Here is a 57,671-nt window from a genome sequence, read left to right as displayed (position 1 = left end):
GGTGAAACGGTAGCAGATCCTGCGAATCCGGAAGCTTTGCCAGTATTGAAAATCGATGAGCCTACCCTTCAAATGACATTTGTCGTGAACAACTCACCTTTCGCAGGTCGTGAAGGTAAATGGGTTACTTCCCGTAAAATTCGTGAGCGTCTATACAAAGAACTTGAAACAGACGTAAGTTTGCGCGTTGAAGATACTGACAGCCCTGACGCTTTCATCGTATCTGGCCGCGGTGAGCTTCACTTAGGTATTTTGATTGAAAACATGCGTCGTGAAGGCTTTGAGTTGCAAGTGTCCAAGCCGGAAGTTATCATCCGTCAAATTGACGGTCAAAAAATGGAGCCGATTGAGCGTTTGATCATCGACGTTCCAGAAGATAGCATGGGTTCCGTTATGGAGAGCTTAGGTTCACGTAAGGCAGAAATGGTTAATATGATCAACAACGGCAGCGGTAACGTTCGCCTTGAGTTCTTGATTCCAGCACGTGGTTTGATTGGTTACAGAACGAACTTCTTAACACTGACTCGCGGTTATGGGATTATGAACCACGCTTTCGACAGCTACGGTCCATACCAAGGAGCAAACGTTGGTGGGCGTCATGAAGGCGTGCTTGTATCCAGTGAAACAGGCGTTTCCACGCTGTACGGTATTCTTTCCGTAGAAGATCGCGGTATCCTGTTCGTTCACCCGCAAACGGAAGTTTATGAAGGCATGATCGTTGGTGAGCATACGCGCGACAACGACATCATCGTAAACATCTGTAAAGAAAAAGCGGTAAACAACATTCGTTCCGCGAACAAAGAAGAAACAGTGAAAATGAAAACTCCTCGCTTATACTCTTTGGAGCAAGCTCTTGAGTATCTGAACGATGATGAGTATTGCGAAATTACGCCAAAATCCGTTCGTATTCGTAAAAAGATCTTGAACAAAAGCGAACGTGAGCGTGCTGAGAAACAACGCAAAACGGCTGAAGCTAACGTCTAGTTCACAAAGTGTTCTTAATAGGGGAAATGTCAGCCACCCGGCTGCATTTCCCTTTATTTATTTGCGCAATTGAGCGATAATGAGTAAGTTGACTTTACTTTTTTAAGCGAAATGGAGTGTATGGTATTGACAGCATTGAACGAATGGTTTGGAAATCACATTTACATCACCTATTTGTTAATCTTCATATTCATGTCTTATGTGTATAACAAAGTTTTTCGCACTCGCAAATTACCAATCCTTAAGACAGCCGTTGTTTACTTGCTTATGGCGATCGGATCGATCATGCTGCTCGGTTTTCAGCTTGTAGGGCTGCCGATTGTGCTTTGCTTGACTGTAGCGATTTCTCTCATGTTTCTAGTGCGGATCCGTTATTTTATCGAAAAAAGAAGCGGGAGCAGTAGTCCGGAATGACGAGATACTGGCTAACTCCAATTGTGAATTATTCGCCATTCGTGCTTGGTGCTGACCGTATAAACTGTACGCCGCTGAAGGCTTTGGAGTCGTTCCGAGAGGTGGCAAATGGGAAGCATCCCAGGTTGCTAGCGATGTTTAAATCAAGCCTGCTTTTAAGCGATGACGAGGAACTATGTGGCTCAGAACTTGTAGAGCTTGATTTCGAGCAGTCTGAGGCGATTAGCTTCGATGGTAAGCCCTTTCATCTCTCGCATTGTGCAGAGGCCTTTCTTGATCGTCTGCTTACGCGTAAGGAGGCCTTGGAGCTAGTCTCGTCTTTGTATGAATGCGATGCAGATCCAGATCAAAGCAATTGGAAGAATCAATGGGTTCGTTGGTTGGAATCAGGATATGATGTCATATTACTTAGAGAGGATGGGCATTAAGATGAATCTCCAAGATACGTTTTTCAATTGGCTGCAAATGCAGATTGTCAGCGAAGCTAGACCAAGTGATGAGGCTGCCAAAGAAACACAAGATTTTTTCGCAATGATGCTGCATGAGGACCATGGCGTTAGCGATATTGAACTCGTTGACGAAACAGATCCAATGAAAATTCACATTTCCTATGTACGTGAGGGAATCCAGAGCAGGCAGAGCTTTGATCGGGAATCCGCTGAGAAACTATTGGATGATATTAATGCCAATCCCATTTACAATAATCAATAGGCTGGAATTTTGGCGACATAACTTTTTTAATCCAACGTACAATAAGGTATATCTGGGTTAAAAAGGAGTGTTCGCATGACCTGAAAATAGATACATAAGGGTGGAACGCTTGCCACCTGCTATGCTATACTGTAAGTGTAAGTAGCGTTTTCAACCACCTAGTAGGAGGCGCAAGCGATATGGCTGAACACATCACAGCTTTACCGGAGCAATTGATTGATCGCGCCCCAATGATGACAACAGTTGAATATGAGAAAACTTTTGCGTGCCGAGTATCCGTTAAGCCACCCGGCCAAGTTTTTGATGCGATAAAAAAAGCCTAGATCTGCTGTGTGCAGTCAGGCTTTTTGTTATCTTTCCGCGAATTATGGATTTGGATTCCCGGCCTGGTTCGCGTCATTAGGTCCTGTATTGTCTTGGGGATTGCGAATATCACGTGGCAGTTGAGGCATAGCCCGGCCCATGATATCCGCCATTTGCTCAGCGAACCCGGTAATCGGCCTTCCTGCTTTTACGTTATCCCGAATGTTGCGCAGCCGTTGATCTAGATCAAGATCTGCTGTTACGATGGCATTCACACCGTAGGGATCTTTCTTGAGTGCTTCTGCTACTGAATATTTGACGGTGCCGACTCTCGAGCGATCCATATCTTTTTTGAGGTTGATGCCAACGACAGCGGTATTGCCGAAAACGACACAATGCGCACTTTCAACTTGCGGGATACTGGTGGCTAGGCTTTCCAAACGATCCGCAACGGCTTTAGAATCTTTTATGTCTAGCTTTTGTGGAGCAATTTGTTGTACCTTTACTTGTTTTTGATTTGTATCTTGAGAGGGGGCACCGCTTTTCGGCGCTTGACTACAGCCAACCGCGAGGGCCAGTACCAACGATATTACGCACAATAGTCTCACTTGAATCGATCCTTTCCTTGAATCTCGCGTTTAGTTTGTCCTGCACAGCTAGGTTGTATGTATGAAATATAACCAATGATCTGACGCCAAATCTGGGAGGGGACACACCAATGAAAAAAATTTACGTGTTAGATACCAATGTACTGCTTCAGGACCCTAATGCATTATTCGCGTTCGAAGATAATGAAGTAGTCATACCCGCCGTGGTGTTGGAGGAAATCGATTCTAAGAAACGAAATGCGGATGAAATAGGCCGAAATGCGAGACATGTCTCCCGCTTACTCGATGGATTAAGGACCAAGGGTACCTTATCTGACGGTATTACGCTTGAACGAGGCGGAAGCATAAAAGTGGAGCTTAACCATCGAAGTTTTGCAAAACTGCAGGATACATTCTCAGAGTTAACGAACGATAACCGCATACTCGCCGTCGCGCTCAACTATCATCTGGAAGAGCAAGCAAATGATATTCCTAGACCTGTTGTCATCGTTAGTAAAGATACGTTGGTGCGAATAAAAGCGGACGTGCTAGGCATTCCCGCGCAGGACTATTTAACCGATCGCATTGTAGCTCAGACTGATATGTACACAGGCTGCATCACCTTATATGTTCATCCGTCTGTGATTGACGAATTTTACTCATATCGGTTCTTAACCGTGACATCATTGAATTTGACTTATATGCTTCATCCGCATGAATTCGTTATCTTACGAGATGAACTGGGTTCTTCTAAATCCGCTTTACTGAAAGTAACGACAGATGCCAAAAAACTTGAGCCGCTCTTTATGAGTAACGATCCCATCTGGGGAATTGCCGCGCGGAATGCGCAGCAGCGCATGGCTCTTGAGCTTTTGCTCAATGACGATATCCCGCTCGTCACCCTTACTGGGAAAGCGGGTACTGGTAAGACGCTATTAACGCTAGCTGCGGGACTCATGAAAATTGAAGATGACCGCAAATACAAAAAGCTGCTTATTGCTCGACCAGTTGTTCCTATGGGCAAGGATATTGGTTATTTGCCTGGTGAAAAAGAAGAGAAGCTGCGTCCGTGGATGCAGCCGATCTATGATAATCTCGAGTATTTGTTCGATACGAAGAAACCGGGAGATATTGAGAAGGTATTGGCAGGGCTCGGCAGCATTCAAGTCGAAGCACTCACTTACATTCGTGGACGTTCTATCCCTGGACAATTCATCATTATTGATGAAGCACAGAACTTATCCAAGCACGAGATCAAAACGATCGTTTCTCGTGTAGGTGAAGGCAGTAAAATTGTTTTATTAGGTGACCCGGACCAAATTGATCATCCATATCTCGATGCATCAAGCAACGGATTAACCTATGTGGTTGAACGATTTAAGCAAGAGGGCATCAGCGGTCATATTACGCTGGAGCGAGGCGAGCGTTCACATTTGGCCCAGTTAGCGGCCGATTTGCTCTAACACAAAATAAAAACCCCATTTCCCAGATAACCTGGGAAATGGGGTTTTTATTTGTGTTAGGCGAGCACTTCGATGCGGCATCGATAAGCTTTGGAGATGCCTTGCATAAGCTCTTCGAGCTGACGATCGACAACATAAACATCACGCCCATGATCCTTGTATAGCGCGAGCAGATGCTCTTCAATTTGAAGCGATGCTTGATCAACGTCCGCTTGCTTGCTATCCTCCGTAAATCGGAAGGAGACGACGAGTTTTTCGTACAAGTAGTTGTTCTCACCTTCGCTGGTAAATCCATAATCACTGAAAAGATCCGTTAACTCGGCATCTGGAGGCAGTAGTAGCAAGTCCATTAGATCCGTATTCACGTTGAGTCCAGCCATAACCTCAATAACAGTGAATTTCTCAGCCTCCGTGCTGACAATTAGCATTTCGTTGTCTTGATCGAATAGGTTTGCTTTGCCTGCCAGCGCTTTTTCAATCTGAGCATAAAATTCAACCAACTTACCATCAGGTACATCCATTAAAAGTCCGATTTTGGGTTCCATTGTTACGTCCTCGCTTTATTTAATTATCCATAGCTAGTTTACAGGGATAATTTGAGTTTCACAACTGCGTTACCGTTTTTTGTTTCTACACTGACGACATCCAAGTAGCTGACGATTTTTTTTGGTACAAAGCCGAGTTGGAATTCCTTAGAGAAATCTTCTATTGTCGTATCGGGCAGCTGGAAGTCATTGAATTCAAGCTTATCCACGGTAAACCGAACTTCATTCATGTCGGGATTTTCTTTCAATAAGAACCGGCCTTCAATTGTGATCTTGATTTGATCCTTTTGCCCCCGAGCGATGATGGAGCCGTCGGTGAATTGAAAATTTAAATTTTGCAGCTGCTCATTTTTGTTATGTAGATAGGCGTTGAAATCCGTATCGCTGATCGTAATAACTGGATTTTTAATAGAAGATAAGTCCATAAATTTGTTTTCTTTCGTTACATATTGCGGAAGCTCTCGAAACGCCGCGGACAAATTTGTCAAATACTCACGGAACAAAGGGACGCCTTCTGATTTCCATTGATCATTCAAACTCTTAATTTGTGCTTCGATGACACTGGCTTGAGCGCTAACAGCGAGTTGTTTGTCCAATTCTTCTTGGAGCTTAACGAGTCTTTCTCGCTGTTCAAGATATTTATCTTTTGTCTGCTGCAGCTCGACACGGGATGTTTCCAGCTCGCTTCTTAAGCTTTTTAATTTATTAAACGAATCTGTAAAAGCTGCTAATGCGCGATGATCATTGGAAATGATCATTTGTAAGTACTCGAACATCCGCAAAGCATCTGTAAAAGAACTAACGGAAAACAGCAGCATCCAGATCGAATCTCGGTCTCCAGTGTAATAAGCCCTCATCACATTACCGGCATGTTTGCGCGTGCTGTCAACCTTACTGCTCTGCATCGTGATATCTTGTTCATTTTGCTTGATTTGCAGGACGAATTTGGCGTCTTGCTCATTAAGACGACTTACTTCTTTATCGATTTCAAAAATAGTAAGTCCTTTCTGGACGAGTTCCTTGGCTTCGTCAACTCCTGGCTTATTCTCTCCAGCTAGCACGGTTTGGATCGGAAGCGTAAGTTGTATCATCAGCAGTATGGACATAATCAATGTTAAGAATTTATATGTCATTGAACGCATTCTCCCCCTAAGAACAGATTATCATATTTCTATTAAATGAAGCACAAAAAAATACTTACCTCGGGGGACGAAGTAAGTATTTCCTATCTTGTCTTATTTTTTGGGGGGTGCTATAAGCTTCAAGATCTCATCAAAGCTTTTTACATTCTTTGGTACTTCTTTCGTTAAAGCAGTCGCTGTATTAATAGCGTCGTACGTTTGGTGAAGGACGATGTGATTATCTTGAGGCTTGCCATCTACGGTCATCTGAAACACGACATCAATAGATTGGTCTCGAATGAAGCCACTGTCGTCGATAGCCACGACCATTTTACTTGGAGCCTTTAGCTGAATGGCAGCAGGCTGTGATTTTTTTAGCTGATCCGCTTTGTCGGCTGTTAAGAAGCCGTTATTTTGAAGAGTTCCGATAAACTCAGGTAACTTAGTTTGAAATACGGTATTTATGTCTTTCTCATTTTTACTTGTAAGCTCAACACTAATGGATTTGGCCGACGATCCGTCTTTCAATTTGACAGGCTCCTTGGCTTCTTTGTACCATTTTGGATCTATGCCGCTAAATACTAAATTGCCTAATGAGGTGGAAAGCTGCGAAGTGTTTTTAAGTGTATCTAGCGTCAAAGGACTTTTGCTGACTTGGCTCATTTGCTGCAAATCAATTGCGTAGTATTCGTCAGTTGTCTTATTTAATGCTGGCATATTAAAATACATTTTGCTATCTTTAATGAGAATTGGTATCTCGAAAGATGACGTAGAGCCCTTGGGGGTTATTTTCAGATCTGTTTGGAATTGGAGCGGTTCTACATTACTGATTCCTTTCCATTCCATCGTACTGTCTTTGACCAAAGATAAAAGGCCGTTGGTTAAAGGGTTAGATGTTTTCATTAAGCCGTCACCGATGGCAAGCGTTGTGCTGCCTTCAAATGTGTAAGACTTCATTTCCTTCTGTTTACTGAGAGATTGTTCCAATGTTTCTTTTACTTTTGTGTTGTCTGTACAAGCTGTCAACGATAGCAGGCTGATTGCTGTTACCGCTGTAAGGGTTATCCACTTCTTTGACATGCGTGTTTTGTCTCTCCTTCCATGATCCTTATTCATTATAATGGTTTACAACTGCTTTGTCTTTAAGTAAAGAAATGGAGGTAGGTTCAATTTGGAACTTAAACTCGGACATCCGGAAGTGGTTTCAACCATCATTCAAGCTGTTCATTCCGCAGAAAAACAAGCGATTTCATTCCGTGACTATATGGACCTATGCCTTTATAGCGAACCTTCCGGGTATTATCGAAATGAGAGCCTCAAAATCGGGAAAGAAGGCGATTTCTATACCAGTTCCTCCATCGGTTCTGTGATGGGTGAGATGATAGCCTCCTTTATTGGAGATGAGCTTCAGAGAAGGGAACTTTTGGGCTCAGAACCGCTGCATCTCGTTGAGTGGGGTGGGGGTAATGGTCGTATGGCTCTGCACCTTTTGGATGAATTAAAAAGAAGTGCCCCAGCTGATTACGATCGTGTAACCTATACGATAATTGAAACTAGCGCTTATCATCGTGGACTTCAGCGCACTGCCCTGGAAGAGCACGATGCGATTCTTCGGTTTACTACTGAGCAGGAATGGATGGATGAGGAACCTCAAGAGCATATGTTTATTATTGCGAATGAGCTGTTGGATGCTTTTCCAGTTCATCGAATTCGCTATAAAAATGGAGAATTTCAAGAATCTTATGTCACATGGCAAGTGCAAGATCAGATTTTTACTGAAATCTGGCTGCCTATTACGTCCAAGCCTCTATTAGACACTCTACAACGCATAACGGTTCAATGGTTAGATGGTCAAATCGGTGAGATTAATCTTGAAAGTGAGGCGTGGATTTCACGAGTATCTCAGCGGATGGCTAGCGGGAGCTGCCTTATTATTGATTATGGTGATAGGGAAAGTGAGTTGTTCGCTGCTCACAGACACTTGGGTACTTTGATGTGTTATCGAAAGCACCAAGCGCACGAAAATCCGTGGATCTATCAGGGGGAGCAGGATCTGACTTCCCATGTAAACTTTAGTGCGCTGCAATTAGCCGCGCGGCAGAGTGGTTTTGAACATTGCCGGCTTCAAACGCAAAGAGAATTCCTGGTGGAACGTGGTATTTTGGAAAAATTACAAAATCATTACGATCCCAATCCCTTCAGTGATGTTTCTAAGCGCAATAGGGCAATAAGGCAACTGCTGCTTAGCGATCAAATGAGTGAACTGTTCAAGGTGCTTATTGCTGTGAAATGAAAAAAGGTGAACCGATGGATAACCGTCGGCTCACCTTTTTGGTTGTTTGTTGTCGTTTCTGAACTAAACGGACATTTTGAAAAATGACCAGTACGTAAACCCACTGAAGGAAATAATCATATATCCCCAGAACAACAATATGTAAGTTCGTTCTGACAAGCGCATATAGCCTAGAATGACGAATACAGCTGTTTGGAAAAAGAAAATCAGAGACATAGGTATCATATCGCCAGCTAAACTCATCAGTGCGATAACAAGTGTCCAAAAACCTAGAACCCGAAACATGCGATCCATTCTCGTAACATCCCCCTCTCGTACCACGTTGCACTTTAACTACAACACATTATACCTTTTGAACAGAACAGTGTAAACCGTCAAACGGTGACGAAATTGCAAACATTTCATCATATAGATGTAGTATGCCTTTTTAACGGAATCCCATGTATGAGTGTCAAAAAATTTGGCAATACCATTTAGTATCAAATAGATTCTATGAACTCTAGTACGGGCATAGAAATAGTAATAATGGCACGAATCAATTTATACACGGGTACTCACGAATTGATTCTTCTTTATTCATACTGGAAGACGGTCCTTTGAATCAGGGGTTCACCTCTTTCAGTTCATTGCATCTGTACATTATGTTAGGAGGTTTAACCTTATGTCGGCTATAAGACAAGATGCTTGGAGCGATGAAGACGATTTGATCTTAGCGGAAGTGACTTTGCGTCACATTAGAGAAGGAAGCACGCAATTATCTGCGTTTGAAGAAGTTGGGGAGCGTATTGGACGTACGGCTGCAGCATGCGGATTTCGGTGGAACAGTTTTGTGAGGAAAAAATACGAGGCAGCCATCCAAATTGCGAAAGCGCAGCGTCAAAAAAGGACACAGCTTAAGAAACATGCTGCTGTATCCATCTCGGGATCATCTTCCATTGGTTTGCTGGATGCTCCGGAGTTGTCAACGGGCAAATCGGAAGCTTTTACAGAAGAAACGTTATCTATTGATGCCGTGATCAGGTTCTTGAGACAATGGAGAAATACGTACCAAGATATGAATCGTCATATTAAAAACCTGGAAAAAGAACTGCAGGACAAAGAAGATGAATTAGATAGACTGGGCAGAGAAAATAATAAGCTCAATAAACAAGTGAACGAAGTTGAAACGGATTATCGGGTTGTCAATGATGATTACAAAGCGCTGATTCAAATCATGGACCGTGCGCGGAAGATGGCCTTTTTAGTGGAAGAAGAGGAAGAAGAGAAACCGCGTTTCAAGATGGATGCGAACGGGAATTTAGAAAGAGTAGAGTGAACTTACCTGCTGCTCCAATGGAAGAAGAAGCTTCAGATCAAGGTGAATCCTTGGACTGAGGCTTTTTTGTTGTATAATGATGACGAAAGCTATGAGTGGAGGAACTAGAATGCGAATTATGATAATCGGAGCAGGCTCATTGGGGCTTTTATTTGCTGCCAAGCTGTCCTCTTTTTGTGAACATATGACCGTAATTACAAGAACGAAAGAACAAGCTGATCAGCTTGCTCAGGAAGGCATATTGCTAGGTGGAACGACCGAACGCCGAAGGACAACTCGCGGCGGTTTCATAGAATTTCGCCATTACCAGGAAGGCAAGGAGTTTTTGACTAGTGCGATAAGTCCTGTACAGCCTTTAGATTATATATTTCTTATGGTCAAGCAGCCTGCAATTACAAAAGAACTTGCACAATTTATAGATTCCAAACGTTCAGAGACCACTTATCTAGTTAGCTTCCAGAACGGAATTGGCCATGAGGCTGTGTTAAAAGAAGGGCACGGTGAGAGTCAGCTGTTGCTTGCTGTGACGACGGAGGGAGCTAGACGAGAAAGTCTCACGGAGATCTCTCATACAGGTCATGGTATAACATATATAGGTGCATCTGAGCAGACAAATCTTGATCAAGAAAATTCCACGCACTTTTTGTTAGTAAACTTGCTGGAAGAGGCAGGATTTCAGACAAAGATGTCGAAGAACATGGAAGTAAGAATTTGGAGTAAACTGATTATCAATGCCGTGATTAATCCCCTTACAGCTATTTTGCGTGTGAGAAATGGGGAATTGTTGGAGTCAGCTTGGACAAAGGAACTGATGCTGGACCTTTACCGAGAGGCTTGTCTAGTGGCTGAAGCCAGAGGCATCAAGCTGCCAAACGAATTATGGCAAACCGTTATAACTGTTTGTGAGGCTACAAGTAGGAATCATTCATCTATGCTTCAGGACATCGAACAGTCCAGGACCACTGAAATAGACCGAATTAACGGAAGTCTATTGCAGATGGCCAAAGAACTGAGTCTCGATCTTCCTGTACATCATACTGTGTACCGATTAGTGAAAGCACTAGAATAATTAGGTGGTTGAAGATGATGGATGTACTGGTGAGTTGGATTTCTACACTTTATGCAGTCCTGGCTGTTGCGCCGTTTATTACTTTTGTTTTATTATGGTTTCTAGTGTTTTATTTTCTTCGGGATAAGAAGATGACGACTAGACTGACCATGGATGTTACGACCTTTTTTCTGCTTGGTTCAGTTTCCTTGATGTGGAATCAATTATTTCATACGAACTTTGGGTTCTGGATGATCGCACTTATTCTGCTTATCGCTTTTGGAATTATTGGTGGTTATCAAACACATTTGAAAGGTAAAACGGATTTGTTGAAAGTAGGCAGAGTAGTTTGGAGGCTTAGTTTTTTAGGTCTTTCGACGCTTTACATTTTGCTTTTTTTCGTTCACATTGGCAAAAATTATATATTTTCGACATAAAATAAAGTCTCTTTTGTTGAAATTTCACGAACGAAGAGACTTTTCTGTTGGTCTTTGTAATATTTATTTGAGATTTGTAGAAAATAACAATGAAAATCGTCTAGATTTTATTGACCGATGGTTGTATAATTAGAAACCGGAAGACACTATAAATTCCAATGTTTCTAACATTTATTCTTACTAAGGTAAATTAAGTCTGGACAAAGCGTCGTTATATGTTATAATTCCTTGCGTAGAGTCTAGTAATTTTTTTTACCAGAGGTTGACGTGATATATTATGACATGTCTGAAGCGGTTTCATTTATTTGCGGGTGCAAGGTGTGAGGTTGATGTCAACAAAACTATCAATCACACCTAACCATAGATATTCTAGACATACATAATTTTAGAGGAGGCGTTTTATGAAAGCGACAAAATGGGTTACAACAGCAGTAGCATTAACGCTTATGGGTAGTGTGGCAATTGGTTGCGCGAAAAGTGAGGAAAATCCTTCCGCATCCCCATCTGGAGACACGAAAGGTACTACGGCACCAGCTTCCAACAAACCGCAAGAAATTAAAATTAACTTTACTGCAGAGCCGCCGGTAATGGATAGCTCCAAAGCAACAGCAAATGCTGCTTTTACATTCATTAGCGCATTTAATGAAGGTCTTTATCGTACAGATAAAGATGGTAAAGCGGTTGCTGGTCTTGCTAAAGATATGCCGAAAATCTCATCTGATGGTTTGACTTACACAATTGATATTCGTGACAACGCGAACTGGTCTGATGGTCAACCGGTTAAAGCGCAAGATTTCGTTTATTCCTTCAAACGTACATTAGATCCTGCTACAAAAGGGCAATATAGTTTCGTAGTAGCTTGGATTAAAGGTGGAGAAGCTGTTACTAAAGCTAAAACTCCTGAAGAAGTTAAAAAAGCTCAAGATGCTCTTGGTGTAAAAGCAATTAGCGACAAGCAACTTGAAATCACTCTTGAGAAACCAGTTACTTTCTTTACACAAATGCTTGCGTTCGGAACTTTCTTGCCACAACGTGAAGATTTCGTAACAAAAGCTGGCGATAAATACGGCGCAGAAGCTGACAAAGTTATCGGTGCAGGTCCATTCATCCTTAGCAAATGGGATCACGGCCAAACACTTGAACTTGTTAAAAACGAAAAATACTGGGATGCTGCTAACGTGAAAATCACGAAAGCAACAATTAACATTGTAAAAGATTCCAATACAGGTCTTAACCTGTATGAAACTGATGCTGCTGATTTGACTGAAATCAACCGTGATCAATTGAAACTTTACGCTGGTAAGCCAGACAATCTGCCTAAACCAGAGTTGACTAACTCCTACTTGATGTACCAAACGAAAAAAGTTCCTGCCTTGGCTAACAAGAAAATCCGTCAAGCACTAGGTATGGCAATTGATCGTCAAGCTTATGTAGATACAGTTCTTGCTAACGGTTCCGTTCCTTCAACAGGTCTAGTACCTGGTGGTACTTCCGACGGTGCAGGCGGCGACTTCCGTAAATCTGCTGGCGATACACAACCGAAATTCGATGCAGCTAAAGCAAAGCAATTGCTTGAAGAAGGTTTGAAAGAAGCTGGCTTGACAGCTCTTCCAAAAATGAAAGTGAATGCAGATGATACTGAAACTGCAAAAAAATCACTTGAGTTCATCCTTGCACAATGGAAACAAAACCTTGGATACGAAGCAGAAGCGAACCCAGTTCCACACGCACTGCGTATCGAATTGTCTTCCAAACATGACTTCGACATCGTTCTTTCCCTATGGGGCGCTGATTACAACGATCCAATGACTTTCTTGGATATGTGGGTAACTGGTGGAGAATTTGATGAAGGTGATTACAGCAACCCAGAGTATGACAAACTAGTTAAAGGCGCTCAAGCGGAAGTTGATCCTTCCAAACGTGCAAAAGCTTTGATTGATGCTGAGAAAATCCTGATGGATGATCAAGGTGTAGCTCCACTTTACTTCCGTACTCGCGCTTACTTGAAAAAGCCAAATATCGATGGATTGATTCTTCCTTCCTTCGGTCAAGAGTGGGAATTGAAATGGGCTTCTGTTAAGTAATTAACGAAAAATAAAGTTTTGAATCTAAGGAAGGGGCCGTTCGCACCTCGTGGGAGCGGCCTCTTCTAAATTTCTTAGAGCTTTAAATTATTAAAGGAGGAGCAATATGGTCAAGTTCATTCTTCGCCGTTTCTTATACGCGCTTATCACGTTATGGCTGATCGCATCATTTACATTCGTATTGATGAAAAACTTACCAGGGAATCCACTAGGAGAAGGCGCTGAAAAGATTCCTAAAGCTACGAGAGATATGCTGCTGAAGCAATACGGATTAGATAAGCCGTTATGGGAACAGTATTTGACTTTCATGAACAATATCATCCATGGCGATCTAGGAGCTTCCTTTCAATTCCCTGCACACAAGGTTACAGATATTATCAGACAAGCATTTCCATCTTCCTTGGAGCTTGGTTTGATCTCAATCGCAATTGCGATTATTGTTGGTCTAACATTAGGGATTATTGCGGCGCTTAAACATAACAAAGCAGGCGACTACACCGCTATGTTTATCGCGATTTTGGGTGTTTCCATCCCATCATTCGTTTTAGGTCCATTACTTTCGTATTATGTTGGTGTTAAATGGGGGATTCTTCCAGCTGGTTTGTGGAAAGGGCCAAGCTATCGTGTTCTACCGGCCATCGCACTTTCTTTCGGAACCATTGCCATTTTGGCTCGCTTGATGCGTACATCGATGTTAGACGTTCTTAATCAAGATTACATTAAAACGGCTAAATCCAAAGGTTTATCGAACATTACGGTTGTTGTGAAACATACAATTCGAAATGCGATTTTACCGGTTATCACGATTATCGGCCCAATATTTGTAAACGTTATTACAGGTACCCTTGTCGTAGAACAAATTTTCTCAGTGCCAGGTTTGGGTAAACATTTCGTTTCATCGGTTTATTCGAACGATTACACCATGATTTCTGGATTGACGATTTTCTATTCGGCCATTCTTATTTTGGTTATCTTTATCACAGACATTGTGTATGGTTTTGTAGACCCTAGAATTCGTCTTGGGAAAGGCGGGAAATAATTCATGCAAACTCCGAATAACGCAACAGAGACTGGCTACAAGTTTGCTCCCGTTGCAAAAGAAACATTAACTGGCGAAAGAATCGTAAGACCTTCGCTTAATTACTGGCAGGACGCTTGGAGACGACTTAAGAAAAATAGACTGGCTATGGCTGGCTTAATTATATTGGTTGCTTTAATCGTACTAGCGATTATCGTTCCATTTGTTTCAAGCTACGATTATCAGACGCAGGATCTTAAAATAAAAAATATCTCTCCTAACGCTCAACATTGGTTCGGTACGGACGACTTTGGTCGTGATGTCTGGACACGTGTATGGTGGGGAACTCGTATCTCGTTATTCATCGGGATTGTAGCCGCGTTAATTGACTTAGTTGTTGGTGTTATCTATGGTGGTATTTCTGCTTATTACGGCGGAAAAGTGGATGAAGTGATGCAGCGTGCGATTGAAATCGTTTATGCGATTCCTTTCTTGTTGATCGCGATCCTACTCATTATGGTTATTGGATCAGGTATTTCATCTATTATTTTGGCTATGGCAATAACGGGTTGGGTTCCTATGGCTCGTTTGGTACGTGGTCAAATGCTCACGCTCAAAGAACAAGAATTCGTACTTGCTTCTCGTACACTTGGCGCATCGCCAATGAGAATCATTATGCGCAGCTTGATTCCGAATGCGCTTGGGATCATCATCGTACAAATTACATTCGTAGTTCCATCTGCGATTTTTACTGAAGCATTCTTAAGCTTTATCGGTCTTGGTGTAAAGCCGCCGCTGGCATCGCTTGGTAACTTGTTGTCTGACGGCGCCAACTATATTCGGTTATATCCGCATCGCCTCATTTTCCCGACAATCGTATTCAGCTTAATCTTGTTAAGCTTCAATTTGCTCGGCGATGGGCTTCGTGATGCGCTTGATCCAAAAATGCGCAAGTAAGAAGGGGTGAATAATGATGAGCACCAATAACAATTTGCTTGAAGTGAAAGATTTGCGAGTTTCTTTCCGTACGTATGCGGGGGAAGTTCAAGCTGTTCGCGGCGTATCTTTTTCTTTGAAAAAAGGTGAAGTGTTGGCGATTGTAGGTGAATCCGGTTGCGGTAAATCCGTAACGGCACAAACGCTCATGCGTTTAATTCCTACTCCGCCTAGTTATATAAAAAGCGGCTCTATCATGTTTGACGGAAAAACGGATATTACGAAACTTTCCAACAAACAAATGGAAAAAATTCGCGGATCCGAAATCGGTATGATTTTCCAAGATCCGATGACTTCTCTTAATCCGACGATGAAAATCGGCGACCAAATTACAGAAGGTCTTATCAAGCATGAAGGATTAAGCAAAAAGGCAGCTACTGAGAAAGCAATTGAAATTCTAAAGCTTGTCGGTATCAACTCGCCTGAAGGCCGTATCCATCAATATCCACATGAGCTCTCTGGTGGTATGCGTCAACGTGTTATGATCGCGATTGCGCTTGCTTGTTCTCCTAAGCTTCTTATTGCGGATGAGCCAACAACAGCTCTAGATGTTACGATTCAAGCTCAAATCATTGATTTGATGAAAACAATTTCCGTGAAGACGGACTCATCTATTATTTTAATTACGCATGACCTCGGTGTTGTAGCTGATATGGCGCAGCGTGTCGTTGTTATGTACGCAGGTAAAATTATCGAGCAAGGAACTGTAGACGAGATTTTCTACAATCCGCAGCATCCATATACATGGGGCTTGCTTCGTTCCGTACCGCGCTTGGACACAAATGCGAATGAAGAACTTGTACCGATTCCTGGTACACCGCCAGATCTATTTGCACCTCCAAAAGGTTGTGCGTTTGCAGCTAGATGTCCCTATGCAATGAACCAATGCTTGGAAGTAGATCCAGAACACACTACGCTCTCCGAGACGCATAGTTCTGCTTGCTGGCTGTTGCACCCTGATGCGCCGAAAGTTGAACGTCCTGTAGGAGTGGGAGGTCATCAACATGTCTAATGCCAATAAACCAATTCTGCAAATTCGCAATATGAAGAAGCATTTTAATCTTGGCAACGGGAAAGTGTTGAAAGCCGTTGACAATTTTTCGATCGAAATCAACCGCGGTGAAACATTCGGTCTCGTAGGGGAATCCGGGTGTGGTAAATCCACAGCAGGTAGAACGATTATTAAGCTTTATGATGCAACAGAAGGCGAAGTTATTTTCGACGGTGAAGATGTCCATAAGCTAAAGGGCAAAAAACTGAAAGAATTTAACCGGAATATGCAAATGGTATTCCAAGATCCTTACGCATCCTTGAATCCGCGTATGACTGTTGGGAATATCATTGCCGAAGGTATTGATATTCATGGTTTATACAGCGGAGCTAAACGTAAAGCACGCGTTATGGAGCTGCTTCGCGCTGTTGGTCTAAATGATGAGCATGCGAACCGTTTCCCGCATGAGTTTTCCGGTGGTCAACGTCAACGTATCGGGATTGCCCGTGCGCTTGCGATTGAACCGAAATTCATTATTGCGGATGAGCCGATTTCGGCATTGGACGTTTCCGTACAAGCTCAAGTTGTTAACTTGTTTAAGAGATTACAGAAGGAGATGGGCCTGACTTACTTGTTTATCGCGCATGATTTGGCGATGGTTAAGCACATTTCTGACCGTATTGGGGTTATGTACCTTGGTAACCTTGTTGAAGTTACAACTTCTGATGATCTCTATGCGAAACCGCTGCACCCGTATACGCAATCACTGCTTTCGGCGATTCCGATTCCAGATCCGGAAATCGAGCGTACACGTGAGCGCATCATTCTTCAAGGTGACGTACCAAGTCCGCTCAACCCGCCAAGTGGTTGTCCGTTCCGTACGCGCTGCCCGCAAGCGATGCCGCAATGTGCGGAATCCATGCCGCCAACCAAAGAAGTGGAACCGAATCACTTCGTGGCTTGTCATTTGTACTAAGCTATTATCAGCCGTCCCGAAAGGGGCGGCTTTTTATCATTCACCTATTCAATTGTAATTATTTGAAATACAGTTTTGACGATTGCATGCCTACCGTGTACAATCAAAGATAGTTGTTTTATTTGGTATGAAGAGGGGACACTAGTCGCATATGCAAATGGAAACTTTTCATTGGAAAAAGAGTCAGAAGCTAGCTGAGGATTATATTCATCAGTCAGTAGAAGCTGCACCATTATTTCCATATCATTTTGGAAATCAAGAAGATTGGCAATCTCGCGTTAAGTGGCTAGACGAAGGTCATTCCGCACGGAAGGCTGATCGCGGACGCTTGGTGGAAGTGCTGAAATCATATAACGAGAGAATTGGCAATACCGGGGCTGCCTTGGATCAGATTACCGCGCTCGCTAACCAAGAGGCACTTGCCATAGTTGGAGGACAGCAAGCAGGGCTGTTCGGCGGATCGCTGCTCGTTTTGTACAAAGCCATCACGATTATTCAGCTTGCTCGTGAATGGAGCTCCAAATTAAATCGTCCGGTCGTTCCTATTTTCTGGATCGCTGGCGAAGACCATGATTTCGACGAAGTAAATCATATGTACGTCCTGTCGAACGCGCAGCAGGTTGACAAAATGAAGGTGGACCACCCAACAGGGCAACGCACGTCTGTCAGCAAGCTCCCGCTTGAGCCTGAAGCGTGGAAGGACGCCTTGGCGGCACTCAGTCAATCCTTAATGGACACAGAGTTCAAAGCTTCCCTGATGGCGAAATTAGAAAGCACTACGGAAGGCGGCGCAACATTATCCGATGCTTTTGCACGTTGGATGGCTGTCTTGTTTGGTGAATACGGTCTTGTTCTGATTGATTCGGATGAGCCCGCTCTTCGTGCAATAGAAACTGAGATGTTTGAACAGCTTGTTTTGCAGAATGAAGCTCTCGCAGCATCGTTAATGAAGAGTCAAGATGACGTGCAGGGAGCAGGATACAGCAGTCAAGCGGAAGTAGCGAATGATGGGGCTAATCTTTTTGTTTACGCAGGGGGACACCGTTTGCTCCTGCATCGTGAAGGTGAGTATTTTACCGATAAGAAAAAGGAATACCGCTTCACCAAAGAGCAATTGCATGATCTGGCCGTAACGAGCCCTGAGCAGTTAAGCAATAATGTCATGTCTAGACCGCTTATGCAGGAGTTTTTGTTCCCTGTACTGGCCAGCGTGTTAGGTGCTGGTGAAATTGCCTATTGGGCGCTCACGAAGCAGGCATTTGAACAGTTTGGTATGAAAATGCCGATCGTCGTGCCGCGTTTGGAGTTTACCTTGATTGAAGGCACCGTTCAGAAGCAAATGCACAAGTATGATTTCAGCTTTGAGGATGTTCTGTATCGTTTTGAGCAAAAGAAGCAGAATTGGCTGGATGGGCAAGATACACTGCGGCTAGGTGAGCAATTTGATAAGGTGAAAACTGAGTTTGAGACCAGCTACGCGCCTCTTGTTGAATCACTGGCAGTCATTAATCCAGGCATTAAAAAGCTCGGAGATACGAACCTGGCGAAAATTATAGAACAGATAGAATTCCTGCAAAATAAAGCTTCGGATGCTTACAAAACACAGTTTGATGCGACGTTAAGACAATTAGAGCGCATTCGACTAACCATAATACCGTTAGCAAAGCCGCAAGAAAGAGTGTATAATGGGTGTGTTTATATGAATCGATATGGGAATGATTGGCTGCGCGCGCTTGTCGAGACGCCGATCTCCGTGGATGGTTTGCACCGTGTTTATTATTTGTAGGAGGAAATATACATGACAACTGTTGAAAAAAGTATTGTTGCCGATATGACGCTGGCACCTGAAGGCCATTTGAAAATTGACTGGGTTCAGGCGCATATGCCTGTTTTGAACCGTATCCGTGAGCAATTTGAAAAAGAACAGCCTTTTAAAGGACTAAAAGTAACCATCTCCTTGCATTTGGAAGCCAAAACAGCTTACTTAGCTAAAGTGGTAAAAGCGGGTGGAGCGGAAGTTACCATCACAGGTAGCAATCCGCTGTCTACACAAGATGACGTATGTGCTGCGCTTGTAGAAGACGGTATTACGGTATTTGCGAAATACAACCCTAGCCCGGAAGAGTACAAGGAATTGTTGATTAAAGCGCTGGAAACTAAGCCTGATCTGATCATTGACGATGGTGGGGACTTGGTATCCATTCTTCACTCCGAGCGTAAAGATCTTGCTGCACAAGTTCGCGGCGGTGCTGAGGAAACAACAACCGGTATCCTTCGTTTGAAAGCGATGGAAAAAGAAGGAAAGCTAGAATTCCCGATGGTTGCTGTTAACGATGCTTTCTGCAAATACTTGTTCGACAACCGCTACGGTACAGGTCAATCCGTTTGGGATGGCATTAACCGTACAACGAATTTGGTTGTTGCGGGTAAAACAGTTGTTGTTGTCGGCTACGGCTGGTGCGGTAAAGGTGTTGCGATGCGGGCTAAAGGTTTAGGCGCAAATGTTATCGTGACTGAGATTGACGCTATCAAAGGCGTTGAAGCTTACATGGACGGTTTTGCGGTAATGCCGATGGTTGAAGCAGCGAAACTGGGTGATTTCTTCGTGACAGTAACAGGTAACCGGGATGTTATCCGCGGCGAACATTATAAAGTCATGAAGGATGGCGCTATTCTTTCGAATGCAGGCCACTTCGACGTAGAAGTCAACAAACCTGAACTTGAAGCACAATCTGTTTCTAAACGTACAGTTCGTCGTAACATTGAAGAATATCAACTGACGGATGGCCGTAAAATCTATGTGCTGGCTGAAGGTCGTCTTGTGAACTTGGCAGCAGGTGACGGACATCCAGCTGAAATCATGGATATGACGTTTGCGCTGCAGGCGATGTCTCTGAAATATGTGAATGACGAGTATAATAATTTAGGAAAAACAGTTGTCAATGTGCCATACGTATTGGATGAGCAAGTAGCAAGATTCAAATTGGAATCGCTTGGCACAAGCATTGATTCCTTAAGTGATGAGCAAAAGCTGTACCTTGACAGCTGGGCAGAGCATTAAAAATAAGAAAGCCTTTCGGACTGCTTTAGGGTGGTCTGAGAGGTTTTTTTTATTTGTAAAGAGGATGCAACAATTTGAGTGCGCTATCCGTTTATAGGGTGTATAACCTATATTTGGTAGCGAGGGGATGGCAAGATGGGGGTCCAAAAGTGGAGGCAAAAGGTTTCAGTGCTGCTTGCTGTATGTATGTTGCTTGGCTGTCTTTTGGCAGGATGCAGCCAATCATCCAAAGATGAAGCAACAACGTCTTCAGAGCAAAAAATGAGTTCCAGCAGTGGGGCGGCGTCAAAGATGGACGCGCCGCAAGCCGAAATTCAAAATGCTGCGGCTCCCGCCACTCAGGCACAGGCTGCGAGTGACCTCAAAGGGAAAGAAGCAGACTCTGTGACGGCTCAAACGCAGCCGGGTAGCAAAGATGCTGCGATGACTATCATGCCAGCGATTGGCAGCGATGAGGCAGCGGGTTTTAATCGTAAGCTAATTTACCGTGCAAATTTGGTTATGCCGGTAGATGATTATGGGAAGGCTCAGACGGCGCTTAGAGACCTTGTGACATTGAGCGGAGCTTACATCCTGCAGTTTTCGGAGAACGCCAATACAGGCGAGAGAGGCGGCACGTATACCATCAAAGTGGCCGCCAGTGGCTTTGTTTCTTTGTTGGATGGCTTAGAGAAGATCAGCCCGTCCTTACAAAGGAATGTTCAGGGGCAGGATGTAACCGAAGAATACGTTGATCTCAGTTCACGCTTGAAAGCCAAACAGCTGGTTGAAACGAGATTGCTCGGATTTATGGAGAAAGCTTCGAAGACGGATGATTTGCTGGCATTCTCGAATGAGCTCTCGAAGGTGCAAGAAGCGATCGAACAGATCAAAGGTCGAATGAGGTATTTGGATCAAAATGTAGCTTACTCCACGATTGAAATCCGGATGTATCAACAAACGGATAAGAAGCCGCTTCTTTCGGATCCAAGTAAACTTAGCCTGAACGAACGCATCCAAAAAGCGTGGAACTCTAGCCTGAATGTACTAGTCGCCGTACTGCAAGGTATCCTTGTTTTCCTGGCAGCTGCATTCCCGATCATCGTAATTGTGCTGTTAATCGGTACACCGATTTGGGTATACAGGCGCAAAAGAAACAAGCAATTAGAAGTGATGCGAAATCAGCTCAAAGAACAAAATGCTTCTTTGAACTCACTTGAAGATGAGAAACAAGGAACAAAAGACGCAGAATAGACCTATAAATGAAAATTTTTTCACAAATCCTGCTCAAGAAGCAGGATTTGTTGCGTTATTGGCGAATTAACATTAAAAAGTGGTGAAAAGTGGTACGAAGTGGAGGGAAAGGGGGCGCCATGCTATGTTCATGGGGGAATATCAACATAGCATAGACGAAAAGGGCCGTATGATCATCCCGGCCAAGTTTCGTGAAGCCCTTGGCGAATCCTTCGTTATCACTCGCGGTCTAGATCAGTGTTTGTTCGTGTACCCACGCTCCGAATGGGCTGTGCTCGAGCAAAAGCTGAAGGCATTGCCGCTGATGAAATCTGATGCTCGTGCATTTACTCGCTTTTTCTTCTCCGGTGCAACGGAGTGCGACCTTGATAAACAAGGCCGGGCCAATATTCCAGGCAATCTCGTCGATCATGCCAAGCTTGAAAAAGATTGCGTCGTAATCGGTGTTTCTAACCGAGTAGAGATTTGGAGTAAGCAAATTTGGGAAAGCTATGCCAATGAATCGGAACAGTCGTTCAATGAAATAGCTGAGAAACTCGTCGACTTTAATTTTGATTTATAGATGTTTTAAAGACTATGCTTACGAAGAAAGCTTTGCTAAAGCAAAGCCAAGACTACGCTTACGAAGACAGTTTTGCCAAGGCAAAACTTTTAGGAGGACACCAAGATGTTTCATCATGTGACGGTACTAAAAGAAGAATCAGTTGAAGGTTTACATATAAAGCCTGATGGCGTATACGTGGATTGCACGATGGGAGGCGCAGGGCATAGTTCCCTGATAGCTTCTAAATTAGGTCCTAATGGGTTACTGATAGCCCTTGATCAAGACGATGTTGCTCTAGCTAATGCTCAAACAGTACTCTCTCCATACTTAGATCGTGTGAAAGTCGTGAAAAGCAACTTCAGAGATTTGGAGCAAGTGCTTATGGATGAGCCGAGAGCACTACGTGATGGGAAACCGCAAGTTGATGGGATTCTCTTCGATCTTGGCGTATCTTCCCCGCAGTTGGATGATGGAGAGAGAGGCTTCTCTTATCACCAAGATGCAGAGCTTGATATGAGAATGGATCGTGCAACGGAATTAACCGCCAAAACGATCGTTAATGAATGGGCTCCTGAGCGAATTGCGAAAATTTTGTTTGAATACGGGGAAGAGAAGTTTTCACGTCGTATTGCAGGTGTCATTGCTGAAGCTCGCACCAAGGGACCTATTGAAACCACTGGTGAACTTGTTGAGCTGATTAAGGAAGGAATTCCGGCAGCTGCGAGAAGAACAGGCGGCCACCCTGCTAAGAGAAGCTTTCAAGCGCTGCGTATAGCTGTTAACGATGAGTTAGGCGCTTTTGAAGAGGCTTTGGAGCAATCTGTAAGATGTTTGGCTCCAGAAGGCAGAGTAGCGGTTATTACGTTCCATTCGTTGGAGGATCGCATCTGCAAGCAGTTTTTTGTTAAAAATGTGGAGAAATGTACGTGTCCGCCGGCGTTTCCGATGTGTGTTTGCGATAAAGCCGGTGATCTTAAATTAGTAACACGTAAACCGATTATTCCAAGTGAGCATGAACTTGAGGTGAACCAAAGAGCAAGATCAGCCAAATTACGCATTGCAGAAAAGCTTTGACACAAAAGGAGGAAGTTGATATGCCATCTTACATCCAGGGGAATTTAGCTCTTGACCAGAAACGAACTGTTCCAGCAGCTAAGGTTAAGATTAAGGAGACAACGAAGGTTGTTTATCGTAATAAATCTCTACCGACCCAAGAAAAAATGTTGTATCTGTTCACGGTTCTCCTCTGTGTCCTTGTCGCAGGAGTGATCATTTGGCGGTACGCGTCCATCTATCAAATGAATGCAAGCATATTGAAAATGCAAGGGGAAATTCGCGAGATTCAAGCTCAGAACAGCGCTTTGAAACAGGAAGTAGAGAAGCTGCAAAGCCCTGATCGTATGAAAGAGGAAGCCGTTCGCCTCGGGTTTAATTTAGATGATGACAAGAAAGTAAGCTTAGTGACTCCGGCCAAACCGAAGACAAGCACAAGCACAAGCAGCAGTAAAAATACTAAAGCTGTTTCTAAACCGTAACGGGTAGGTATCGATATGACAAAAAAAATTAAGCTGCGTTCTTTACTCATTGGAGGGTTCTTCACCCTTCTTTTTGTTGTCCTTATTGCTAAAGTCTATTGGATTCAAGTCGTAGATGCCTCTTGGTTGCTAGAACAAGCCGAACAAAAGTGGGAGACAGACAAAATTATTGCGCCTGTTCGGGGAACCATCCTGGATCGGAATGATAAGGTGCTTGCTGAAGAAGGAACTGCCTACACGGTTACACTTAATCCCAAAATGATTGATAGCCTGCATGCATCGGATGATATTGCCAGAGGTTTGGCCGATATTTTGAAAGAGTCTGATATAACCAAGGCGACGCTTGAAAATAAGATCCGGGAGCTTGCCACGAGAAAGAAACCGGATGGCAGTGATTTCGCAGTCAATGTCGAAATTCGCAACGAAGGTTGGAAAATTGACAAGGAAAAAGCGGATCAAGTTCGTGATTTCATTACAACGATGCAAACACGTTTGAATAAAACGGCGAAAGCGAACATCGGAATCGGTATTCTCGAAGAAAAGAAACGGTATTATCCAGGCGAAACGCTAGCTTCACATATTCTTGGATATACGAACAAAGAAGGTAAAGCTGCACTTGGTTTAGAACTGAAGTTAGATGATACGCTTAAGGGTGTTCCAGGCAATTTAAGCTATGAAAAAGACGGCAAAGGCGTGGAATTGCCGGATGCAAAAGTTGATTTTAAACCGGCGGAAGACGGCAATAATGTGCGCCTCACTATTGATAAGAACATTCAATTCTACTTGGAGAGCGCGCTGGCCAAAGTAAATGATCAGTGGCATCCCAAAAGCTTAACGGCTATTGCGGTCGATCCACAAACGATGGAAATATTGGGTATGGCGAATACACCAACTTTTAATCCGAATAAGTACTGGACGATTGACGATCAAAGTGATTTTAAAAATAATGCCGTTGCTTCCCGTTATGAGCCGGGCTCGACATTCAAAATTGTCACTTTAGCCGGTACGGTAGAAGAGGGGTTATTCAATCCCAATGAGATGTACCAATCAGGTATGATTCGCGTGCAGGATAGAGAGCTCCATGACCACAACCGTGTTGGTTGGGGCAAAATTTCTTATCTCGATGGACTTAAGCGTTCTAGTAACGTAGCTTTCGTGAAACTAGGTATAGAGAAACTTACGCAACCTAAACTGCAAAGTTATATTGAGAAATTCGGATTTGATAAAAAAACGAATATCGATATGCCGAATGAAGTATCGGGCCTCATCGATATGAAATATCCTTCTGAATTTGCAACAGCCACGTATGGGCAAGGGAAAGTCGTCGTTACGGCGATTCAACAAACTGCCGCCTATGCGGCTATGGCGAACGGCGGCAAGCTAATGTGGCCGCATATTGTGAAAGACATCGTAGACCCCAAAACAGGGAAAACGATTCAATCCTTTGCACCGCAAGTCGTGCGTCAAGTCGTAAGTGAGAAGACAGCTGCTACGGTTAGCGGCTACTTGGAGCAAGTCGTTTCCGACCAAGATATTGGAACAGGTAAGTTGGCCTTCATGGAAGGTTATCGCGTAGCCGGCAAAACAGGTACAGCGAACTTGGTACTTCCTGGAGAAAAGACGTATTCGACCAATCAGTGGGTGATCTCTTTTATAGGTTATGCACCCGTTGAAAATCCCAAAATCCTCGTCACTTTGATCGCAGATCAGCCAGAACTTGGCGGTAATTACCATTTGGGCGGACAAGTTCTAGCACCAGCCTTTAAAGATATTGTTGGTGAATCTCTGCAATATATGGGAGTTAAGTCGAGCAAACAAACGCAAATGGTTGCCAAAGAAGCGAACAAGCTAAAAGTGCCTAATTTCATGGATATGACATCTGCAAATGCAAAAGCAGCGGCGAAGGAGAGCAGTTTATCTTTGGAGGTTTTCGGTAAGGGAGACAAAGTTGTCGATCAATTCCCCAAACCGGGAACTGAAATTTTATCAACGCAACGAATATATGTGGCTATGCAAAACGTTAGTGAAATGCCCCTCCCTAGCTTAGTAGGTCGATCTTTGCGCGATGCTGTAGAAGCCTGTTCATTCTTTAAAGTGGACTGCCAAACTTCAGGTGAAGGTTATGTCTCGGAACAAACGAGTGCAGGAGAGGGTGAAGGGCGCAGTGCAACGCTGCAGCTTAAACCATTAAGCGATAAATCAGCAGTGGCAAGTACAAAGTAGCCTGAAAGCGATAGGCTTGTTCTAACCCCTGTTTGTCCCGAATAGTCATGTTAGGAATGAGACTGACTTATTTGGGAAGGGAGATTGAACGTTCATGCGTGCTTCTAACGTTACTGTTCGCCGCAGATTGTTTACTGCGCTCATCATTGGCACGATCATTTTCACTGCTCTTATTCTCCGCTTGGCCTACGTCCAGCTATGGATTGGACAAGACTTGGCGAATAAAGCGGAGGATAGCTGGAGGAGACAGATTGAGTTTGCGCCGAAAAGAGGAGAAATTCAGGATCGCAATGGGATCACTTTGACTTATAGTATGAGCACGCCTACGATCGTAGCGATACCTGTACAAATTCAAGATCCTCAAAGTACGGCGGCTAAACTGGCGGAAGTGCTTCAAGGAAATGCGGATGATATCTATAAGCAAATTACGAAAAAAACTTCCCAAGTCGACATCAAGCCATCCGGACGTAAAATAACGATTGAGAAAGCGCAGGAAGTCCGCAATCTGCACCTTCCTGGGGTTGTAGTCGCTGAGGATAATAAACGATATTATCCTTTCAGCAGCTTGGCGGCACACATCCTGGGCTTTGCTGGCATAGATAAAGGTCTTACAGGGATAGAAGCGAAATACGATAAGGAATTGACGGGCATCCCCGGCAACATTTCTTACATGACGGATGCAGCAGGCAGGCCTCTAGCAGGGACAACGGATAAGTATACGAGTCCGAAAGATGGGCTCAACGTAAAGCTGACCATCGATAGTCATTTGCAGTCTGTGATGGAAAGAGAATTGGATCAAGCGATGGTACAGTATCAAGCGCAAAATGTCGTCGCGATTATGATGGACCCGAATAACGGTGAAATATTGGCCATGGGCAGCAGACCGACCTATGAGCCAGGCAATTATAAAAATTTCCCGGCAGAGACGTACAATCGGAACTTGCCGATCTGGAAAACGTACGAGCCGGGTTCGACATTTAAAATCATTACGCTTGCTGCGGCTTTGGAAGAAAAGAAAGTGGATCTAAAGAACGAACCTTTCTATGATCCTGGTTTTATCGAGGTTGGAGGAGCAAGGCTGCGCTGTTGGAAACGAGGCGGTCATGGCAGTGAAACAATGCTTCAGGTCGTTCAAAACTCTTGTAACCCTGGCTTTGTTGTTATGGGGCAGCGTCTCGGCAAAGAAAAGCTGTTTGACTATATTTCCAAATTTGGCTTTGGGAAAAAGACAGGCATTGATCTCGGCGGTGAAGAGAATGGGATTATGTTCAAACCTTCTCAGGTTGGGCCTGTGGAACTTGCGACAACCGCGTTCGGTCAAGGGGTTTCCGTAACGCCGATTCAACAAATTACAGCTGTATCTGCGGCGATTAACGGTGGTAAACTGTTTAAACCTTATGTGGCCAAATCCTTCTCAAACCCGGACACGGGAGAAGTCGTTGATGTCACTGAACCAGAGCTTGTGCGCAATGTGATATCCGAGGGAACCTCGAAACAAGTGCGAGAAGCGCTCGAAAGCGTAGTCGCGCTAGGTACAGGGCGCAATGCCTTTATCGACGGCTATCGGGTCGGAGGCAAAACAGGGACCGCTCAGAAGGTTATCAACGGTCGCTACTCACCCGATGAGCATATTGTGTCCTTCATCGGATTTGCACCGGCGGATAACCCCAAAATTGTTATTTATGCGGCTGTGGATGACCCCAAAGGGATTCAATTCGGCGGCTTGATCGCAGCGCCTTTAGTTAAGAACATGATGGCTGACGCTTTGCGCTATATGAAGGTAGAGCCGAATAAGCAGCAGCTCGATAAAGAGTACCGATATGGGGAAACGCCAGTAGTTGAGGTGCCGGACTTGGTTGGAGCGTCAGTTGATGATATATTAGAAGATCTGAACATGAATTTTAAGCTGGCGAAGTCCGGCAATGGCAAATATGTGATCAGTCAAGCGCCGAAAGCAGGCACACGGGTGGATCAAGGTTCTACGATTCGAATTTTTCTATCGAACAATGAGCCGCCCCAATAGGGATTTACCCTTCCATTCAAAAAAAGATTTGCAAGTAAGACATGTTTAGCTTTTCCACATGCATAAAATTGTCCATAATAGATAGGAAAAATGTTAAGGAGAGGGTTGCTCATGAAACTGCAGGAGCTTGCTTCCGCACTGCTCATTACCCACATACATGGAAATGCGGATACGGAGATTACGGGGATTGAAGCAGACTCTCGTAAAATAAAACCAGGCGATTTGTTTTTGTGCATCCCTGGACTAACGGTTGACGGCCATGATTACGCCCCAAAAGCCATTGCGCTTGGGGCTTCTGCGCTTGTTACCGAAAGAGTGCTGGATTTGCCAGTTCCACAATTGGTGGTGAAAGATGCCAGATATGCGATGGCTGCACTGTCTGCTCATTTCTACGGATATCCGAGTAAAGAGTTGAAGTTAATCGGAATTACAGGGACCAATGGGAAAACGACTTCAACCTATTTGCTAGAAAAAATATTGCGCGATCAGGGCTTTAAGACGGGCCTAATGGGCACGATTCAAATGAAAATCGGTGAAACGTACTTTGAGATGGAGCGGACAACACAAGAATCCGTTGACCTTCAGCGCAGTTTCCGCAGCATGTGCGAGGTAGGGACGGATTATTGCATCATGGAGGTTTCGAGCCATGCTTTAGAACTTGGCCGTGTGAAGGGGATTCACTTCCACTCAGGCATTTTCACGAACCTGTCCCAGGATCATTTGGATTACCATAAAACCATGGAAGCTTATGCAGCGGCCAAAGGACTTTTGTTCTCCAGATTGGGCAATGGCTTTTCAGGCAATTCCAAGGATCGTCAATATGCGATCCTGAATGCGGATGACGCCGCATCGGCAACGTTCGAAAGACTTACTTCGGCTCAGGTAATTACATATGGGATTGAGCAGCCCTGTGATGTTCTGGCGACTGACATTCGCATTACGGCAAAGGGCACAGGCTTCAAATTAGTCTCTTTTGCTGGAGAAACGTTCTTCCAAATGAAATTGGTTGGCAAATTTAATGTATACAACGCACTTGGTTCAATCGCCGCCGCATTGGCGGAAGGTATTCCTCTTGAGGCAATTCGGGAGAGCTTAGAAAGTATTGCTGTCGTTGATGGACGGATGGAAGTTGTCGATGAGGGCCAGGATTATTTGGTTCTAGTTGACTATGCCCATACGCCGGATGGTCTTGAGAACGCACTGTCTACGGTTCGTGAATTTGCTGAGGGTAAAGTCATTACTGTATTTGGTTGTGGAGGAGATCGTGACAGGACGAAGCGACCTATGATGGGGAAGGTTACGGCAACCTATAGTGATTATTTGTATGTGACCTCTGATAATCCTCGTACGGAGAGCCCGGAGGCAATTCTTCAAGACATTGTTCCCGGTCTGGTAGAGGTCAATTATTCCGAAAATAAATATGAATTGATTCCAGATCGCAAAAAAGCGATACAAAAGGCTATTGATGGGGCAGGCCCCAAAGATGTAATATTGATAGCGGGAAAAGGCCACGAAACGTATCAGGATATCATGGGGGTCAAGCATGATTTCGATGACCGTTTGGTGGCTAAGGCTGCGATAAAGGGGAGAATACGATGATCCAGCGTACATTAGAACAAGTTGCACAAATGTTGGGGAGTGAGGTTCGAGGGACAGAAGAGGCCTTGAGCATTGCAGGCGTCTCAACCGATACCCGCTCAATTCCGGCAGGCAGTCTATTCGTCCCGCTGATTGGTGAAAAGTTTGACGGGCATGCTTACGCAGAGGAAGCTTATCATAAAGGGGCAGCGGCTGTTTTATGGCAGGAGGATCGTGGTGAAGCACCTGATGGTGTTCCCTATGTCCCCGTGGCAGATACGCTGACTGCTTTGCAGCAATTAGCCAAGGCTTATAGGAAGCAATTACCTGTACGCATCATAGGCATAACGGGCAGCAACGGCAAAACAACGACCAAAGATTTGGTCGCAGCGGTTTTGGGTAGTACGTATAAGGTGCATAAAACCAAAGGGAATTTAAATAATCATATCGGACTGCCTGTTACGCTGCTACAGCTCGAAGAGACGACGGAATTTGCCGTTGTGGAAATGGGGATGAGCGGCCGAGGCGAGATCGAGCTGCTAAGCGATTTGGCCGAGCCGGATGCCTCGATCATCACGATGATTGGCGAGTCCCACATGCTTCAGCTGGGGTCAAGGGAAGAAATTGCCCGGGCAAAAGTCGAGATTGTAAGCGGCATGCCAAGCGGCAGCCTGCTTGTGTACAACGGTGACGAGCCATTAATTGAGATGGCCCTCGCGGAACGCAGCTTGCCGGAGGGGCTTCGCCGCCTCCGCTTCGGACACAGCGAGGATAATGCGAAACACCCGACTGCGATCCGCATGGATGCAGACGGCGCTTACTTTCAGCTCAATTCACCGGGTTATCCGGAATTGTACATTCCTTTGCTCGGCACGCATAACGTCATCAACGCGTTAGCGGCCGTCGCGATCGGCGAAGCCTTCGGCGTTCAGCCGGAAGCCATTGCAGCGGGGCTCCGCTCGCTGGAGATGACAAGCATGCGCATCGAGAAACTGACGGCAGCCTCAGGGCTGACCGTGCTGAACGATGCGTACAATGCCAGCCCGGCCTCCATGCGGGCGGCTATTACACTGACCGAGCAGCTCAGCGGCTTCGGTCGGAAGTTCCTCGTGCTCGGCGACATGCTGGAGCTTGGCGAGCACGAAGAGCAGTTCCATCGCGAAATTGGCGCGATGGTATCTCCGGAACGTGTAGACTACGTCTTCACGTTCGGCCGTTTGGGCCGCTTCATCGCAGAGGAAGCGGCGGTGCGCCTTCCGAAGGATCGCGTGCGTGCCTTCGAGGACAAAGATTTGCTCGCGAGCGAACTGGTAGCTATAGCACAGCCGGAGGATATTGTGCTTGTGAAGGGCTCGCGCGGCATGCGTCTTGAGCAAGTAGTGAATGCTTTACTATTATGAAACAGTAGATCGTTTTCGGATAACGGAAGCGAGCAGGGGGAACCAACGTGGAAAACGCAATTTTATTAACGATGGGCGTCGCATTTGTGCTTGCGCTTATTATGGGGCCGCTTTGTATTCCGATTTTGCGGCGTATGAAATTTGGCCAACAAATCCGTGAGGATGGCCCACAGGGACACTTGAAAAAACAAGGGACACCAACCATGGGCGGCATTATCATTCTGATTGCCCTGGCTTTGGCAAGCCTTCGTTTTGCTGATAAGAATACAGATCTTCTAATCTTGCTAATTGCCTCACTGGGCTACGGCCTCGTTGGTTTTCTAGACGATTACATCAAAATTATTTTCAAACGCTCGCTTGGACTTACAGCGAAACAAAAGCTGTTCGGGCAGCTGCTGATCTCGGCTATTGTTTGCTACCTGCTTGTGAGGGAAGGACATAGCACGGACTTATATATCCCTTTTGTGGAGTTCCATTTCAATCCTGGTTGGTTGTATTTCCCTCTGATGGCGATTCTCATGCTGGGCGCATCTAACGCGGTGAATTTTACCGATGGGCTGGATGGTTTGCTTGCAGGTACAAGTGCAATTGCTTTTGGCGCGTATACGGTGATTGCGATGAACAACACGCAACCGGAGGCAGCGATTTTCTCAGCGGCAATGGTTGGTGCGGTGCTTGGTTTTCTCGTCTTCAATGCCCATCCGGCGAAAGTGTTTATGGGAGATACAGGCTCGCTTGGCATCGGTGGCGGCTTAGTCGCTGTTGCGATTCTTACCAAAGCGGAGCTGCTGCTGGCGGTCGTCGGCGGAGTGTTCCTGGTTGAGATTTTATCTGTCGTTATTCAAGTCGTTTCTTTCAAGACGAGAGGTAAGCGTGTTTTCAAAATGAGTCCGATCCATCATCACTTTGAATTAGTCGGATGGTCGGAATGGCGTGTCGTTATCACATTCTGGGTTGTAGGTCTTGTACTTGCTGCACTCGGATTATATATGAATGAGGTGTTGTAGAACATGATGCATCCGCGGGAATATCGTGGACTTGAAGTGGTTGTTTTGGGCTTGGCTCGCAGCGGTGTCGCTGCGGCTAAGCTTTTTCATCAAAAAGGAGCCCTGGTCACCGTCAATGACAAAAAAGAACGGAGCGCATGCCCTGAAGCCGACGAATTGGAGGCTCTGGGTATTTCTGTTGTATGCGGGTTTCATCCGGAGTCCCTGGTGCATGAGGGCGTTGCGCTCGTTGTAAAAAACCCTGGCATACCGTATTCAGTAGACCCGATCCGCAAAGCATTGGAGCTTGGTATCGAAGTCGTTACAGAAGTTGAGGTTGCCTATCAGTTCTGTGAAGCGCCGATTATCGGGATTACAGGATCAAATGGCAAGACAACAACGACGACATTGATTGGATTAATGCTGGATTCAGCAGGTTTGTCGCCTGTAGTGGCGGGAAATATCGGGCGTGCTCTTACAGAAGCAGCGCCAGAAGTTACGGCTGATAATTGGATGGTTGTAGAGCTTAGCTCTTTTCAACTGAAAGGAACGACCTCGTTCCGTCCGAAAATTGGGCTGTTATTAAATTTGTATGAAACTCATCTGGACTACCATGGTTCGATGGATGACTATATTGACTCCAAAGCGAAGTTGTTTGAAAATCAAACAGAGGAAGATACGGCTATCTTAAATTGGGATGATCCGGTATGCCAATCGCTTATTCCTACGCTAAAAGCGAAGCTTTTTCCATTCTCTAGGTTAGAAACATTGTCTTACGGTGTTTATCATGATGAGCCGTCAGATAGTCTGGTCTATGCGAATGGTCAAGGTGAAATTATTTCGTTAATGTCAGCACGTGACATAGGGATCCCAGGCAGCTTTAACATCGAGAACGCTTTGGCGGCAGCCGCAGCAGCCCTCACAGTTGGCGTTCAGCCTCACATCATCGCAGATGTGCTTAGAAACTTCAAAGGCGTAGAACACCGCCTGGAGCTCGTAAGAGAGCTGAATGGTGTCACTTTCTTCAATAACTCCAAAGCAACGAACGCTACGGCAACGATTAAATCGATTGAAGTATTCGACCAGAAGATTGTTCTAATTGCGGGAGGCTTGGATCGAGGCTCAGATTACATGGAGCTGCTGCCTATCTTCCGTGAGCGTATTAAGGGGATTGTCGCAATAGGACAAACAAAAGAGAAAATTGCTCATATTGCTGAGCTGGCAGGGATTAGCCGCATTCAAACCGTCGATACTGCTAAGGATGCAGCGGATGCAGTTTCGCAAGCCGTTCAGCTTGCTTGGCAGATGTGTGAAGCGGGAGATATCGTCCTGCTTTCACCAGCTTGTGCAAGTTGGGATATGTTCCCCTCCTTTGAGGACAGGGGACGCATGTTTAGGGAGTCCGTGCATAACCTTTAAATAGGGCTTATCCACATGTGTTTGCTGGCAGGTGACGGTTGTCTCCTGCTCGGCTATTCATCCTATGGATGTGGCCCAGAACACATAAAGAGGTGTCTGTTATGGGTAAATCACGGTCTGCTCCTGATATTTGGATTATTATTCCAACCTTGCTGCTTTTGACAATTGGCATTATTATGGTTTACAGTGCGAGCAGTGTACTTGCCTTTCGGGAATTCGGTGATTCCCTGTATTACCTGAAAAGACAGTTGATTTTTGCTGTTTTAGGGATTGTTGCGATGTTTTTTACCATGAATGTAGATTATCTCGTTTGGAAAAAGGTCGCACGAATTACACTATTCGTTTGTTTCTTCATGCTTATTATTGTGCTAATTCCCGGTATCGGGGTTGTGCGCGGCGGAGCTAGAAGCTGGTTGGGGATTGGCGCCTTCGGTATACAGCCGTCGGAGTTTATGAAGATGGGGATGATTCTGTACTTATCCAAATTGTTGTCCGAGAATCAATCCAAAATCACCCAATTTACCAAAGGTTTGCTGCCCCCGCTAGGAATTATGGGGTTAGCCTTCGGTTTGATTATGCTGCAGCCTGATCTTGGAACCGGTGCTGTTCTGGTCGGAGCCTCTCTGCTTATCATTTTTATCTCAGGCGCAAAATTGCTTCATCTTTCATATCTAGGTATGATAGGGATTGCTGGTTTTATTGGACTCATCATTGCTGCTCCGTATCGGTTGAAACGGATTACTGCTTTTCTAGATCCTTGGCAGGATCCGCTTGGTGCAGGTTATCAATCTATTCAATCACTCTATGCGATTGGTCCAGGTGGCTTAGTAGGTTTAGGACTTGGGATGAGCCGTCAGAAGTACAGTTATTTACCTGAGCCGCAAACCGACTTTATTTTCTCCATCATCGCAGAAGAACTTGGTTTTATTGGCGGCACTTTGGTGCTTTTATTATTTACCATACTAGTATGGCGCGGAATGCGGGCAGCTATTACAGCGCCTGATACGTTTGCAAGTTTAATTGCGGTTGGCATTATCGGCATGATTGCTGTTCAGGTTATTATTAATATTGGTGTAGTGATTGGTATGTTTCCAGTTACTGGTATTACCTTACCGTTCATAAGTGCAGGTGGTTCGTCATTGACGCTTATGCTGACATCTGTCGGCATCCTGCTCAATATATCCCGTTATTCGAGGTGACAAGGGAATGAAAACAATTGTCTTTACCGGAGGAGGCTCCGCAGGACATGTTACGCCTAACATTGCTCTGATGCATAAGCTGAAAGAGTTAGGTTGGGAAATTAAATACATAGGCTCGGCAACAGGCATCGAGAAAGACATCATCGAGCGCGAAGGTGTTCCTTTTTATCCGATATCATCGGGGAAATTGCGTCGATATTTTGATCTGAAAAATTTCAAAGACCCTTTTAGAGTGATGAAAGGTGTGTATGAATCTTATAGATTGCTCCGTCGCCTGAAGCCCGCCATCGTCTTTTCGAAGGGCGGGTTCGTTTCCGTACCGGTCGTTTTGGGCAGCCGTATGAATAAGGTACCAGTCATTATCCATGAATCCGATATGACCCCAGGACTGGCTAACAAAATATCGATTCCTTTGGCAACGAAGGTCTGTGTAACCTTTCCAGAGTCTTTGCAGCACGTCAACAAAGAAAAAGCAGTTCTTACCGGTTTACCCATTCGCGAACATATACGGAGCGGGAAAGCCACCCAAGGCTACCAGCTTTGCGATTTTCATAAGCAGAAACCCGTTATTTTGATCATGGGAGGAAGTCTGGGCTCGCAGGTGATCAACCAAGCAGTCAGAGGAAACCTGCCTCGTTTGCTGGAGCAATTTCAAATTGTTCATTTGTGCGGGAAGGGCAACATTGCGACAGAGTTTGCTGGGACGCGCGGATATAAACAGTTCGAGTATTTGAATGAGGAACTTCCGGATGTATTAGCAATCACAGATCTTGTGATTTCCCGGGCAGGCGCTACATCTATCTATGAGTTTTTGGTGTTGGAAAAACCTATGCTGCTTATTCCGCTATCTTTGCAAGCGAGCCGTGGTGATCAGATTCTGAACGCAAAGTCGTTTCAGAAAGCCGGCTACGCGGATGTTATGCAGGAAGATGAACTTACCTCAGAATCGCTACAAACCCGCCTTGAGGCTCTTTACGCAAACAGAGAATCTTATAAGGCAGCTATGCAATCCCGTAACGACAGCGATGCTGTTGCTGCGATCGTTAAATTGATTGAATCCTATAGCTTATCGCGTTAGTTTTTCGAAAGCGAATAGGCGATTGTCACACTCTATCCGATTTTACATAAACTATACTATAACCGTGACAGACACCTAAGGCTTGATATGGCGCCAAAGTTTGAAGCCCGGCCATCTTCGACTTGGTCCGTATTATTGAAATTATGGAGCTTAAATGATTCGATAATTTCGCCCTATGTTCTGTGAAGGAGGTTTTCCCATGCAGCAGTTAATATCCGACTTAAAGGCAGCAAATATTGGCGAGATTCGAACGAATGAGCGACTAGCCCCTTATACGACTTGGAAAATCGGTGGTCCGGCCGATTGCCTTATCCTCCCAAACACGAAGGAGCAGGTTGCAGCAGTCATCCGTTTCCTGCATCAACGTGGAGTACCATGGACGATTATCGGTCGAGGTTCTAACTTACTTGTCAGTGACAAAGGAATTAGAGGGGTAGTTATCAAACTTGGCTCTGCGCTGGAAACTTTGCGCTTTGATGGTGCAACAGTTTATGCGGGCGGTTCCTATTCGTTCATTAAATTGTCTGTGCTAGCGGCCAAGGAAGGTTTAACCGGACTGGAGTTTGCTTCGGGCATTCCCGGTTCTGTGGGAGGCGCCGTCTACATGAATGCAGGGGCTCACGGGTCCGATGTGTCACGCATACTCAAGCAGGCTGAAGTCATCCTGGACACAGGGGAATTGGTCACGATGCAGGCAGAGGAGCTGCAATATGCCTATCGGCATTCTATACTGCACACTCTACCCGGCATAGTCACAGAAGCTGTCTTTGAATTACAGGTTGGAGAACGCAAAGAAATCGCGGGAGCCATGGCGGCTTACCGAGATCGGCGTCTTCGCACACAACCGCTTCAATTAGCTTGTGCTGGAAGTGTATTCCGCAACCCCGCTGGGGGATTCGCCGCAAAGCTCATCGAAGAGGCTGGCCTGAAAGGCAAACGTGTCGGTGGAGCAGAAATCTCCACGCTGCACGCCAATTTCATTGTGAACACCGGAGATGCTAAAGCCGAGGACGTTCTCACTCTCATCGCAGAAGTACAGCAGATCGTACAGAAACAGTACGGGATATCGCTAGTACCGGAAGTTTTGGTGATGGGTGAGAGGTAAATCGGAGGTGGAACTTTGGAGAAGCTCGTTATCGAAGGTGGAAGACCTCTCACGGGAGCCATCCAGATACACGGCGCTAAAAACGCCGCATTACCAATCTTAGCAGCATGCATCCTGGCTAGCGGCACTCATACTCTGCATAATGTTCCTAATTTGCTCGATATCGACACCATGCTGCGCATTCTACGTGCGCTAGGCTGCCGTGCCGAACAGCAAGGGGATACGGTATCCATTACAACATCCACAGCTAATTCCTCACATATTCCAGAAGAATTGATGGGGCAGATGCGTTCTTCCATCTTTCTAATGGGACCGCTGCTCGCTAGATTTGGCAGTGTCACCGTGTATCAACCCGGAGGCTGCGCAATCGGCGAACGCAAAATCGATTTGCACCTGAAAGGGCTGCAGGCTTTAGGAGCCAACATCGAAGAATTCGCAAACAAAATTGTTTGCACAGCCGAATCACTTCATGGCAGTGAAATCGTTCTTGATTTTCCGAGCGTCGGAGCTACGGAAAATATCATGATGGCTGCTGTGAAAGCGGAAGGCATCACAACGATTTATAATGCGGCCCGCGAACCGGAGATTCAGGATTTGCAGAACTTTCTGAACGCCATGGGCGCCGACATTATTGGAGCAGGAACAGATACCATCACCATTCGTGGTGTGGAAACTCTGTCACCATGCACCTATCGCATCATCCCTGACCGTATTGTGGCCGGAACCTTTATGGTGGCTGCTGCTGCAACGAAAGGGAGCATTACCTTAGAGAAGGTTAACCCTGCTCATTTAACCTCTGTGATCCATGTCCTTAAGCGCGCAGGTGTTCAAATCATCTCTGACGGTGATATAATACATGTAAGCTGTCCGACTAGACCGAAGGCCGTCGAACGTATCGTGACTTCGCCGCATCCATCCTTTCCAACCGACCTGCAATCACAGGTCATGGTGCTGCTATCATTAGCAGACGGGATGAGCGTAATGAAAGAAACGATTTTCGAAGGCAGATTCAAGCACGTAGATGAATTGTCCCGTATGGGGGCAGATATCCGTGTGGATATGAGTTCAGCCTTTATTCGAGGCGTTCCTAGGTTATATGGAGCGACAGTGGAGGCGACGGATTTGCGTGCTGGCGCAGCACTTGTTATCGCCGGTCTGGCTGCGCATGGTACAACGATCGTTGAGCAAATTCATCATATTGATAGAGGCTATGATAGAATTGAACATATGCTTTCAAGATTGGGTGCTTCCGTGCATCGACAATCTCCTGTTCCAAGTGAGTAAGCGAACAATTGAATGATTTCCGCGCATCCCTTCCTGGATACAGGCGGGGATTCACGGTTTCATTCGACTGGTTACATACAAGATTGTAAATTTTAACCTTCATTCGAAACTATTAGGTGGTGCCCATCTTGTCTGACGACCGCAATGTGCCCGCTCTGCCGCCCGTTCCAAAGCCACGAGCCCGTACCAATAGAAAACTGCTCATTTTCTTATTTATTTTTTTCATCATCATTTTAGTCATTTTGTTTTTTCAGTCTTCTCTAAGCCGTGTAAGTGTCATTGAAGTTGAAGGAAATGAGCTCATGACCTCAGAGGCTATTGGACAAGCCAGCCAAGTTGCCGTTGGGGACCGATTCTTTGCTTTCAGCTCCCAGTCGGTAACACAGCGTATTTCATCTCTACCCATGATTAAGACAGCTACGGTGAAGAAGCATTTTCCAGGTAAAGTTCACATTACCGTGCAGGAATATCCAAAAGTTGCTTTCCAGATTGGCGCAGATGGCAAAAAGCAAGCTGTGCTTGCTGATGGCGCTGTCGTCGAATTGCCTGCTGATAGCAGTGTTCCGCTGGATATGCCCATTTTGACAGGTTGGACAGACGGTGATCCGAATAAAGCAGCACTTTGTAAAGTGCTTGGTGAAATTCCAGAGAGTGCGCTTTCGGATATTTCTGAAATCAAACCGGACCCGTCGGAGCCGTATCCCGACAAAATCAAGCTGTACACGAGATCCCAATTTGAAGTGTACACGACGATAGCTTACTTACCTGAGAAAATTGACAATCTGCCTGCTTATATAGCAAGCTTACAAGAGGATCATATTACTAGCGGCATTATCAAAATGCTAGAAGTAGAATATCATGCTCCTTTCGAGCCTAATGAAGACTCGAAGAATGATACGAATAATACGACGGGGCCAAAGGCTGGAAGCAACGCAGCAGCAAGTCCAACGCCCGATCCTAACAAGGATGGGAGCAAGCAGTCGCCTAAGCCGACGCCAAAAGCGACCCCGAAACCGTAATCCCAGAAACAGCGCGTCCTTCCTGATAAAAAAACGCTTTAATGGACTACTCAACCATGAAAATTAATGTTAAAATTAGTTTTATGGTTAAATAGAATTCTATTAGCCATTTGAAGCGTACAAGCAATTACTAGACTTGATTTATCCTATTCTATTGAAAATTAACTGTTTAAAAAAACGACTTTGTTTCCGTTAAAAAAAATGTTGAAAAAAGAGGGAATATGGCGGTTGTGTGGAATACGTATTTATGTAATTGTAATGTAAACACAATATTATCCAAGTTATAGGAGGTGCCAGGGGCTTGAGCAACAATGATATCATTGTTAGTTTAGACATCGGTACATCCAAGGTTCGTGCTATTATTGGGGAAGTTGTTAATGGAACCATTAATATAATAGGTGTGGGATCTGCCGAGTCAGAGGGTATTCGTAAAGGCGCAATCGTTGATATTGATCAAACGGTTAACTCCATTCGGAGCGCTGTTGATCATGCTGAACGTATGGTCGGCGTACAAATTTCCGAGGTTTACGTAGGAATTTCAGGAAACCATATTGCTCTTCAATCGAGTCACGGTGTTGTCGCTGTTTCCAATGAAGACCGAGAGATCGGGGAAGAGGATATTGATCGTGTTATTCAAGCGGCAAGAGTCATCGCATTACCTCCCGAGCGTGAAATTATTGGAGTCGTACCGAAGCAATACTTAGTTGATGGACAAGAAGGCATTAACGATCCTCGCGGCATGATCGGCGTTCGCTTAGAAGTGGAAGCGACAATTATCACAGGCGCGAAGACGGGGATACATAATCTAATCCGTGTTGTGGAAAAGTCCGAACTTAAAGTTGCAGGCCTCATCTTGATGTCGCTTGCATCTGGACAGTTAGCTCTTTCCAAGGATGAGAAATCAGTTGGAACAGTTCTGGTTGATGTTGGTGCAGGTGCAGCGACGATTGCTGTGTTTGAACAAGGGAATCTGACAGCCACATCAACGATTCAAATCGGCGGTGAGTATATCAGTAATGATATCTCGATTGGCCTTCGTACTCAGCTTGAAATCGCAGAGAAAATAAAGCTGAAATACGGTTGCGCATCGGTAGAAGACTCAGCCCCCGATCAAATGTTTAAGGTAACACGAATGGGAAGCAACGTGGAAAAAGAGTTTTCGCAGATTGATCTCGCGAATATTATTGAACCCCGTGTTGAAGAAATTTTCCAAATGATACGTGCAGAAGTGCACCGTCTGGGATATGGCGATCTAGCCGGTGGGTATGTGCTCACGGGCGGAACCGTTTGTATGCCAGGTGTACTCGCTATTGCACAATCTGAACTCGCTACGTCTGTTCGTATTGCCGTTCCTGATTTCATCGGAGTGCGTGATCCTTCTTACACAAGTGGTGTTGGTATCATACAATTCGTTTCCAAGTACATGAAAAACCGGAATTCCGGTTTTTCCAAAAAAGTGGCATCAAAACCGGTAACAAAAAAATCCTCCGAGAGCACAAAACCTGGTATTTTGGAACGTGTAAAAAGTTTTTTCAGTGAATTTATTTAGTGAACGCAACGTTAGGGGGATATGACTCGCATGTTTGAATTTGATATGGATATGGAACAGTTGGCTCAAATAAAAGTCATCGGTGTTGGTGGCGGCGGTAGTAATGCAGTAAATCGAATGATCGAGAACGGCGTTAAGGGTGTTGAGTTTATCACCGTAAATACAGATGCTCAAGCTTTACATCTCTCCAAATCGGTGCATAAATTACAAATCGGGGATAAGCTGACGCGCGGTCTTGGCGCAGGCGCAAACCCGGATGTCGGGAAGAAAGCGGCAGAAGAGTCAAGGGAGATGATTCTGAACACGCTTCGCGGCGCAGATATGGTATTCGTTACTGCAGGAATGGGTGGCGGTACTGGAACTGGAGCTGCACCTGTTATTGCTGAAATCGCAAAAGAAGTGGGCGCATTAACAGTTGGTGTTGTTACTCGTCCGTTTACATTTGAAGGTCGCAAACGTTCTTTACAAGCAGAGCAAGGGATTGCTGCATTGAAAGAGAAAGTTGACACGCTTATTATTATTCCTAATGACCGTCTCTTGGAAATCGTAGACAAAAAGACGCCTATGCTCGAAGCTTTCCGCGAAGCGGATAACGTACTTCGTCAAGGCGTTCAAGGGATCTCCGATTTGATCGCGGTTCCTGGTTTGATTAACTTGGACTTCGCCGATGTGAAGACAATCATGACAGAACGCGGCTCCGCCCTGATGGGAATCGGAGTGGCAACAGGTGAAAATCGCGCGGCGGAAGCAGCGAAGAAGGCGATTTCCTCGCCACTACTGGAGACGTCGATCGAAGGAGCTCGTGGGGTTCTGATGAACATCACAGGCGGTGTGAACCTCAGCTTGTACGAAGTCAATGAAGCGGCGGATATCGTGGCATCAGCTTCCGATATTGAAGTGAACATGATTTTCGGTGCCGTTATCGATGACAAGCTCAAAGACGAAATTTTGGTAACGGTAATTGCTACTGGTTTCGAACATAGAGTTTCACCGCTGTCTCAACCAGTGAAACGTCCCGTAACTGGGCAACAAGAACAACCACAATCCTCGTCATCCGTTTCTTCTGACCGCTTGAACAACCTCAAACCATTTGGCTCACAGCCATCAAACGATCAATTAGATATTCCGACGTTCCTGCGCAATCGCGGGCGGAATAACGACAAATAATTACACGAAACTTGTAAAGAGACCGAAGTCCTACGTCATGTAGGGGCTTCGGTTTTTTGTTATTTGGAGGGCTTTTCTAGCTAGCAAAAGGCCGCGTCAACTGACAAAAAAAGTAGTAGCCTACTAGCAAGTTTAGACAGACTTTGAACTAGGATTGCCCTATACTGATTTAGAACCTTAAAGTTTCGTCAGGAAAATGGTTGAAAAAGCATCTATCATGGAGGTGAGGACATTGTGATCGTCTACGCGGATCTCATTTTCCTGCTGAACTTTCTGATGGATGCGGCCATGCTGATCGTAACGGCCAAAACGCGGAAAATATCGTTCAAGTGGTGGAGAATCGTAGGTTCGTCGTTCTTAGGAGCCTCCTATGTCGTCATTATGTTCTTGCCGGTGCCCTTGTTTCTTTTTACATTTTCTGTGAAATGTATGTTTTGTATAGGGATGATTATGACTGCTTTTGGGTTCGGTTCTTTACAAAATTTATTGAGAAACCTCGGAACGTTCCTCTTAGTAAATTTTGCTGTCGCTGGCGGGATGTTTGGTATCCATTACGTCCTTGCATCTTCCTCTGATGTGATGAAAGGTATTGTATTTACCCAATCCGGTGTGGCAATGTTCCAAATACAAATTGGCAGCGTGCTCTTTGTTCTATTGTTACTTATTCCATTGCTATGGTGGTTCAGAACTGTGCTGCAAAGTTCGAAACAACGTGAGGTGCTGACAGCCTATGTGGCGGAGGTTAGGATTCATGTAGGAGACTACACGGCCTCCTGTAAAGGATTAATTGATACTGGAAATCAATTGTATGATCCACTAACGCGTACCCCTGTGATGGTGATGGAAGTGTCGGAATGGGGCGATGTACTGCCTGTAGAATGGCTGCAGCGGATTCGGTCGGCTGATGTTGACCAAATCATAAGCGGTTTGGGTGTAGAAGAGTTTATTTGGCAGGACCGCTTGCGTCTAGTGCCTTATAGAGGCGTTAATCGGAACACCCAATTCATGCTGGCCATTAAGCCGGATAAGGTGGTGATTACCCATAATAGTACGCAAATTGAAGCATCTAAGGTGCTTATCGGACTCGACGGAGGCAAGCTTTGCAGTGACGGCTCCTATCAAGCGATTATTCATCCGGCATTAATTTCTGCTGGTTAGCGCTTTCATTGCGATTACGAAGTCTGTTCTGCATACGCAAAACTCAGAGAATGCTTACGAAGCAAGTTTTCCTTAGGAAAACTCAGTAAATGCTTACGAAGCAAGTTTTCCATAGGAAAACTCAGCCCATGCTTACGAAGTTAGTTTTGCTTACGCAAAACTCTTAGGAGGAAACTAACATGCTCTTGAAGTGGAAAATGCTTTTTCAACTAGCGTACTATCGAATATTGATGCTCCTTGGTCTTAAGGGAGAAGAGATCTATTACATAGGTGGAAGCGAGGCTTTACCGCCGCCGCTAACGAGAGAAGAAGAAGAATACTTATTGGAAAAATTACCGTCCGGGGATGCCGCTATTCGAGCGATGTTGATTGAACGCAACCTGCGGTTGGTTGTTTATATAGCCAGGAAATTTGAAAATACAGGTATCAACATCGAGGATTTGGTTTCCATTGGCGCTATTGGCTTAATAAAAGCCGTTAATACGTTTGATCCAGAGAAGAAGATTAAACTTGCTACATACGCTTCAAGATGTATTGAGAACGAAATTCTCATGTACCTGCGGCGTAATAGTAAAATACGAACAGAAGTATCTTTTGATGAGCCACTGAATATCGATTGGGATGGCAATGAGCTGCTATTGTCTGATGTGCTTGGAACAGAAAATGATACCATTTACCGCAACATTGAAGAACAAGTTGACCGCAAGCTGCTGCACAAAGCGCTGGATAAATTAAGCGAGCGTGAGCGAATTATCATGGAGCTGCGCTTTGGTTTACAGGACGGCGAGGAAAAAACGCAAAAAGACGTTGCAGATTTACTTGGTATTTCGCAGTCATATATCTCCAGGCTGGAAAAACGGATTATTAAAAGGCTGCGTAAGGAGTTTAATAAGATGGTGTAAGGAAAAGAGAGCAATGGGATGAGGTCGCGATCCCACCTCTCTTTTTTTTGTGAAAAATATTTTTTGGCTGGCGATGTCGAAATTATTCAGGCGTCACAGGGGGGAGCGAGTCGGAGGCCTTTTGTCAAGTAGCGGAACAGAGGGTTGAGCAGGAATAAATCACTCACTCAGGGGGATAATTAACATTAATGTTTCTCCTTGGGAGGTAATCACGGTGACCCGAAATAAAGTTGAGATATGTGGTGTTGATACCGCCAAACTGCCTGTTCTGACCAATGCTGAAATGCGCGAGCTGTTCTCTGATTTGCAGACCAAGCAGGAGCGAACGGCAAGAGAGAAATTGGTGAATGGGAACCTCAGATTGGTTCTAAGTGTGATCCAGAGGTTCAACAATCGCGGAGAGTATGTGGACGATCTCTTCCAAGTTGGCTGTATCGGTCTGATGAAAGCCATTGATAACTTTGATTTAAGCCAAAATGTCAAATTCTCAACCTATGCTGTACCGATGATTATAGGTGAGATACGCCGCTACTTACGTGACAACAACCCGATTCGCGTTTCTCGTTCCTTAAGAGATATTGCTTACAAAGCGCTGCAAGTCAGAGACAGCCTGACGAATGCGAACTCGCGCGAGCCTACGATTTATGAGATCTCCGAGGCGCTGAATGTCCCTAAAGAGGATGTCGTATTTGCACTCGATGCTATTCAGGATCCGGTTTCGTTATTCGAACCGATTTATCATGATGGCGGAGATCCGATTTATGTCATGGATCAAATTAGTGACGAAAGAAATAAGGACATGTCCTGGATTGAGGGGATTGCGCTTCGTGAAGCGATGCGCAAGCTGAATGCGAGAGAGAAAATGATTCTCTCCATGCGCTTTTTTGAAGGAAAGACTCAGATGGAGGTTGCCGATGAGATTGGCATTTCCCAAGCACAGGTTTCGCGACTTGAGAAATCAGCCATCTGCCAGATGCAGAAACATGTGAAATCGTAATTTCTATACATAAAGACCGGAGCAGCTGTGACAAGCTGTGACGGTCTTTTTTTGATATTCAGGACATTTTGCCCACACCGCACATATACTAGTACAAAATCAGTTAAAATCCTATGGATTCGTGGTGAAAAGCCTCATGAAAATATCTGATTTCCAGACAAAGGATGTAATCAATATCGTGGACGGTAAGAAGCTCGGTCAAATCAGTGATCTGGAGCTGGATCTGCTGCAGGGACGGATCGAATCGATTGTCGTGCCGAACCAAAGCCGATTCTTCGGATTGTTTGGTACAGGAACAGACGTCATCATACCATGGAAACATATTGTGAAAATCGGCGCAGACGTTGTGCTCGTGAAGCTCGAAGATGCCAGGCCGTATCGTCAAACCGATGAAAATGAAGGTGTCTATGAGTTCAACAGACAGTTCCGTAACTAACATATGACACACGAATGCAGGCTGATTTCCCCCAAACAGCCAAGAGACAATCGTGTGTCTTTTTGTTTTGTGCTAAAGTAGAGAGATAGATGAATGCAAGGGAGTGGGAATATCGTGGAACCATTTGTGAAACAAGTCAAAGAGGGGCAGCCTGCACTCTTTACAATAGAAAGCTGGATGGACCCCTATGAAGAACTAACGGCAGGTTTTACGTCACGACACGGCGGAGTGAGTGAAGCGCCCTATTCAACGCTGAACTGTGGTCTGCATGTGCTGGATAAACCTGAGCACGTGATTAGGAACCGTGAGCTGCTTGCTAGTGCCGTTGGTCAGCCGTTCGATGCTTTTACCTATGCTGAGCAGGTACACGGCAACGAGGTGACCGTTGTATCCCTTCCGGAGAAAGGGATAGGAAGAACGTCGAGAGAGTCAGCCATTCAAGCGAAGGACGGCTTCATTACGAAGGAGAAGGGGATCGTGCTCTGTGCACAGTTTGCAGACTGTGTACCGCTGTTTTTCTACGATCCAGTTCAGCATGTCGTGGGTCTTTCTCATGCCGGTTGGAAAGGGACCGTGCTAAACATTTCCATGGCTACAATATCCTTGATGACACATACTTTTGGTAGTCAGCCTAAGGACATAAGGGCAGCCATCGGACCGTCCATTGGTGTTTGCTGCTATGAGGTGGACGATACAGTAGCAACACGTGTGTATGCTGTGCTAGAAGAGATGAATACTTCGCCAGATGAACAGCTTAGAGTGATCAGTGGCAAAGAAAACGGTAAGTACATGCTGAATTTGCAAGAACTGAACCGAAAATTGTTGGTACAAGCAGGAATTATGTCGTCCTATATCGAAGTAACTCAGTTATGTACGAGTTGCCGTTCAGATGAGTTCTTTTCCCATCGAAAAGAGGGCGGTTCAACAGGTAGAATGGTTGCTTGGATTGGTCTTCGGTAAGGAGAAACAAGCAGGCAACGTTTGGAATTGAGGTGTTTACATATATGAGTTTACTAGCGCGCAAAGAGGAAGTTGAAGCTCGTGTTGCCGCAGCTTGCCAGCGGTCAGGACGAAATAAGGATGAGATCAAGATTATTGCTGTGACCAAATATGTTTCCTTGGAGACGACCCGAAGTGTACTGGATGCCGGACTGCTGCATATCGGCGAGAACCGCTGGCAGGATGTGAAGCCCAAGTGGGAAGCACTGCATGACCGGGGAACTTGGCATTTCATAGGTCATTTGCAAACGAACAAGGTGAAGGATGTCATTGGCAAATTCGGTTACATTCATTCACTCGACCGGATGTCGTTAGCCAAAGAATTGGACAAGCAGGCTGCGGCGCTTGGTATGAAAGTTAACTGTCTGCTGCAAGTTAACATTTCTGGAGAAGAATCTAAGTATGGTATGAATCCCGAGCATTTCTTCGAATTTGCTGAAGAAGTCAGCAAACTGCAGCATATACATATCTCCGGTTTAATGACGATGGCGCCCTATGAGATGGAAGCCGATGCAACAAGACCTGTGTTCCGCGGTTTAAGAGAGCTGAGAGACCAATTAAATGAGCGAAACATCTTCTCCTACGACATCAAGGAATTATCTATGGGAATGTCCGGGGATTTTGAAGTGGCGATTGAAGAAGGAGCTACTTGGGTGCGACTAGGTACTGTTCTGGTTGGAAAAGAAGCATAAAGGTTATAAAGGATTGAAGAAGCGGATGGGAGGGAATTATAATGGGAGTTTATAACCGTTTTATGAATTTTCTTGGACTACAAGAAGAGGAAGAAGTTGTGGAGCGTGAGCGAATCGTGGAAACAACGGAAGAACCTGAAACCAATCCTTATGAATTGCGTAATAAAAATAAGGCGAATGTCGTCAGCATTCACTCACAGAAGAACGCGCGTGTCGTACTGAGTGAGCCTAGAACGTATGAAGAAACGCAAGATATCGCGGATCATCTTCGTTCTCGAAGAGCGGTGGTCGTCAATCTTCAGCGAGTTCGCGGTGATTTAGCCATTCGCATTGTAGATTTTTTAAGCGGAACAGTATATGCTTTGAATGGGTCTATATCCAAACTGGGACCGAATATCTTCCTTTGCACACCTGATACAGTTGATATTCATGGCCACATCTCAGAGATGATGAGTGAGGAATAGGCGCATATCCTAACACAGAGGTGGATGCGTACGTGGATTACGTTCACTATTATCTTAGTATTTTGATGGAAATTTATTATTTCATGATTATCGGTTACTTAGTACTATCCTGGTTCCCTAATGCACGAGGTAGTTTTATTGGAGGTCTGCTGGGGAAATTAGTTGAACCGTACTTAAGTCCATTCCGAAAAATAATTCCAAGCATCGGGTTCATTGACTTGTCGCCAATCGTTGCCCTTATCGCATTGCGATTTGTGGTTATGGGGATTATTGCTGTTTTAGATTTCATTGTAGGGATGTTTTAAATTTGCCTAAAGAACTCTATGGTCATTTTCATTCAGACGAACATTACTTTGTAGATAAAGCCTGGGATTGGGTGGAGCGGGCGGCAGAGAACCACGCCGTGAAGCTGACTGATTTTCTGGATCCCAGACAAGCATTCATCCTAACCTCACTGGTGAATCGGCATCCAGATGTGCACTGCCGGTTCGATGGCGGCTATCCAGATGCGGAACGCAGAAGGGCTATAATAGCCCCTGATTACCGCACTTTGGATGAGGAAGATATGGAGATGGCTGTCCTCTCCGTTTCATCCGGGGACGGTAAATTTCTGACATTAGAACATGGGGATTACATGGGCGCCATTCTTGGACTCGGCATGAAGCGGGACAAGGTTGGCGATATTCATGTTATAGAGGGTGGCTGCCACTGCTTAGTAACCCGTGATGCAGCGGACTATTTGCACTTGAACTTGTCACAAGTTCACAGAGTGCATGTTCAGACAGAGCTGTTGCCACTTGATAAACTGGAGTTAGCCTCTGTGAATTTAGACGAGCTAACGTTATCCGTTGCCTCCATGCGGATGGACGGAATTGTAAGCGATGTATTCAGGCTTAGCCGTGCCAAAGTACTGATACCTATTCAAGCTGGGCGCTGCCGCGTCAATTGGAAGCCAGAAGAAGATCCGAGTAAGCCGCTGAAAGAAGGCGACATGGTTTCTATGCAAGGGTTCGGCAGATTCAAGGTGCTTGAAGTCGAAGGCGTAACGAAAAAAGGTAGGATTCGTGTGAAGATCGGCAAGTTTGCGTGAACGTGGATAAATTATCCACGAACCATGCAGGAATTGCTAATTTTCTGTCGAACTGATTCAGTATAGATGTGCGTATTGCTGTGCAAAACGCAAAGGAGGGGCACTGATGCCATTAACACCGTTAGATATACATAATAAGGAATTTTCCCGTTCTTTTCGCGGATACGATGAAGATCAAGTCAATGAATTCCTCGATCAAGTCATTAAAGATTACGAGGCATTGATTCGTGAGAATAAAGACTTAGCTAATCAAACGGTGGCCCTGCAAGAGCGTCTGGATCATTTCACGAACATCGAAGACTCGCTAAGCAAAACGATCATTGTTGCCCAAGAAGCAGCGGATGAAGTTAGAAGCAACGCCAAGAAAGAAGCACAGCTGATCTTGAAAGAAGCTGAGAAGAACGCAGACCGGATTATTAACGAATCCTTGACGCGTTCACGCAAGGTTGCTCTAGAGATTGAAGAGTTGAAGAAACAAGCGTCGATTTACCGCACGCGTTTCCGGACACTGCTGGAAGCTCAGCTAGAGCTTTTAAACAATGAAGGCTGGCAGAGCATGCAGTTTGATCAAAAGGAAGAAGCCTAGGAAGACAGCTGCTAGGTGGGCTGTCATATTGACTATGTCTAGCTAATTCGTTATACTCCTGTTAAAAGTATCTCAGCAAAGCTATGACTGGAACGAGTAGGACGTTAAAGCAGTGTCAGCGAATTAGGGTATTGGTGTGAGCCTAATCTCTGCAGCGTACCGAATATCCCCCAGGAGCGTCTCTTGAATGAAGTAGAGAGAACCGGGTCATGCCGTTACACATGATCGAGTGAATGAGCGAGGAATTGTGCGCGGTTAGCGCATATTTCGGCAGCTTATTAACGAGGGTGGTACCGCGAGCAGAGTTTCTCGTCCCTTTAGGGATGAGGGGCTTTTTTTGTTTTTTTGGATGATAAAATGTGTGAAGGTAAGAATGGAGTGGTTGAAATGGATTATGGCAAAACATTAAATTTATTACAAACCGATTTTCCGATGAGAGGGAATTTACCTCAAGCGGAGCCTAAAATTCAAGAACATTGGGATGCCGAAGACATCTATGCCAAAGTGCAGGAGAGTCGCAAAGGCAGGAAGAAATTTATTTTGCATGATGGGCCTCCATACGCGAATGGAGATATTCATATTGGGCATGCGCTTAACAAAGTATTGAAAGATGTGATTGTTCGTTTCAAAACGCTGCAAGGGTACGACGCTCCTTATGTGCCAGGCTGGGATACACACGGCTTGCCGATCGAGCAGGTGATCACGAACAGCGGAAAAGTCGATCGCAAGAAAATGACGGTTCCTGAATTCCGTGAATATTGCAAAGAGTACGCGCTGCAATCTGTTGAGAAACAGAAGAGCCAATTTCAACGTCTTGGCATTCGAGGCGACTGGAAAAATCCTTATATTACGTTGCAGCCGGAATACGAAGCGGGACAAATCCGTGTATTCGGTAAAATGGTACAAAAGGGTTACGTCTATAAAGGTTTGAAACCTGTCTACTGGTCTCCATCTTCCGAGAGTGCGCTAGCTGAAGCAGAAATCGAGTACAAAGAGAAAACGTCCTCATCCATCTATGTGGCGTTCCCGGTTAAAGACGGAAAAGGCAAGCTTCCACAAGACGCAGCAATCGTCATCTGGACGACGACAGCCTGGACCCTTCCAGCTAACTTGGGAATCTCTCTGCATCCGGAATTTGATTATGCCGTGGTGCAAGCTAATGGGAAGAAGTATGTGCTCGCGAAAGGTTTGCTGGCTGCAGCGGCCAAAGAAATCGGCTGGAGCGACTACGAAGTATTGTCTACGGTGAAAGGTAAAGAGCTGGAGTACGCTACTTGCCATCACCCTTTCTATGACCGTGAATCACTTGTTATGGTTGGCGAGCATGTAACGCTTGAAGCCGGTACAGGTTGTGTACATACGGCTCCAGGTCACGGGGAAGATGACTTTGCAATTGGTCAGCGCTATAACATCGGCGTCCTTTGTCCTGTGGATGATCAAGGTCATTTTACAGCAGAAGCACCTGGATTCGAAGGTATGTTCTATGAAAAAGGCGGCAAGCTGATCATTGAGAAGCTGCAAGAGTCAGGCTTATTGCTAAAAGCAGGGGAGATTCAGCATCAATATGCGCATGACTGGCGCACGAAGAAGCCTGTTATTTATCGCGCTACGGAGCAATGGTTCGCTTCGATCGATAAGTTCAGACAAGAGATGTTGGATGAAATCAAGAAAGTGAAATGGACGCCTGAGTGGGGAGAAGTCCGCCTGCACAATATGATCTCTGATCGTGGAGACTGGTGTATTTCAAGACAACGCTCATGGGGTGTGCCAATCCCAATTTTCTATTGCCGCAGCTGTAATGAACCACTCGTGAATGAGCAAACCATTGAGCATGTTGCACAGCTATTTGAGCAAGAAGGATCGAATGCTTGGTTTATCAAAGATGAGAAGGACCTGCTTCCTGCGGGAACTTGCTGCTCGAAGTGCGGTCATGGCGAATTCCGTAAAGAAACAGACATCATGGATGTTTGGTTTGATTCCGGCTCCAGCCATGTGGCAGTACTTGAAGCTCGTCCTGAGCTTCAGTGGCCAGCAGATCTGTATCTGGAAGGTTCCGACCAATACCGCGGTTGGTTTAACTCCTCCTTGATTACAGGCGTTGCCACTAAGGAGCAATCTCCTTACAAAGGTATACTAAGTCACGGCTTCACACTGGACGGAGAAGGGCGTAAGATGTCCAAGTCCATTGGGAACACGATCGATCCTAATGTGGTTTGCGGCAAGCTAGGCGCTGATATCCTGCGTCTATGGGTGTCTTCCGTGGATTACCAATCAGACCACCGGATTTCAGACAACATTTTGAATCAAACGACGGAAGTCTATCGCAAAATCCGTAACACGATGCGTTTCTTACTTGGGAACTTGAGCCATTTCAATCCGCAGACAGATCGTGTACCTGTTGAAAGCTTGTCAGAGCTTGACCGCTATGCATTGATCCGTTTGAACCGTATGGTCGAAAAGGTTATTAAAGCTTATGATTCCTATGAATTCAACACTGTTTATCAAACGATTCATCATTTCTGTGCGGTTGAGATGAGCTCTTTCTACTTGGATATCATCAAGGATCGCTTATATGCTAATGCACCGCAAGATTCAGCTCGGAGAGCATCACAGACGGTATTGTATGCTTCATTAGTCGCTGTGACTAAGCTAATTTCGCCGATTTTGGCTCACACGGCAGACGAAGTATGGAAGTACATTCCTGGCGTAGATTTAAGCAGTGTTCAGCTGGCTGAGCTGCCGGAAGTGGATTCGAGCTTGTACAATGAGGAATTGGAAAATAAATGGAACAGCTTCCTCGATGTTCGCGATGAAGTGCTCAAAGCACTGGAAGATGCGCGTAAAGAGAAAGTCATCGGTAACTCCTTAGGAGCTGCAGTACACCTATATCCAAATGAAGCAACTTATAGCTTGCTTACCCAGCTTGAACAGTTGGATCAACTGTTCATCGTATCTGCTGTAACTGTGCATCAGCCAGGTACAAGTGCGCCTGAGGGGGCACATCAGACGAAGGATTTAGCCATTGCCATTGCTGTTGCAGACGGCGAGAAGTGCGAACGCTGCTGGATAGTGACTCCAGAGGTTGGGCAAAGTAAAGAACATCCAACACTCTGCGTCAGATGTAATGATGTGGTTACTGCTCATTACCACGAGTAAGTAAGGAGCAGGAGCAAACGAGCTTACGCTGTAATAGCGAAGCTCGTTTGTCCTGTTTATTTTAGAGAGGCTCATCATCCAGGGAACGGTTGTCCGGCTCAAGAAAAGGGTCGCCTTCCTCGCTGTGTATATAATCCCGATAAGCTTTACTACGCACAATGGTGACATGTTCACCGTATAAGTCCGTGGCTACGAAGCTTTCGAATGATTCAACATAGCCGACATTCTCATCAGCTTCAATGTACATTTCGTCGTAACTCTCAACGTTAGGGTCTTCTGCGAATGCTGGAGTATTGGATGTACCCCAGCTTTCAACGATTTGCCAAGCGTCCTCACCATCGAATTCGGTTTCGTCATCACGTTCATCAAAACTTGTCCGGCCAAAAGGCGGATAAAGAACTTGCTCCTCAACGGGTCTTCGGAAAGACTGTTCAGGATCAGGTACATGCTCTTTACAGTAGAGTGTGGTTGGAATAGCTTGCAAGCGCTCAAAAGAAATCGGGTTATGGCAAAAGATACATTGACCGTAATCTCCTTTTTCCATATGAGCTAAGGCTTCATCAACCTGCCTCAAATGAAATTCAGCATGCTCATTGAGCGAGATATCTTTTTCACGTTCGAAAATCTCGGAGGCCACATCAGCTGGATGATTATCGTACATGGATAGTTCACCCGTGCTGTCTTTGAAAGAGTTTGATAGGCCAAAATGATCGTTCGTGGCAAAATGTTGTTCAAGACCAAGCTTTTCCTCCAATAATTGCAGATATAATTGTTTGGATTGTTCCTCGGTTAAATGGCTCATAGGTCGTACAGCTCCCTTCTTACAGCTGATCCTTACCGTTATAATGCCGAGCAGCCGCGTTTTTTAGTGAGGTAATTCCTTGAAAATAAGGAACCTTTCTTGCTTACGGATGTATGTGAATGTTTATGAAGTGGGTTTTTGCAGAGGCAAAGCTCTTAGGAGGAAAAGATTATGAAGTATTTGAAGTATTATTTCTATGCTTTAATCGTGTTTATTTTGGATCAAGTGTCCAAATGGTTTATCGTAAAAAGGATTCCGCTTGGTGAGGAAAGGTCTGTACTAGGTGAGTTTTTCATGATCACTTCGCATCGAAACCGAGGAGCGGCATTCGGTATTTTACAAAACCAAAGATGGTTTTTCATTATCATTACGACTTTTGTGTTGATTGGTATTATATGGTACATGCGCCGGACAAGCCGTGACGGCAAAACCTTATTGACATGCGCTCTTAGCTTGCTGCTAGGCGGAGCTATCGGAAACTTTGTAGATCGCGCGTTATTCGGCGAAGTCGTGGATTTCCTCCAGGTTACTTTTGATTTCAGCTTTTTCGGTAAGGACATTTATTACATTTATCCGATTTTCAATATCGCTGATTCCGCCATCGTGATCGGGGTTATCCTCATTTTCTTAGATTCAATTCTAGCATGGAGAAAAGAGAAAAAAGGAGCAACTCATGAACACAAATCAGACCTCGTCTGAAATAGCATCGCAAGATGTTATGGAATGGACAGTTGACAAACCGTATGCGGATGAACGGATCGATAAATTCATTACGGAAGCTTTGGAAGAAGATGTGTCCAGAACCTTGGTGCAGCAATGGGTTAAAGACGGGCATGTTAAAGTAAATGAGAAAACGATCAAGCCAAACTATAAGCTTTCGGAACATGATGTCATTATGCTGCAAATTCCTGAGCCGCAAGGCGTCGAGCTTATTGCTGAAGACATTCCGCTTAATGTCGTATACGAAGATGCGGATGTCATCGTGATCAACAAGCAGCGCGGCCTCGTGGTACATCCAGCGCCAGGGCACTATTCAGGCACGTTAGTTAATGCCTTGATGCATCATTGCAAGGATCTTTCCGGTATCAACGGAGAGCTGCGTCCTGGCATTGTGCATCGCATCGATAAGGACACATCGGGTTTAATTATGTCAGCTAAGAATGACAAGGCCCACGCCAGTCTTGCAGAGCAATTGAAGGCTCATACCGTTAATCGCAAATATATCGCGTTAGTCCATGGGAACCTTCAGCATGATCAAGGGACGATTGATGCGCCGATTGGACGCGATTCACATGACCGTAAGATGTACACGGTGACGGAGAAAAACAGCAAGCATGCGGTGACACACTTTGTCGTAATGGAACGTTTCGGCGACTTCACATTAGTCGAGCTCAAGCTTGAAACGGGGCGAACGCACCAAATTCGCGTGCACATGAAGTTTATTGGACATCCTTTAGTCGGAGATCCGATGTACGGCAAGAGCAAAGGGATGTTGATGGATGGACAAGCGCTCCATGCCGCGGTGCTAGGCTTTGAGCATCCACGTACAGGGGAATGGCTGCAATTCGAAGCCCCGATTCCAACTGACATGGATCAACTGTTGCAAACCATACGAACATCCTAGGGTTCATCTGATGGGGAGAGGAGCGAATCACATGGAGCATTTAATTAATCCACAAGTAAAAGATATTCAAATTTCGGGTATACGTAAAATCTCCAATCTAGTCAGCACCATTCCAGGTGCACTAACACTAACGATCGGACAACCGGATTTCCCGACACCGCGGCATATTATTGAAGCGGGAAAGAAGGCGCTGGACGAAAATAAAACCGTCTATACGCAAAATCCAGGTTTACTGGAGCTTAGAGAAGCCGTATCTCACTTTGTGAAAGTGAAATACGGTCAAACGTACCGTGCAGCAGACGAAATTATTGTGACTGCAGGGGCGAGCCAAGCTGTGGATATCACACTGCGAACCATTCTTACTCCGGGCGCGGAAGTCATTCTGCCAGCTCCGATTTATCCAGGGTACGAGCCTCTGATACGACTTGCTGGCGGCGTTCCTGTCTATGTGGACACAAGGGAGAATGGCTTGAAATTAACAGCCGAACTGTTAGCGCCATATCTAACCGACCAAACGCGCTGCGTGATCTTGTGCTACCCGTCGAATCCGACGGGACAAGTGCTGTCCAAGCAAGAATTAATTGACCTGGCGGAGCTGCTCGAAGACCGTGAATTGTTCATTTTATCGGATGAAATATACAGTGAGCTTGTCTATGGGGAATCGCATCAATCCATTGCAACGATCGGCAAGCTGCGGGATAAAACGATTGTGATTAATGGATTGTCTAAATCACATGCCATGACAGGATGGCGGATTGGCTTCACCTTGGCGCCAGCTAACATAACGGAGCATATGGTCAAGGTACACCAATACAATGTCACCTGCGCCAGCTCAGTAAGCCAGTACGCAGCGTTGGAAGCATTGACTGCTGGGATCGACGACGCACTCCCTATGCGGCAAGAATATGAAGCACGCCGAGACTATGTCTACGACCGTTTGCTGGCAATGGGCTTTGAGCTTGAGAAGCCAGAAGGGGCGTTCTATTTGTTCCCCTCCATTGCCAAATTCGGATTATCGTCGCAGGAATTCACAATGAGGCTGCTTCAAGATGAGCATGTCGCGGTTGTGCCTGGAGATGCGTTTACCTCCTATGGAGAAGGCTTTATCCGTATTTCCTATGCTTATTCGCAGGAAGTATTGGAAGAGTCGCTGAATCGTGTGGAACGCTTTATCAGCAAATTGTAATACACCAAAAAAACCTCCAAAGCCAAGGGCTTGGAGGTTTTTTTGTATAAACTCACTGAGTTTTAAAGTTGAAGTAAGCGGTTATGGTATTAATAGCGACTTCAATCGCGCGCTCATCCGGGTCAAGCTTGCCATTGTGCAAACCGTGAGGAGTGTCTACCCCTAACCAGAACATGAAACCGGGAATTTGCTCCAAAAAGTAGCCAAAGTCTTCTCCGGTCATTGCTTCTGTACATTCCACAAGCTGAACTTGATCCGTTGTTCGCAGCCACGTCATGAACTCCCCAGTCAAAGCAGGATCATTAAATACTTGACGGTAGTTTGAGCCGTAATCGATCGTTACTTTGCATTCAAAAGAGCTTTCGATGCCAGCTGCGATGCCTTCGATCCGTTTTTTGATCTTGTCCATAGAATCAGCGGAAAGCGTGCGAATCGTGCCTTCCAAGCGTCCCTTTTCGGCGATGATGTTCTGCTTTGTACCAGCTTCCATTTTGCCGATGGTAACCACAGCTGAATCGAGTGGATTCACATTACGGGAAACGATGGTTTGAAGTTGCCCAACCATTTGTGTCGCCGCGATAATCATATCATTCGCTTGATGCGGGTAAGCAGCGTGTCCGCCTTTGCCCAGGAGGTCGATGAACAACTCAGAGGTGTTGGCGAACAGAATCTCAGGCCGCGTAGCAATGGTGCCAACCGGGTACTCTGGTGCGATGTGGAGGGCAACCATTTGATCCGGCATCCAATCCTGCAGTTCTTCCGAAGCAAGCATTGGCATTGCGCCCCCAGGACCTTCCTCCGCCGGTTGGAACAAGACAACAAGATCATCTCTCATAGGCTGTTCCACAAAATGCGTGATAACGCCCATCCCGATAGACATATGAAAATCATGTCCGCAGGCGTGCATGTATCCCGGATGCTGCGAAGGAAACGGAAGAGCTGTCTCTTCCGTGATCGGCAGCCCGTCCATGTCCGCGCGATAGCCGAAGCGTTTGGTCGGATTTGTTCCTTTAATATAAACCAAAATGCCTGTCCGCCAAGTCCGGATGCTCATCCGATCCTGAGGCAGCTTAGCTAGTTGGTCTAAGAGCAGTTGCTGCGTCTTGAACTCTTGAAAGCCCGGCTCCGGGATTTGGTGAAGTTGACGACGTAGTGCGATGAAAGGGCTAGACATAGCTATTCCTCCAGATGGTCTTACAGGGTACGTAGATCTTGTAAGATTTCTGTTTTGGATTTTGTTTTATCGTCAACTTTCTTGATAACACGAGCAGGAGCTCCTGCAACAACTGTGTACTCTTCTACATCTTGTGTAACGATAGCGCCAGCGGCTACTACGGAACCTTTTCCAATGCGAACGCCTTCCAAGATAACTGCATTCGCACCTACAAGTACGTCATCTTCGATTACACATGGTTGTGCGGAAGGAGGCTCAATTACGCCTGCAACTACTGCACCTGCACCGATGTGACACATTTTACCGACTTGCGCTCTGCCGCCAAGAACAGCGTTCATGTCGATCATTGTGCCGTCACCTACGGATGCACCAATGTTAATAAGCGCCCCCATCATGATAACAGCATTGTCTCCGATATGTACTTTATCGCGAATAACCGCACCTGGCTCGATACGAGCGTTGATTCCTTTCAGGTCCAGCATAGGAATTGCGGAGTTGCGGCGGTCTGATTCAACCACATAATCAACGATTTGCTCTTTATTAGCTTCAAGCACAGGGGAGATTTCGCTCCACTCGCCAAACACGACGCCGCTTCCGCCGGAAATGAAGGATTGGCTGCCTTCGCCGAACTCAATGCCTTCCAGGTTTCCTTTTACATATACTTTAACTGGCGTTTTTTTCTTGCTTTCTTTAATAAACTGGATGATTTCTAACGT

56 protein-coding genes and 1 other annotated feature (2 of these 57 only partly in view) are annotated in these 57,671 nt (G+C 45.3%); of the genes, 48 read left to right on the top strand and 8 right to left on the bottom strand.

Annotated features, from left to right (window positions below):
- The 5 genes from typA to AC58VC_RS10710 all read left to right on the top strand — a co-directional run.
- Positions 1-984, top strand: the 3' portion of a protein-coding gene (gene typA, locus AC58VC_RS10730) for a translational GTPase TypA (protein ID WP_497368749.1). The gene continues 858 nt to the left of window position 1, outside the view; only the last 984 of its 1,842 coding nucleotides appear in the window; its start codon lies beyond the left edge, outside the window; the stop codon is at positions 982-984.
- A gap of 135 nt (positions 985-1,119) precedes the next feature.
- Positions 1,120-1,398, top strand: coding sequence for a YlaH-like family protein (locus AC58VC_RS10725; RefSeq protein ID WP_497369015.1), 279 nt, complete (start codon positions 1,120-1,122; stop codon positions 1,396-1,398).
- On the top strand, positions 1,395-1,826 hold the full coding sequence (locus AC58VC_RS10720) for a hypothetical protein (RefSeq protein ID WP_497368748.1): 432 nt from the start codon (positions 1,395-1,397) through the stop codon (positions 1,824-1,826). Before AC58VC_RS10725 ends, AC58VC_RS10720 begins: the two co-directional genes overlap by 4 nt.
- A 1-nt stretch (position 1,827) precedes the next feature.
- Positions 1,828-2,109: a hypothetical protein gene (locus AC58VC_RS10715; RefSeq protein WP_497368747.1), complete on the top strand. Its 282-nt coding sequence runs from the start codon at positions 1,828-1,830 to the stop codon at positions 2,107-2,109.
- Between the two features lie 179 nt (positions 2,110-2,288).
- Entirely contained in the window at positions 2,289-2,432 is a 144-nt protein-coding gene (locus AC58VC_RS10710; protein ID WP_157321620.1) for a hypothetical protein, read from the top strand.
- Positions 2,433-2,474: 42 nt separating this feature from the next.
- Here the strand turns inward: AC58VC_RS10710 and AC58VC_RS10705 are convergent, their stop codons facing one another.
- Positions 2,475-3,020 (bottom strand): YhcN/YlaJ family sporulation lipoprotein, encoded by a 546-nt coding sequence (locus AC58VC_RS10705; protein WP_497368746.1) that lies wholly within the window; start codon positions 3,018-3,020, stop codon positions 2,475-2,477.
- A 110-nt stretch (positions 3,021-3,130) separates the two neighbouring features.
- Here AC58VC_RS10705 and AC58VC_RS10700 point away from each other — a divergent pair, with 110 nt between their 5' ends.
- Positions 3,131-4,462 carry a PhoH family protein gene (locus AC58VC_RS10700; protein WP_497368745.1) on the top strand — a complete coding sequence of 444 codons (1,332 nt, stop codon included), beginning with the start codon at positions 3,131-3,133 and terminating at the stop codon, positions 4,460-4,462.
- Positions 4,463-4,518: 56 nt separating this feature from the next.
- Here AC58VC_RS10700 and AC58VC_RS10695 read toward each other — a convergent pair whose 3' ends face one another.
- The 3 genes from AC58VC_RS10695 to AC58VC_RS10685 form a co-directional block, all read right to left on the bottom strand.
- Positions 4,519-5,007, bottom strand: coding sequence for a hypothetical protein (locus tag AC58VC_RS10695; RefSeq protein WP_497368744.1), 489 nt, complete (start codon positions 5,005-5,007; stop codon positions 4,519-4,521).
- Positions 5,008-5,045: 38 nt separating this feature from the next.
- Positions 5,046-6,140: a coiled-coil domain-containing protein gene (locus AC58VC_RS10690; protein ID WP_497368743.1), complete on the bottom strand. Its 1,095-nt coding sequence runs from the start codon at positions 6,138-6,140 to the stop codon at positions 5,046-5,048.
- A gap of 102 nt (positions 6,141-6,242) precedes the next feature.
- A complete protein-coding gene (locus tag AC58VC_RS10685) occupies positions 6,243-7,208 on the bottom strand; it encodes a hypothetical protein (protein ID WP_497368742.1) in 966 nt (321 codons plus the stop codon).
- Positions 7,209-7,299: 91 nt separating this feature from the next.
- Between AC58VC_RS10685 and AC58VC_RS10680 the strand changes: the two genes are divergently transcribed.
- Positions 7,300-8,421 (top strand): class I SAM-dependent methyltransferase, encoded by a 1,122-nt coding sequence (locus AC58VC_RS10680; RefSeq protein WP_497368741.1) that lies wholly within the window; start codon positions 7,300-7,302, stop codon positions 8,419-8,421.
- A 63-nt stretch (positions 8,422-8,484) separates the two neighbouring features.
- On the opposite strand, the gene AC58VC_RS10675 is transcribed toward AC58VC_RS10680, so the two are convergent.
- The gene (locus tag AC58VC_RS10675; RefSeq protein WP_029196536.1) at positions 8,485-8,715 is read right to left on the bottom strand and encodes a DUF2626 domain-containing protein; all 231 of its coding nucleotides are present in this window, start codon (positions 8,713-8,715) and stop codon (positions 8,485-8,487) included.
- A gap of 367 nt (positions 8,716-9,082) precedes the next feature.
- On the opposite strand from AC58VC_RS10675, the gene AC58VC_RS10670 reads away from it, so the two are divergent.
- The 38 genes from AC58VC_RS10670 to ileS all read left to right on the top strand — a co-directional run bounded on the left by AC58VC_RS10670 (position 9,083) and on the right by ileS (position 52,169).
- Complete coding sequence (locus AC58VC_RS10670) at positions 9,083-9,736, top strand: RsfA family transcriptional regulator (RefSeq protein WP_497368740.1); 654 nt, start codon at positions 9,083-9,085, stop codon at positions 9,734-9,736.
- Between the two features lie 109 nt (positions 9,737-9,845).
- Positions 9,846-10,805 (top strand): ketopantoate reductase family protein, encoded by a 960-nt coding sequence (locus AC58VC_RS10665; RefSeq protein ID WP_497368739.1) that lies wholly within the window; start codon positions 9,846-9,848, stop codon positions 10,803-10,805.
- Positions 10,806-10,819: 14 nt separating this feature from the next.
- Positions 10,820-11,221, top strand: a complete 402-nt coding sequence (locus AC58VC_RS10660; RefSeq protein ID WP_497368738.1) for a DUF3397 domain-containing protein — start codon at positions 10,820-10,822, stop codon at positions 11,219-11,221.
- A gap of 401 nt (positions 11,222-11,622) precedes the next feature.
- The gene (locus tag AC58VC_RS10655) at positions 11,623-13,305 is read left to right on the top strand and encodes a peptide ABC transporter substrate-binding protein (RefSeq protein WP_497368737.1); all 1,683 of its coding nucleotides are present in this window, start codon (positions 11,623-11,625) and stop codon (positions 13,303-13,305) included.
- 106 nt (positions 13,306-13,411) lie between these two features.
- Entirely contained in the window at positions 13,412-14,344 is a 933-nt protein-coding gene (locus tag AC58VC_RS10650) for an ABC transporter permease (protein WP_497368736.1), read from the top strand.
- Positions 14,345-14,347: 3 nt separating this feature from the next.
- On the top strand, positions 14,348-15,280 hold the full coding sequence (locus AC58VC_RS10645) for an ABC transporter permease (protein ID WP_497368735.1): 933 nt from the start codon (positions 14,348-14,350) through the stop codon (positions 15,278-15,280).
- 16 nt (positions 15,281-15,296) lie between these two features.
- Positions 15,297-16,331, top strand: coding sequence for an ABC transporter ATP-binding protein (locus AC58VC_RS10640; protein ID WP_497368734.1), 1,035 nt, complete (start codon positions 15,297-15,299; stop codon positions 16,329-16,331).
- Complete coding sequence (locus tag AC58VC_RS10635; protein WP_497368733.1) at positions 16,324-17,286, top strand: ABC transporter ATP-binding protein; 963 nt, start codon at positions 16,324-16,326, stop codon at positions 17,284-17,286. Before AC58VC_RS10640 ends, AC58VC_RS10635 begins: the two co-directional genes overlap by 8 nt.
- 157 nt (positions 17,287-17,443) lie before the next feature.
- A complete protein-coding gene (bshC, locus tag AC58VC_RS10630) occupies positions 17,444-19,072 on the top strand; it encodes a bacillithiol biosynthesis cysteine-adding enzyme BshC (RefSeq protein WP_497368732.1) in 1,629 nt (542 codons plus the stop codon).
- Positions 19,073-19,084: 12 nt separating this feature from the next.
- Positions 19,085-20,347, top strand: a complete 1,263-nt coding sequence (locus tag AC58VC_RS10625) for an adenosylhomocysteinase (protein WP_497368731.1) — start codon at positions 19,085-19,087, stop codon at positions 20,345-20,347.
- Positions 20,348-20,482: 135 nt separating this feature from the next.
- Positions 20,483-21,580, top strand: coding sequence for a DUF4349 domain-containing protein (locus AC58VC_RS10620; RefSeq protein WP_497368730.1), 1,098 nt, complete (start codon positions 20,483-20,485; stop codon positions 21,578-21,580).
- Between the two features lie 124 nt (positions 21,581-21,704).
- The gene (gene mraZ / locus AC58VC_RS10615; RefSeq protein ID WP_145656939.1) at positions 21,705-22,142 is read left to right on the top strand and encodes a division/cell wall cluster transcriptional repressor MraZ; all 438 of its coding nucleotides are present in this window, start codon (positions 21,705-21,707) and stop codon (positions 22,140-22,142) included.
- Between the two features lie 105 nt (positions 22,143-22,247).
- Positions 22,248-23,198 (top strand): 16S rRNA (cytosine(1402)-N(4))-methyltransferase RsmH, encoded by a 951-nt coding sequence (rsmH, locus tag AC58VC_RS10610; protein WP_497368729.1) that lies wholly within the window; start codon positions 22,248-22,250, stop codon positions 23,196-23,198.
- 20 nt (positions 23,199-23,218) lie between these two features.
- Entirely contained in the window at positions 23,219-23,659 is a 441-nt protein-coding gene (ftsL2, locus tag AC58VC_RS10605; protein ID WP_497368728.1) for a cell division protein FtsL, read from the top strand.
- Between the two features lie 15 nt (positions 23,660-23,674).
- A complete protein-coding gene (locus AC58VC_RS10600; protein WP_497368727.1) occupies positions 23,675-25,882 on the top strand; it encodes a penicillin-binding transpeptidase domain-containing protein in 2,208 nt (735 codons plus the stop codon).
- A gap of 94 nt (positions 25,883-25,976) precedes the next feature.
- Positions 25,977-27,905, top strand: coding sequence for a stage V sporulation protein D (locus tag AC58VC_RS10595; protein ID WP_497368726.1), 1,929 nt, complete (start codon positions 25,977-25,979; stop codon positions 27,903-27,905).
- A gap of 111 nt (positions 27,906-28,016) precedes the next feature.
- Complete coding sequence (locus AC58VC_RS10590) at positions 28,017-29,504, top strand: UDP-N-acetylmuramoyl-L-alanyl-D-glutamate--2,6-diaminopimelate ligase (RefSeq protein WP_497368725.1); 1,488 nt, start codon at positions 28,017-28,019, stop codon at positions 29,502-29,504.
- Positions 29,501-30,883 (top strand): UDP-N-acetylmuramoyl-tripeptide--D-alanyl-D-alanine ligase, encoded by a 1,383-nt coding sequence (locus AC58VC_RS10585; RefSeq protein WP_497368724.1) that lies wholly within the window; start codon positions 29,501-29,503, stop codon positions 30,881-30,883. The genes AC58VC_RS10590 and AC58VC_RS10585 overlap by 4 nt, the downstream gene beginning before the upstream one ends.
- A 71-nt stretch (positions 30,884-30,954) precedes the next feature.
- Positions 30,955-31,890, top strand: coding sequence for a phospho-N-acetylmuramoyl-pentapeptide-transferase (gene mraY, locus AC58VC_RS10580; RefSeq protein ID WP_161406453.1), 936 nt, complete (start codon positions 30,955-30,957; stop codon positions 31,888-31,890).
- A gap of 3 nt (positions 31,891-31,893) precedes the next feature.
- Positions 31,894-33,288, top strand: a complete 1,395-nt coding sequence (gene murD, locus AC58VC_RS10575; RefSeq protein ID WP_497368723.1) for a UDP-N-acetylmuramoyl-L-alanine--D-glutamate ligase — start codon at positions 31,894-31,896, stop codon at positions 33,286-33,288.
- A gap of 101 nt (positions 33,289-33,389) precedes the next feature.
- Positions 33,390-34,487: a stage V sporulation protein E gene (gene spoVE, locus AC58VC_RS10570; protein ID WP_497368722.1), complete on the top strand. Its 1,098-nt coding sequence runs from the start codon at positions 33,390-33,392 to the stop codon at positions 34,485-34,487.
- A gap of 7 nt (positions 34,488-34,494) precedes the next feature.
- Positions 34,495-35,565 carry an undecaprenyldiphospho-muramoylpentapeptide beta-N-acetylglucosaminyltransferase gene (gene murG / locus AC58VC_RS10565; protein ID WP_497368721.1) on the top strand — a complete coding sequence of 357 codons (1,071 nt, stop codon included), beginning with the start codon at positions 34,495-34,497 and terminating at the stop codon, positions 35,563-35,565.
- Between the two features lie 199 nt (positions 35,566-35,764).
- Positions 35,765-36,670 carry a UDP-N-acetylmuramate dehydrogenase gene (murB, locus tag AC58VC_RS10560; RefSeq protein WP_497368720.1) on the top strand — a complete coding sequence of 302 codons (906 nt, stop codon included), beginning with the start codon at positions 35,765-35,767 and terminating at the stop codon, positions 36,668-36,670.
- A gap of 15 nt (positions 36,671-36,685) precedes the next feature.
- Complete coding sequence (murA, locus tag AC58VC_RS10555; protein WP_497368719.1) at positions 36,686-37,954, top strand: UDP-N-acetylglucosamine 1-carboxyvinyltransferase; 1,269 nt, start codon at positions 36,686-36,688, stop codon at positions 37,952-37,954.
- A gap of 128 nt (positions 37,955-38,082) precedes the next feature.
- On the top strand, positions 38,083-38,973 hold the full coding sequence (locus AC58VC_RS10550) for a cell division protein FtsQ/DivIB (protein WP_497368718.1): 891 nt from the start codon (positions 38,083-38,085) through the stop codon (positions 38,971-38,973).
- Between the two features lie 301 nt (positions 38,974-39,274).
- Complete coding sequence (ftsA, locus tag AC58VC_RS10545; protein ID WP_497368717.1) at positions 39,275-40,522, top strand: cell division protein FtsA; 1,248 nt, start codon at positions 39,275-39,277, stop codon at positions 40,520-40,522.
- 30 nt (positions 40,523-40,552) lie between these two features.
- The gene (gene ftsZ / locus AC58VC_RS10540; protein WP_497368716.1) at positions 40,553-41,689 is read left to right on the top strand and encodes a cell division protein FtsZ; all 1,137 of its coding nucleotides are present in this window, start codon (positions 40,553-40,555) and stop codon (positions 41,687-41,689) included.
- Positions 41,690-41,923: 234 nt separating this feature from the next.
- Complete coding sequence (gene spoIIGA / locus AC58VC_RS10535; RefSeq protein ID WP_497368715.1) at positions 41,924-42,847, top strand: sigma-E processing peptidase SpoIIGA; 924 nt, start codon at positions 41,924-41,926, stop codon at positions 42,845-42,847.
- 179 nt (positions 42,848-43,026) lie between these two features.
- On the top strand, positions 43,027-43,749 hold the full coding sequence (gene sigE / locus AC58VC_RS10530) for an RNA polymerase sporulation sigma factor SigE (RefSeq protein WP_090816111.1): 723 nt from the start codon (positions 43,027-43,029) through the stop codon (positions 43,747-43,749).
- A 214-nt stretch (positions 43,750-43,963) separates the two neighbouring features.
- Positions 43,964-44,746 carry an RNA polymerase sporulation sigma factor SigG gene (gene sigG, locus AC58VC_RS10525; protein WP_497368714.1) on the top strand — a complete coding sequence of 261 codons (783 nt, stop codon included), beginning with the start codon at positions 43,964-43,966 and terminating at the stop codon, positions 44,744-44,746.
- 136 nt (positions 44,747-44,882) lie between these two features.
- The gene (locus AC58VC_RS10520) at positions 44,883-45,182 is read left to right on the top strand and encodes a YlmC/YmxH family sporulation protein (protein WP_497368713.1); all 300 of its coding nucleotides are present in this window, start codon (positions 44,883-44,885) and stop codon (positions 45,180-45,182) included.
- A 114-nt stretch (positions 45,183-45,296) separates the two neighbouring features.
- On the top strand, positions 45,297-46,142 hold the full coding sequence (gene pgeF, locus AC58VC_RS10515) for a peptidoglycan editing factor PgeF (RefSeq protein ID WP_497368712.1): 846 nt from the start codon (positions 45,297-45,299) through the stop codon (positions 46,140-46,142).
- Positions 46,143-46,186: 44 nt separating this feature from the next.
- On the top strand, positions 46,187-46,873 hold the full coding sequence (locus AC58VC_RS10510) for a YggS family pyridoxal phosphate-dependent enzyme (protein ID WP_497368711.1): 687 nt from the start codon (positions 46,187-46,189) through the stop codon (positions 46,871-46,873).
- A gap of 41 nt (positions 46,874-46,914) precedes the next feature.
- A complete protein-coding gene (locus AC58VC_RS10505; RefSeq protein WP_315951381.1) occupies positions 46,915-47,337 on the top strand; it encodes a cell division protein SepF in 423 nt (140 codons plus the stop codon).
- Positions 47,338-47,369: 32 nt separating this feature from the next.
- Entirely contained in the window at positions 47,370-47,642 is a 273-nt protein-coding gene (locus AC58VC_RS10500; protein WP_328803408.1) for a YggT family protein, read from the top strand.
- A gap of 2 nt (positions 47,643-47,644) precedes the next feature.
- A complete protein-coding gene (locus AC58VC_RS10495) occupies positions 47,645-48,427 on the top strand; it encodes a YlmH family RNA-binding protein (RefSeq protein WP_497368710.1) in 783 nt (260 codons plus the stop codon).
- A gap of 106 nt (positions 48,428-48,533) precedes the next feature.
- The gene (locus AC58VC_RS10490; protein WP_145656906.1) at positions 48,534-49,013 is read left to right on the top strand and encodes a DivIVA domain-containing protein; all 480 of its coding nucleotides are present in this window, start codon (positions 48,534-48,536) and stop codon (positions 49,011-49,013) included.
- Between the two features lie 74 nt (positions 49,014-49,087).
- Positions 49,088-49,333: a binding site (T-box leader), on the top strand.
- A 67-nt stretch (positions 49,334-49,400) separates the two neighbouring features.
- Positions 49,401-52,169, top strand: a complete 2,769-nt coding sequence (gene ileS, locus AC58VC_RS10485) for an isoleucine--tRNA ligase (RefSeq protein WP_497368709.1) — start codon at positions 49,401-49,403, stop codon at positions 52,167-52,169.
- A 61-nt stretch (positions 52,170-52,230) separates the two neighbouring features.
- Here ileS and AC58VC_RS10480 read toward each other — a convergent pair whose 3' ends face one another.
- Positions 52,231-52,971 carry a TraR/DksA C4-type zinc finger protein gene (locus tag AC58VC_RS10480; RefSeq protein WP_497368708.1) on the bottom strand — a complete coding sequence of 247 codons (741 nt, stop codon included), beginning with the start codon at positions 52,969-52,971 and terminating at the stop codon, positions 52,231-52,233.
- Positions 52,972-53,142: 171 nt separating this feature from the next.
- Here AC58VC_RS10480 and lspA point away from each other — a divergent pair, with 171 nt between their 5' ends.
- From lspA to AC58VC_RS10465, 3 genes are read left to right on the top strand one after another with little or no spacing between them, the layout of a single operon-like run.
- Positions 53,143-53,670 carry a signal peptidase II gene (gene lspA / locus AC58VC_RS10475; protein WP_497368707.1) on the top strand — a complete coding sequence of 176 codons (528 nt, stop codon included), beginning with the start codon at positions 53,143-53,145 and terminating at the stop codon, positions 53,668-53,670.
- Between the two features lie 19 nt (positions 53,671-53,689).
- Positions 53,690-54,595 (top strand): RluA family pseudouridine synthase, encoded by a 906-nt coding sequence (locus AC58VC_RS10470; RefSeq protein WP_497369014.1) that lies wholly within the window; start codon positions 53,690-53,692, stop codon positions 54,593-54,595.
- A 31-nt stretch (positions 54,596-54,626) separates the two neighbouring features.
- The gene (locus AC58VC_RS10465) at positions 54,627-55,781 is read left to right on the top strand and encodes an aminotransferase A (RefSeq protein ID WP_497368706.1); all 1,155 of its coding nucleotides are present in this window, start codon (positions 54,627-54,629) and stop codon (positions 55,779-55,781) included.
- A gap of 52 nt (positions 55,782-55,833) precedes the next feature.
- On the opposite strand, the gene AC58VC_RS10460 is transcribed toward AC58VC_RS10465, so the two are convergent.
- Entirely contained in the window at positions 55,834-56,955 is a 1,122-nt protein-coding gene (locus AC58VC_RS10460; RefSeq protein WP_497368705.1) for an N-acetyldiaminopimelate deacetylase, read from the bottom strand.
- 20 nt (positions 56,956-56,975) lie between these two features.
- Positions 56,976-57,671, bottom strand: partial view of a 2,3,4,5-tetrahydropyridine-2,6-dicarboxylate N-acetyltransferase gene (gene dapD / locus AC58VC_RS10455; protein ID WP_497368704.1) — the 3' portion only. It continues 15 nt past the right edge of the window; the window shows 696 of its 711 coding nt (coding positions 16-711); its start codon lies beyond the right edge, outside the window — the gene reads right to left on this strand; it ends in the stop codon at positions 56,976-56,978.

It is taken from the genome of Paenibacillus sp. J22R67, from assembly GCF_059692175.1.
The sequence above is the reverse complement of the archived record's forward strand: the minus strand, read 5'-3'. Positions and strand labels throughout refer to the sequence as shown.

What these genes read in the sequence shown, in the direction of transcription:
- AC58VC_RS10710 (WP_157321620.1), top strand. Translation starts at nt 2,289, where the DNA reads ATGGCTGAACACATCACAGCTTTACCGGAGCAATTGATTGATCGCGCC.
- AC58VC_RS10585 (WP_497368724.1), top strand. Translation starts at nt 29,501, where the DNA reads ATGATCCAGCGTACATTAGAACAAGTTGCACAAATGTTGGGGAGTGAG.
- spoVE (WP_497368722.1), top strand. Translation starts at nt 33,390, where the DNA reads ATGGGTAAATCACGGTCTGCTCCTGATATTTGGATTATTATTCCAACC.
- AC58VC_RS10505 (WP_315951381.1), top strand. Translation starts at nt 46,915, where the DNA reads ATGGGAGTTTATAACCGTTTTATGAATTTTCTTGGACTACAAGAAGAG.
- AC58VC_RS10640 (WP_497368734.1), top strand. Translation starts at nt 15,297, where the DNA reads ATGAGCACCAATAACAATTTGCTTGAAGTGAAAGATTTGCGAGTTTCT.
- AC58VC_RS10715 (WP_497368747.1), top strand. Translation starts at nt 1,828, where the DNA reads ATGAATCTCCAAGATACGTTTTTCAATTGGCTGCAAATGCAGATTGTC.
- AC58VC_RS10520 (WP_497368713.1), top strand. Translation starts at nt 44,883, where the DNA reads ATGAAAATATCTGATTTCCAGACAAAGGATGTAATCAATATCGTGGAC.
- AC58VC_RS10660 (WP_497368738.1), top strand. Translation starts at nt 10,820, where the DNA reads ATGATGGATGTACTGGTGAGTTGGATTTCTACACTTTATGCAGTCCTG.
- murB (WP_497368720.1), top strand. Translation starts at nt 35,765, where the DNA reads ATGCAGCAGTTAATATCCGACTTAAAGGCAGCAAATATTGGCGAGATT.
- murD (WP_497368723.1), top strand. Translation starts at nt 31,894, where the DNA reads ATGATGCATCCGCGGGAATATCGTGGACTTGAAGTGGTTGTTTTGGGC.
- AC58VC_RS10600 (WP_497368727.1), top strand. Translation starts at nt 23,675, where the DNA reads ATGACAAAAAAAATTAAGCTGCGTTCTTTACTCATTGGAGGGTTCTTC.
- AC58VC_RS10465 (WP_497368706.1), top strand. Translation starts at nt 54,627, where the DNA reads ATGGAGCATTTAATTAATCCACAAGTAAAAGATATTCAAATTTCGGGT.
- AC58VC_RS10460 (WP_497368705.1), bottom strand. Translation starts at nt 56,955, where the DNA reads ATGTCTAGCCCTTTCATCGCACTACGTCGTCAACTTCACCAAATCCCG.
- AC58VC_RS10720 (WP_497368748.1), top strand. Translation starts at nt 1,395, where the DNA reads ATGACGAGATACTGGCTAACTCCAATTGTGAATTATTCGCCATTCGTG.
- AC58VC_RS10700 (WP_497368745.1), top strand. Translation starts at nt 3,131, where the DNA reads ATGAAAAAAATTTACGTGTTAGATACCAATGTACTGCTTCAGGACCCT.
- AC58VC_RS10620 (WP_497368730.1), top strand. Translation starts at nt 20,483, where the DNA reads ATGGGGGTCCAAAAGTGGAGGCAAAAGGTTTCAGTGCTGCTTGCTGTA.
- AC58VC_RS10685 (WP_497368742.1), bottom strand. Translation starts at nt 7,208, where the DNA reads ATGTCAAAGAAGTGGATAACCCTTACAGCGGTAACAGCAATCAGCCTG.
- bshC (WP_497368732.1), top strand. Translation starts at nt 17,444, where the DNA reads ATGGAAACTTTTCATTGGAAAAAGAGTCAGAAGCTAGCTGAGGATTAT.
- AC58VC_RS10655 (WP_497368737.1), top strand. Translation starts at nt 11,623, where the DNA reads ATGAAAGCGACAAAATGGGTTACAACAGCAGTAGCATTAACGCTTATG.
- AC58VC_RS10625 (WP_497368731.1), top strand. Translation starts at nt 19,085, where the DNA reads ATGACAACTGTTGAAAAAAGTATTGTTGCCGATATGACGCTGGCACCT.
- ftsL2 (WP_497368728.1), top strand. Translation starts at nt 23,219, where the DNA reads ATGCCATCTTACATCCAGGGGAATTTAGCTCTTGACCAGAAACGAACT.
- lspA (WP_497368707.1), top strand. Translation starts at nt 53,143, where the DNA reads ATGAAGTATTTGAAGTATTATTTCTATGCTTTAATCGTGTTTATTTTG.
- AC58VC_RS10510 (WP_497368711.1), top strand. Translation starts at nt 46,187, where the DNA reads ATGAGTTTACTAGCGCGCAAAGAGGAAGTTGAAGCTCGTGTTGCCGCA.
- ftsZ (WP_497368716.1), top strand. Translation starts at nt 40,553, where the DNA reads ATGTTTGAATTTGATATGGATATGGAACAGTTGGCTCAAATAAAAGTC.
- AC58VC_RS10665 (WP_497368739.1), top strand. Translation starts at nt 9,846, where the DNA reads ATGCGAATTATGATAATCGGAGCAGGCTCATTGGGGCTTTTATTTGCT.
- sigE (WP_090816111.1), top strand. Translation starts at nt 43,027, where the DNA reads ATGCTCTTGAAGTGGAAAATGCTTTTTCAACTAGCGTACTATCGAATA.
- AC58VC_RS10695 (WP_497368744.1), bottom strand. Translation starts at nt 5,007, where the DNA reads ATGGAACCCAAAATCGGACTTTTAATGGATGTACCTGATGGTAAGTTG.
- mraZ (WP_145656939.1), top strand. Translation starts at nt 21,705, where the DNA reads ATGTTCATGGGGGAATATCAACATAGCATAGACGAAAAGGGCCGTATG.
- murG (WP_497368721.1), top strand. Translation starts at nt 34,495, where the DNA reads ATGAAAACAATTGTCTTTACCGGAGGAGGCTCCGCAGGACATGTTACG.
- ileS (WP_497368709.1), top strand. Translation starts at nt 49,401, where the DNA reads ATGGATTATGGCAAAACATTAAATTTATTACAAACCGATTTTCCGATG.
- AC58VC_RS10650 (WP_497368736.1), top strand. Translation starts at nt 13,412, where the DNA reads ATGGTCAAGTTCATTCTTCGCCGTTTCTTATACGCGCTTATCACGTTA.
- AC58VC_RS10675 (WP_029196536.1), bottom strand. Translation starts at nt 8,715, where the DNA reads ATGGATCGCATGTTTCGGGTTCTAGGTTTTTGGACACTTGTTATCGCA.
- AC58VC_RS10635 (WP_497368733.1), top strand. Translation starts at nt 16,324, where the DNA reads ATGTCTAATGCCAATAAACCAATTCTGCAAATTCGCAATATGAAGAAG.
- AC58VC_RS10480 (WP_497368708.1), bottom strand. Translation starts at nt 52,971, where the DNA reads ATGAGCCATTTAACCGAGGAACAATCCAAACAATTATATCTGCAATTA.
- AC58VC_RS10590 (WP_497368725.1), top strand. Translation starts at nt 28,017, where the DNA reads ATGAAACTGCAGGAGCTTGCTTCCGCACTGCTCATTACCCACATACAT.
- AC58VC_RS10595 (WP_497368726.1), top strand. Translation starts at nt 25,977, where the DNA reads ATGCGTGCTTCTAACGTTACTGTTCGCCGCAGATTGTTTACTGCGCTC.
- AC58VC_RS10670 (WP_497368740.1), top strand. Translation starts at nt 9,083, where the DNA reads ATGTCGGCTATAAGACAAGATGCTTGGAGCGATGAAGACGATTTGATC.
- AC58VC_RS10470 (WP_497369014.1), top strand. Translation starts at nt 53,690, where the DNA reads ATGGAATGGACAGTTGACAAACCGTATGCGGATGAACGGATCGATAAA.
- rsmH (WP_497368729.1), top strand. Translation starts at nt 22,248, where the DNA reads ATGTTTCATCATGTGACGGTACTAAAAGAAGAATCAGTTGAAGGTTTA.
- mraY (WP_161406453.1), top strand. Translation starts at nt 30,955, where the DNA reads ATGGGCGTCGCATTTGTGCTTGCGCTTATTATGGGGCCGCTTTGTATT.
- AC58VC_RS10690 (WP_497368743.1), bottom strand. Translation starts at nt 6,140, where the DNA reads ATGACATATAAATTCTTAACATTGATTATGTCCATACTGCTGATGATA.
- AC58VC_RS10490 (WP_145656906.1), top strand. Translation starts at nt 48,534, where the DNA reads ATGCCATTAACACCGTTAGATATACATAATAAGGAATTTTCCCGTTCT.
- AC58VC_RS10645 (WP_497368735.1), top strand. Translation starts at nt 14,348, where the DNA reads ATGCAAACTCCGAATAACGCAACAGAGACTGGCTACAAGTTTGCTCCC.